Below are 54,620 nucleotides of genomic sequence, written 5' to 3'. Positions count from 1 at the left end.
CAACCGAGCGCCGCGAAGCGTTCATCGGCACCGTCTACGGCGCCTTCCGTGTCCAGGACCTGATGGCCGGTATCCTCGGGGCGCAGGCCCGGCTGTTCGACATCGAGCTGGCGGACCTCCAGTACCCCGACCAACCCCTGCTGGACCCGCCCGACGCTGCCGAGCCTGCGCGCTATCAAGACCGCCGGGAGCTGCGCCTGTTCGGCCGTGACTGGCAGTTGCAGGTCACTGGCACAGCGGCCTACGCCAGCCTGCAAAGTGATGGCGGACTGCGCTTCACCCTGGTTGCCGGGTTGTCGGCCGCGTTGCTGTTATCCCTGCTGGTCGGGGCTTACCTGTACCTGCGCGAGCGCGAACTGCTGGCCAGCAGCAAGTCCGCCGCCCTGCTGCAGGAGCGCGAAGCACACCTTCGTGCCCTGGTGGCGCGGTTGCCGGTGGCCACGCTGCTGTGCGAAGGCGACGGGCGCATCGAGCTGGCCAACGACAGCGCCGGGGAGTTGCTGGGTTGCGACTCCGAGTGGCTGGTGGGGCAGCACGCCCTGCGCTTCCTGCCGGGTGCCAGCGGGCTTGAGGCCCTGGCTTTCGAGAGCGACCACGCGTCGATCAGCGAGTACGAGGCGCGCTGTGACGACGGCCGGCGCACACCGGTGGCTCTGCGCCTGACCCGTATCGACCGCGCCGATGGCCCCCGCTACCTGATCAACCTGCTCGACCTGCAGGCCCGTCGCAGTGCCGAGGAGCGCTTCCGGCTGGTGGTCGAGGCTTCGCCCAACGCCATCCTGCTGGTGGACACCGGCGGGCGTATCGCCATGGTCAACCGCCAGGTGGAGCAGATGTTCGGCTACAGCCGCCAGGAGCTGCTGGGCGAGCGGGTCGAGCGCCTGCTGCCGGTGGCCCTGCGCGAGGCCCACGTGGGCCTGCGCCAGGGCTTCCAGGCCAAACCCGAACCCCGGCGCATGGGCGGTAACCGCGAGCTGTTCGGCCAGCACCGGGACGGCCACATGATCCCGCTGGAGGTGGGCCTTTCGCCGATCCGCAGCGACAGCGAGACCTGGGTCCAGGCCGTGGTGATCGACATCACCGAGCGCCGCGTCGCCGAGCAGCGCCTGCGGGAGCAGGCCGAGCAACTGATGCTCGCCAACCGCTACAAGTCCGAGTTCCTCGCCAACATGTCCCACGAGCTGCGCACGCCGCTCAACAGCATCCTCATCCTCAGTGACCAGCTGCGCCAGAACGCCGCCGGCAACCTCACCGACAAGCAGTCGCGCCATGCCGATATCATCCACCGGGCCGGCAGTGACCTGCTGCAACTGATCAACGACGTGCTCGACCTGGCCAAGGTGGAAGCCGGGCGCATGCAGCTCAAGCTGGAGCCGCTCAACGTCCAGGACATGCTGGTGGAGCTGGATGCCAGCCTGCGCCCGATGGCCGAGCTGAAGGGCTTGCAGCTGGTGAGCCGGGTCGACCCGGGGGTGCCTCGGGTCATCCACAGCGACCGGGTGCGCCTGCACCAGATCCTGCGCAACCTGTTGTCCAACGCCCTCAAGTTCACCGACCAGGGCGAGGTGGAACTGTCCGTTTCGGTGGACGCCCAGGACCTCGGCCCCGGCCGCGAGATGCTGCGCTTCAGCGTGCGCGACACCGGCATCGGCATCGACCCCGAGCAGCACGAGCGGGTCTTCCAGGCCTTCCAGCAGATCGACGGATCCACCAGCCGGCGCTTCGGGGGCACCGGCCTGGGGCTGGCCATCACCCGCCAACTGGTGCTCGCCCTGGACGGGCAGATCAGCCTGCGCAGCCGCCTGGGCGAAGGCGCCTGCTTCACGGTCTGCCTGCCGGTGGCCGTGGGGTCGCTGGAGCCGGAGGTGGAGCTGACCGAGCCGTTGCGCAGCGGCGAGGGGCCGCCGGTGCTGATCGTCGAGGACGATGCCGGCTTCGCTGCGGTGATCGCCGAAGCGGCTCAGGGCCATGGCTTCTCCACGGTGCTGTGCAGCAACGGTCGCCAGGCAGTGGCGCTGCTGCAGGAGGAGCGCTATGCGGCGATCATCCTCGACATCCTCCTGCCCGACCTCAGTGGTTGGCAGATCTACCGGCGCCTGCGCGGGCTGCCCAATCACCGGGGCACGCCGGTGCACATCATCTCCTGCGTGCCGCAGCCGCCGGACTGGAACGACAGCGACACCCGCTACCTGGTCAAGCCCATCGGTCGCACCGAGCTGGAGCAGGTATTCGGCGGGCTTGGCGAGCCCGACGCGCAAGGCCACCGGATACTGCTGGTGGAAGACGTGGAGGTGGAGCGCGACCACTACCGCGAGCACCTGCAGCAACTGGGCTTCGAGGTGGTGGCGGTGGGCACTGCGGAGCAGGCCATCGTCGCCTACGAGGCGAACAGTTTCGCAGCCATAGTGGTGGACCTGAACCTGCCGGATCTGGACGGCTTCGAGCTGCTCGACCGGCTGGATGCCCGCCGCTCCCTGCGGAACGTGCGCGTGGTGGTGAACACCGGGCTCGATGTCGGCCAGCAGCACCTGCAGCGTCTGCGGCGCTACTCGGCGACGCTGGTGCCCAAGTCCGCCACCGACCCGGCCGCCCTTGGCGAGGCGGTGCAGGGCTTTCTCGACAGCCTGCACACGCAGCCGTCAACCCATGGGCATTCCGCCCTGGAGGGCGCGCGGGTGCTGCTGGTGGACGACGACGTGCGCAATATCTACGCCCTGACTGCCGTGCTGGACGAAGCTGGCCTACGGGTCACTCCGGCGCGCGATGGCATGGAAGCCATCGCCTGTTTCCAGCGCGAACCCTTCGACCTGATTCTCATGGACATGGCGATGCCCAATATGGACGGATACACCGCGACACGGACGCTGAAAGAGGAACACGCTTGCCACATCCCGGTCATAGCCCTGACGGCTCACGCCATGAAGGGCGACCGGGAAAAGTGCATCACCGCCGGTGCCGACGACTACCTGGCCAAGCCGGTGAATCGCCAGGAACTGCTGGACATGCTGGAACGCTGGCTCGAAGCCGCCGGAGGTCGCCATGACGCAGCCCTTGCCTAAGCTCAAGGCCCCCGAGAGCATCCTCCTGGTGGTGGACGACCGCCCGGAGAACCTCGCCGCCATGGAGGCGGTGCTCGACGACTCCACCTGGGACGTGCGCACCGTCGACTCCGGCGAGGCGGCCCTGCAGGTGCTGCTGGAGGAGCAGGTGGGCCTGGTCCTGCTGGACGTGCAGATGCCCGGCATGGATGGCTTCGAGGTGGCCCGGCTGATGCGCGGCAGCCCGCATACCCGCTACACGCCGATCATCTTCATCTCCGCCATCGCCCACACCCAGGAAGCGGTGCTGCGCGGCTACGCCACCGGCGCGGTGGACTTCATCCTCAAGCCGTTCGACCCGCAGGTGCTGCGCCACAAGGTGCAGGCGCTGCTGGACCACGAGCGCAACCGCCGCGACCTGCTGCAACTCACCCAGCAACTGGACAGTGCCCGGGCGTTCAACGCCTCGGTGCTGGAGAACGCCGCCGAGGGCATCCTGGTGGTGGGCGAAGACGGGGTGATCAGCTTCGCCAACCCGGCCATGGCGCTGATGCTCCAGGGCACCGTCAGCGACCTGGAAGGCCGCGAGTTCCTCAGCCTGATCGCCGCCCCCGAATACGCCGGCGACTGGCGCCTGTCGGACTTCTATCGGCACTGGAAGCGCGGCGAACCCTACCGCCTGCACGACGCCGCGCTGAAGACCCAGGCCGGCGGCAGCTTGCCGGTGGCGCTGTCCTGCGCGCCGTTGCCTAGGGCCCAGCGCTCGATGGTGGTGATCGGCCTCGACATGTCGGCGGTGCGCCAGCTGCACGCCCAGCTGGAGGCCCAGGCCATCACCGATTCGCTCACCGGGCTGCTCAACCGGCGCGGCTTCTACCAGGCGCTGGAGTCGGCCCTGGCGCGGGTGGAGCGCAACGGCAAGCGCATGGCGGTGCTGTACCTGGACCTGGATGGCTTCAAGCGCATCAACGACTCCCTCGGCCACGACGCCGGTGACCAGGTGCTGCGCCGCGTGGGCGAGCAACTGAAGACCTGCATGCGCCCCTACGACATCCTCGCGCGCATGGGGGGCGACGAGTTCACCGCGCTGATCGACTCCCTCGACCACCCGGAAGATGCGGCCCGGGTGGCGGAGAAGCTCATCGAGCTGGTTTCGGTGCGCTACCGGGTGGACGGCATCGACGTCACCCTCGGTGCCAGCGTGGGCATCGCCTGCTTCCCCGAGTGCGGGCAGACGGTGGACGGCCTGCTGCGCGCCGCCGACATCGCCATGTACGAGGCCAAGCGCGCCGGACGCCAGCAGTACCGCTTCTTCTCGCCGGAGATGAATGGCCGCGCGCGCTCGCGGCTGATGCTGGAGGAGAGCCTGCGCAACGCCATCGAGCAGGACGACTTCGTGCTGGTCTACCAGCCCCAGGTGTACCTCGCCACCGGGCGCCTGCGGGGCTTCGAGGCGCTGCTGCGCTGGGAGCACCGGGTGGCCGGAACGGTTGCGCCCAATGTGTTCATCCCGCTGCTGGAGGAGACCCGGCTGATCAACCGCCTGGGGGACTGGATCTTCCAGCAGGGGGTCAGCCAGGGGCTGAAATGGCGCGAGCGCTTCGGCGAGGACCTGGTCATCAGCCTCAACGTCAGTCCGGTGCAGTTCGGCATGCCGCACCTGGTGGAGGACCTGCGCCGGGCGCTGGAGCAGCGCGGCCTGCGCCCTTCGCAGATCGAGGTGGAGGTGACCGAGAGCGCGTTGATGCAGGACCTGGACATCACCCGCGAGCAACTTCGCCAGTTGCGCGAACTGGGGGTACGGGTGGCCATCGACGACTTCGGCACCGGCTACTCCTCGCTGGCGTACCTGCGCCACTTCGAGCTGGACACCCTGAAGATCGACCGGCTGTTCATCGCCAACATGCTGGAGTCGCCCCGTGATGCGGCGGTGGTCGCCACCATCATCGACCTGGGCCGCCACCTGGGCCTGGAGGTGATCGCCGAAGGAGTGGAGACGGCGGCACAGCGCGACTGGCTGATCGAGCACGGTTGCTCGGTGATGCAGGGCTTCCTGGTGGCGCCCGGCCTGCCGGTGGCCAAGGCGGGCGAATTCCCGCTGCAGCTCGACTGGCAGGCGTTCGACGCCGCGCGGTAAAGCCGGCGAAGGCGGCCTACACTTGCGCCGACGGCGCGTGAGGTCGCCGCATTCGCAAGGAGCATCCTATGTATTGCCTGTTCGTCGCCTACCCCAACAACGAGGGTGGCACCTTCGATTTCACCTACTACCTGGAGAAGCACATCCCCCTGGTGCGCGAGCTGCTGGGGGACAACCTGGTCAAGGTGGAGGTCCAGAAGGGCCTGGCCTCCGGAGACGGTTCGGCGGCGCCGTTCCTGTGTACCGCGCACATCTGGATCCGCTCCATCGACACCCTCCAGGCCACCCTGCGCAAGCATGGCCAGGCCATCAACGACGACATCCCGCGCTACACCAGCATTGCCCCGCTGCTGCAGGTGAACGAGGTGCTGGGCGACTGAGGCTGTCGGCTCCTGAATGACGAAGCCCGCCGATTGGCGGGCTTCTGCGTCCTGGGGTCAGGAACGGGGCGGGTGGCTCTGGTGCAGCGCCGCCAACTCGGCGTCCTTGCGCTCCCACAGCTGGTTGACCCAGAGCTGGAAGTCCTTGCGGTAGGCCTCGTCCTGGTCATAGCTGCGGCCGAGGAAGCCGGCGGGGATCGGCAGCGCCTCGATGCGCACCACCACCTCGCCGACCTGGCCGGCCATCAGCGCCCAGAAGCTCGGGTTGCCGCCGGGGTAGTGGATGGTGATGTTCAGCAGTGCCTCCAGTTGATCGCCCATGGCGTCCAGCACGAAGGCCACGCCGCCGGCCTTGGGCTTGAGCAGGTAGCGGAAGGGCGAGGCCTGCTGGGCGTGCTTGGCCGGGGTGAAGCGGGTGCCTTCGAGGAAGTTGAAGATGCCCACCGGGTTGTGGCGGAACTTGTCGCAGGTGCGGCGGGTGGTTTCCAGGTCCTTGCCTTTCTTCTCCGGGTGCTTGGCCAGGTAGGCCTTGGAGTAGCGCTTCATGAAGGGGAAATCCAGCGCCCACCAGCACAGGCCGATCACCGGGACCCAGATCAGCTCCTGCTTGAGGAAGAACTTCAGCGGGCGGATGCGCCGGTTGAATACGTACTGCAGCACCAGGATGTCCACCCAGCTCTGGTGGTTGCTGGTGACCAGGTAGGAGTGCTGGTAGTCCAGCCCTTCCATGCCCTGCACGTCCCAGCGGGTGCGGCGGACCAGGTTCATCCAGGTCTTGTTGCAGCTCACCCAGGACTCGTGGATGAAGCTCACCAGCGGGTTCAGCGCCTGGCGCACCGCCTGGAACGGGAGCAGCAGCCGCAGCAGGGTGATGGCGAACAGCGGCCAGCACCAGAACAGGGTGTTGAGGGCGAGCAGCAGGGAGGCGAGGACGCCGCGCAGGGGCGCGGGAAGGAAGCTGAGCATGGGAACCTCGTGTCTGGGCGGTCTGTGCCGCCCTGTTCGGTGGACGCCGTGCCGGTGGGCGGCCCGTTGGTGGCCAAGGTTAACGGTTGTTCACTGGACTGCAAGCGCGAAGGGTGACCGGTCGGTCGCGGCGGTTTCGCCGCTGCCCGGCCCCCTCCCGGCGGGAGGGGGCACGCGGCTCAGGCGTCGGGTCTGGCGGTGGCGGCCTGGATGGCGGTGAGGGCGATGGTGTAGACGATGTCGTCCACCAGTGCCCCACGGGACAGGTCGTTCACCGGCTTGCGCAAGCCCTGCAGCATGGGGCCGACGCTGACCACCTGGGCGCTGCGCTGCACCGCCTTGTAGGTGGTGTTGCCGGTGTTCAGGTCGGGGAACACGAACACCGTGGCGCGCCCGGCTACGGCGCTGCCCGGCGCCTTCTGCCGGCCGACGCTGTCGATGGCGGCGGCGTCGTACTGCAGCGGGCCGTCGATGGACAGGTCGGGCCGCGCGGCCTTGGCCAGGCGGGTCGCCTCGCGCACCTTCTCGACGTCTTCGCCGGTGCCGGAGTCGCCGGTGGAGTAGCTGATCATCGCCACCCGTGGGTCGATGCCGAAGGCGGCGGCGGAGGCGGCGCTCTGCACGGCGATCTCGGCCAGCTCCTCGGCGCTGGGGTCGGGGTTCACCGCGCAGTCGCCGTAGACCACCACCTGTTCCGGCAGGAGCATGAAGAACACCGAGGACACCAGCTTGTAGCCGGGGGCGGTCTTGATCAGCTGCAGGGCCGGGCGGATGGTGTTGGCGGTGGTGTGCACGGCGCCGGACACCAGGCCGTCCACTTCGTCCAGGGCCAGCATCATGGTGCCCAGCACCACGTTGTCTTCCAGTTGCGCGGCAGCCATCGGTGCGTTCAGGCCCTTGCCCTGGCGCAGGGTCACCATGGGCTCGACGTAGCGCGGGCGCACCAGGTCCGGGTCGAGCACTTCCAGCCCTTCGGGCAGCACGATGCCCAGGGCGCGGGCCACGGCCTGCACGTCCTCGGGCTTGGCCAGCAGCACGCAGCGGGCGATGCCGCGCGCCTGGCAGATGGCGGCGGCCTGCACGGTGCGCGGTTCGGCCCCTTCCGGCAGGACGATGCGCTTGCCCGCCTGCTGGGCGCGCTTGACCAGTTGGTGGCGGAACGCCGGTGGCGACAGGTGCGGCACGCGCGGGGTGCCGCAGCGCTCGCGCAGCCAGTCGTGGTCGAGGAAGCGGGCGATGAACTCGGTGACCTTCTCCGCACGTTCGCGGTCGTCCACCGGGATCTCGCGGTTCATGCGGTTGAGGTCGGTGGCGGTGCCGTAGGTGCCGCTGGCCACGCTGAGCACCGGCAGGCCGCCCTGCAGCGCGCCCTGGCACAGCTCCATGATGCGCGGGTCGGGCGGGAAGTCGCTGCACAGCAGCAGGCCGGCCAGGGGCACACCATTCATGGCGGCGAGGCTGGCGGCGAGGATGATGTCGTCGCGGTCGCCCGGGGTCACCACCAGCACGCCGGGTTTGAGCAGCGGTAAGGTGTTGGGCACGGTGCGCGCGCAGAGGATGATCTTCTGCACCCGGCGCTGGTCGTAGTCGCCGGCGTTGATCACCCGCGCGCCCAGCAGGTCGGCCACGTCGCGGGTGCGCGGGGCGTTCAGCTCCTCTTCCCAGGGGATGCAGCCGAGCAGGCGGAAGTGCTTGGCGCGCAGCAGGGCGGTGTTGTCCTGCAACTGCGGGCCGAGGGTGTCGTCGCGCACCTTGTTGAGGATCACGCCGAGCACCTTGGGATCGTCCGGGCCGCCGAAGAGCTGGGCCTGGATCTCCAGGCGGTCGGCCAGCTCGGTGACCGTCTCGTCCTCCGGCGCGGAGACCAGGATCACCTCGGCGTCCAGGCTGCGTGCCAGGTGGGCGTTGACCCGCGCCGCGTAGCTGGCGTGGCGGGTCGGCACCATGCCTTCGACGATGACCACGTCGCGGTCCTCGGCCACCTGCTGGTAGCGGCCGACGATCTCTTCCAGCAGCTCGTCCAGCTGACCGTCGCCGAGCAGGCGTTCGACCTGGGCCAGTTCCATCGCCTTGGGCGGGGTCAGGCCGTGGGTGCGGGCGATGAGTTCGCTGGAGCGTTCCGGGCCGAGGTCGCCGGGGTGGGGCTGGGCGATGGGTTTGTAGAAGCCGACCTTGAGGCCGGCCAGTTCCAGGGCGCGGACCAGGCCGAGGCTGATGGAGGTCAGGCCGACACCGAAGCCGGTGGGGGCGATGAAGAAGGTATGCATGGGGCGCCTCAGTTGAGCAGGGCGAGGGTGTCGAGGGCGATCTGCCGCTCCTCGTTGGTGGGGACGACGAGGATGCGGGTCCGTCCGTAGCGGTGGATGGGCCCGGCGATGCCCTGCACGCAGCGGGCATTGGCCTCCTGGTCGATGGCCAGGTCCAGCAGTTGCAGGTGGGCCACGGTCTTGCTGCGGATCAGCGGCGAGTTCTCGCCGATGCCGCCGGTGAAGATCAGCCCGTCCAACTGGGGCAGGGCGCAGCTCATGGCCGCCAGGCTCTTGGCCAGGCGGTAGCAGAACACCTCGATGGCCAGGGTGGCGCCGGGGTGGCCCTGGCTGCGGGCCTGCTCCAGGGTGCGCATGTCGTTGGAAAGCCCGGAGAGGCCCTTGAGGCCGCTCTCGTGGTTCAGCACACGGGTCACTTCGTCCAGGCTCCAGCCCAGGGTACGGGCCAGGTGGCTGTGCAGGTTGGGGTCGATGTCGCCGCTGCGGGTGCCCATCACCGTGCCCTCCAGGGGCGTCAGGCCCATGCTGGTGTCGCGGCTCTGGCCGTTGACGATGGCGCAGGTGGAGCAGCCGTTGCCCAGGTGCGCCGACAGCCAGCTGCTGTCGCCGATGGACAACCCGGCGATCTCCGCCGCGCGGTGGCTGACGTAGCGGTGGCTGGTGCCGTGGAAGCCGTAGCGGCGCACGCCGTGGTCGCGATAGAGCGACTCGGGCAGGGCGTAGCGGTAGGCGTGTTCGGGCAGGCTCTGGTGGTAGGCGGTGTCGAACACCGCCACCTGGGGCAGTTGCGGGTAGACGCTCATGGCGGCTTCGATCCCCTGCAGCGCCGCCGGGTTGTGCAGCGGTGCCAGGGGCGAGATGGCGCGGATGGTGGCGAGCACGTCGGCATCCAGCCGCCGCGCCGAGGTGAAGCGCTCGCCGCCGTGCACCACGCGGTGGCCGATGCCGTGGAGCTTGCCGCCGGTGACGGCCTGCACCAGTGGCAGCAACTGGGCGAGGGCGGCGCGGTAGTCGCCGTTGGGCAGCATCAGGCTGTCCTTCTCGCCGCCGCGCTGCCAGCGCAGCTCGGCCTCCGGCGTGCCCAGGCGGTCGGCGATGCCGCGCAGGGGGAACTGCGAATGGGCCTCGCTGACCAGGGCGAACTTGATCGACGCACTGCCACAGTTGATCACCAGGATATTGCGTGCGGGCATCTCGCCTCCTTGTCGGTTAGTCCTTGTCCTCGGTGTCCTGCTCCCTGGCGCACCAGCCACAGGCAAAGGGCTGGCCGAGGTGCGCCTCGCGCTGCCGTGGGTCCAGGACCCAGGCCCGCGACTGCCACGGCGGCTGATGGCGCAGATGCTGGGTGTGCCCGCAGGAAAGCAGGGCCACCCAGTGGCCGTCCTCGTCCTGGCGGAAACCCAGCAAACGCGAGCCCCGTCCGTCAATCGGCGGGTCGCCATCGGCCGGTTTGGCAGTTAGACTTGCCACCTTTCCACTCTTATCCAAAAGGTCTCGCACCATGCTGATCGCCGCCAACAAGGCAGTCTCCATCGACTATACCCTGACCAACGACGCCGGTGAGGTGATCGACAGCTCCCGTGGCGGCGCGCCGCTGGTCTACCTGCACGGTGCGGGCAACATCATCATCGGCCTGGAGCGTGCCCTCGAAGGCAAGCAGGCCGGCGACGAAGTGAAAGTGGCCATCGAGCCCGAAGACGCCTACGGCGAATACAGCGCCGAGCTGGTCGCCACCCTGAGCCGCGCCATGTTCGAAGGCGTGGACGAGCTGGAAGTCGGCATGCAGTTCCACGCCTCCGCTCCGGACGGCGGCATGCAGATCGTCACCATCCGCGACATCGACGGCGACGACGTGACTGTCGACGGCAACCACCCGCTGGCCGGCCAGCGCCTGAACTTCGAAGTGAAGGTGGTCAACGTGCGTGAAGCCAACGCTGAAGAGATCGCCCACGGTCACATCCACGGCGAAGGTGGTCACCACCACTGAGTGATGACAGGCGATCTGCGGCGCGCGGCGACGCGGATCGGCTGCTAAGCTCAAGTTCACCGGAAAGGCGCCCTCGGGCGCCTTTTTCGTCTCTCGTGCAAACCCGCGTCGATCCAGGAGTCTGTGAGATGAGTGCCTTCCACGACCTCAAGCTGCGTGCCCTCGACGGCCAGGAACTGCCGCTTGCTCCCTACAAGGGGAAGGTGGTGCTGGTGGTCAACGTTGCTTCTCGCTGTGGCCTGACGCCGCAGTACGCCGGGCTGGAGAAACTGCACCAGCAGTTCCAGGACCGGGGCTTCAGCGTACTGGGTGTCCCCTGCAACCAGTTCGCCGCCCAGGAGCCGGGCAGCGAGGACGAGATCCGCGAGTTCTGCACCCTGAACTACGGCGTGACCTTCCCGCTCGGCAGCAAGATGGACGTCAACGGCGCCAGCCGTCACCCGCTCTACCGCCTGCTGGCCGGTGAAGGGGCCGAGTTCCCCGGCGACATCACCTGGAACTTCGAGAAGTTCCTGGTGGGCAAGGACGGCCGCGTGCTCGCCCGCTTCTCGCCCCGCACCACCCCCGAAGACCCCGCCCTGGTGGCGGCCATCGAGAAAGCGCTGGGCTGACGCTTCTTTCCCCTCTTTCATGGCGGGGCCTTGTAGGGTGGATGGCGCTCTTCCCATCCACCAAACGAGGTGGCTGGGGAGTCCAGTGGTGTAGCCGACTGGCGACTGAAGTCGCCCCTACAAGGTGCAAGGGATATCCCGCGCAGGCCATTACCTCGGAGTAAGCCGCGCGGGCTTTCTGACCCCAAATCACCCTGATCAATAGTGCTGTGCCGAGCGAGACGACCGGTCATATGCTCGCCGCCATGAACAGCATCCGACTCGACAAGCGTGACCTCATCCTCGCCAAGGGCACCCAGGTGATGACCCGTGCCGGCTACCACGGCACCGGTGTGCAGGAGATCGTCCAGGCCGCTGGCATCCCCAAGGGCTCGTTCTACCACTACTTCGCCAGCAAGGAAGACTTCGCCCTCCAGGCCTTGGACTACCTGTACCAGCCGCGCCTCGAGCGCTATGCCCAGGCCCTGTCCGACCCGGCGAAGAGCCCGTGCCAGCGGGTGCTCGACTACTACGGTGAACTGGTCAGCCACTTCACCCGCCACGAGAAGCTGGAATACCACTGCTTCATCGGCAGCCTGAGCTTCGAGATGGCCGAACTCTCGCCGGCCATCGGCGCTCAGGTGGACGCCATCCTGCAGCGCTCGGCGGACATCCTCCAGGCTTGCCTGGAAGAGGCCCAGCGTGCCGGCGAGCTCACGGCCGACGAAGACTGCGCCAACCTCGCCGGCTTCATCGCCAACGCCTGGCAGGGCGTGCTCACCCGCCTCAAGGTCGGTGCCGGCGCCCGGCCGCTGTTCGATTTCATGACCCGCCTGCAGCGCCTGCTGCGGGTGTGACCCCCTAAAAAGCCCATTAACGAGACGACCGGTCACTTGGCCGGAATCAGGAGACCCCGATGACCGCATCCGTAGACGCCCTGTTCGCCCCCTTCCGCCTCGGCGCCCTGGAGCTGCCGACCCGCGTGGTGATGGCGCCCATGACCCGCTCCTTCTCCCCGGGTGGCGTGCCCACCGAGCAGGTGGTCGAGTACTACCGCCGCCGCGCTGCGGCCGGTGTCGGCCTGATCGTCACCGAAGGCACCACCATCGGCCACCAGGCCGCCAACGGTTACCCCCACGTTCCGCGCTTCTACGGCGAGGACGCCCTGGCCGGCTGGAAGCAGGTGGTCGATGCCGTGCACGCCGAAGGCGGCAAGATCGTCCCGCAGCTGTGGCACGTCGGTAACGTCCGCCGCCTGGGCACCGAGCCGGACGCCAGCGTCCCTGGCTACGGCCCCAGCGAGAAGCTCAAGGACGGCCAGGTGGTGGTCCACGGCATGACCCAGCAGGACATCGACGAGGTCGTCGCCGCCTACGCCCAGGCTGCCCGTGACGCCAAGGCCATCGGCATGGACGGCGTGGAGCTGCACGGCGCCCACGGCTACCTGATCGACCAGTTCTTCTGGGAAGGCACCAACCAGCGCACCGACGACTACGGCGGCAGCCTGGCCAACCGCTCGCGCTTCGCCATCGAAGTGATCAAGGCCGTGCGCGAGGCCGTCGGCCCCGACTACCCGATCATCTTCCGCTTCTCCCAGTGGAAGCAGCAGGACTACACCGCCCGCCTGGTGCAGACCCCCGAAGAGCTGGAAGGCTTCCTCAAGCCGCTGTCCGAGGCCGGCGTGGACATCTTCCACTGCTCCACACGCCGCTTCTGGGAGCCGGAGTTCGAAGGCTCCGACCTCAACCTGGCCGGCTGGACCCGCAAGCTCACCGGCAAGCCCACCATCACCGTCGGCAGCGTCGGCCTGGATGGCGAGTTCCTGCAGTTCATGGTCAAGACCGACAAGGTCGCCCAGCCGGCCAACATCGAAGGCCTGCTGGAGCGCCTGAACAAGCAGGAGTTCGACCTGGTGGCCGTGGGCCGCGCCCTGCTGGTGGACCCGGACTGGGCGACCAAGGTCCGCGAAGGCCGCATGCAGGACATCCTGCCGTTCAGCCGCGACGCCCTGACCAGCCTGGTCTGAGCACGACCCCCGGTGCGCCGGCCTGGCCGGCGCACCCATTTCCAGCCCCGTCTCGTGCGGGGCTTTTTTGTGGCTACGGTTTTTGCAACTCGCCGGCGCCGAACGCTCTGAAGCAGCAAGTCATGAGCGCACTCGGTGGTCGTGCTTGCCAAGAGGGTGAGGCAGGGAAACTGCCCCTTCAGGAGGCCGAGCGCAGTCGTTGCGTAGGGGGACGAGCGGCATGGATGCCGCGAGAGGCGCGTCAGGCCATGGATGGCCCATCGCGCCGGCCCCCGTAGCAGCGACGGAGCGAGGGAAGTCCCGCGCAGCGGGACCCGAATGGCGGGGCGAGCCTTTTTGGTTTCTTTTTTGGCGATTGAAAAAAGAAACTCGCCTGGGAAGGCGAAACAGGGAACATCCGCAGAACTCGATAATCAGCTTGGTCCCCCAAATAGTGGGCTTAGGGCACGGCCTTCGACAGGCCACCCTCACCACAAACCCTCAATCGGTTGGGCTGACTTGCCCCGGGCGAAGGCGCATGGTCCGGGCACCACAACAAGCGGCCGGTCCACCGGCCCTAGGAGTCGTCCCATGCGCACCGGATTGGTGGTGGATGCCACCTGCGATCTGCCTCAGACCTTCATCGCGGAGCGGGGCATCCGCGTTCTGCCCATCCGTATCCGCCTCGGCCAGGACACCCTGGTGGACCGCCGCATTCCCGAGGTCACCGGGCGTTTCTACGTCGACCAGTTGCCCCGGGTCGGCCCTGGCGACGGCAGCGAGCCGCTGAGCGCTGCGGAAACCCAGGCCTGGTTCCTCGAAGAGCTGGTGACCCAGTACGACCACGTCATCTGCCTGACCCTTTCCGCCCAGCGCAGCGCCATCTTCGAGCACGCCACCCAGGCCTCCTTCGGCCTGCTGCAGTGTTACCGCGAGCGGCGCAGCGCGGCCGGGCTGACCACGCCGTTCGCCATGCGGGTGATCGACGGCCGCACGCTGTTCGCCGGCAGCGCGGTGCTGGCCGCCGAGGCCGTGCGGCTGATCGCCGGGGGCGGACACCCCAGTGCGGTGCGGGCGCGGCTGGAGCAGCTGGCCGAGTCGGTGTGCACCTTCCTCATCGCCGATGACCTCGGCCACCTGCGCAAGCGCGGCTTCCAGAAGGGCGAGCGCAGCGGCCTGCTGGACCGCATGCGCGGTGCGGCCCTGGGGATCGGTTCGCTGCTGGACGTGAAGCCGGTGATCAGCGTGCAGCAGGGCGAGGACAAGCCCGTGACCCTGGCGCCGAGCTTCGAGCGTGCGGCGGAGAAGCTGTTCGCCCACGCCTGCGCGCGGGTGATGGCGGGCGACCTGCTGGCGCCGCAGCTGTGCATCAGCTACGCCGGGGAACTGTCCCTGGTGCGCGACCTGCCGGGCTTCGCCGAGCTGGAGGCGGCCTGCCTCGCGCGGGATGTGGTGCTGCAGGTGGCGATGCTCAGCCCCACCGGCGCCATCAATCTGGGGCGTGGTGCCCTCAGCCTGGCGTTCGCCGCACCGGCCCGGCCGTTCGGCTGAGGCCTCAGGGCGAGGGTGGCTGCAGGCGGGCGTCGGCGGGCAGCGCCGCCTCGGCGGAGCCGACGCTGCGCAGGTGCTGCTCGAACTGCTGGACGATGCTGTCCCAGCCCTGGCGGCCGGCGTGCTGGCGGGCGTTGAGGCGTACCCGGCGCAGGGTCTCGTCGTCTTCCAGGAGCCAGCAGGCGGCGTCGCTGAAGGTGGCCGGCTCGTCGGGCACCGCCAGGGCGCCGTTGTGCCCATGGCGGATGTGCTGGGCTGCGGCGGCCTGGTCGAAGGCCACCACCGCCAGGCCCGAGGCCAGCGCCTCCAGCACCACGTTGCCGAAGGTCTCGGATTGGCTGGGGAAGAGGAACAGGTCGGCGCTGGCGTAGTGCCGGGCCAGTTCCTCGCCGCGCTGGATGCCGCAGAACAACGCCTCCGGCAGCTCGGCCTGCAAGGCGGTGCGCGACGGGCCGTCGCCCACCACGATGAGCTTCAGGCGGCGCTGGGGATGGGCCTTGCACAAGGCCTGGAAGGTGGGCGCCAGCAGCCGCAGGTTCTTCTCCGGGGCCAGGCGGCCGACGTGCAGCACGGCGATGTCGTCCGGCTCCAGCCCCCAGGCTTCCCGCAGGCCCTGGCAGCGCCGGGCCGGGGTGAACAGCTGGCCATCGACGCCGCGTGCCAGCAGGGCCAGGCGCTCGAAGCCGCGGCGGCGCAGCTCCTCGCTCTGGCTGGCGCTGGGCACCAGGGTCAGTTGCGAGGTGTTGTGGAACCAGCGCAGGTAGTTGGTCAGCAGGCGCGTCAGCAGGCCCACGCCGTAGTGGCCGGTGTACTGCTGGAAGTTGGTGTGGAAGCCGCTGATCACCGGCACCCCCAGGCGTCGCGCCGCACGCAGGGCGGACAGGCCCAGGGGGCCTTCGGTGGCGATGTAGAGCACGTCGGGGCGGCGTTGCTTCCAGCGCGTCAGCAGCTTGTGCAGGCTCGACTGGCCCCATTGCAGCCCCGGATAGCCGGGCAGCGGCCAGCCGCGCACCAGCAGCAGCTCGTCGCTGCTCTTCACACCCTGGTCCACGGCCTGGCGGGGGCGCACCAGCTGCAGCTGGTGCCCGCGTGCGCGCAGGCCCTCGCACAGCCGCGACAGGGTGTTGGCGACGCCGTTGATTTCCGGCAGGTAGGTTTCGCTGACGAGGGCGATTCGAAGGGCAGGCAGGCTCATGACTTGAGTGTCGACGCCCGCCGTTTAGCCCGTGTGAATTTTGCGTGACCGGCCGGTGACAGCCGGGGAGGGCGGCGCGGGTCCGGGCCCGCGCCGGTGCATCAGTGGGGCAGGGCCTTGTCGCCGCCTTCGCGCACCCAGAACAGGGTGGCGCCGGCGACGGCGGCGGGCATCATCACGATGTTGACGAAGGGGATCAGCAGCGCCAGGTACACCGAGCCACCGAAGCCCAGGCTCTGCCAGCGCTTCTCGCGCAGCCAGGCGAGCATCTCGTTCCAGCCCAGCTTGTGGTTGTCCGCCGGGTAGTCGATGTACTGCACGGCCATCATCCAGATGCCGAAGACGAACCACAGCGGCGTGCTCACCAGGTTCACCACGGGGATGAAGCTGAGGATCAGCAGGCCCGCCGCGCGGGGCAGGAAGTAGCCCAGCTTGCGCAGTTCGCGGCCGATGGTGCGCGGCACCATGGCCACCAGTTCGGCCCAGCTGAAGGGCGGGAAGTCGTCCTGGCCGCGCACCACCACTTCCACCTTCTCGGCGAGGAAGCCGTTGAAGGGCGCGGCGATGATGTTGGCGATCATGGTGAAGCTGAAGAACACCAGCAGCACCACCAGCGCCACGAACAGCGGCCAGATCAGGTATTCGAGGAAGCTCGCCCAGTCGGGCAGGCTGGGCATGAAGGCATCGACCCAGCCGCTGAATTCGCGCATGGCGAAGCCGATCAGGGCGATGAACAGCAGGAGGTTCAGGGTCAGCGGCAGCAGCACGAACAGGCGCAGGCCGGGACGGAGGATGAGTTTCAGGCCTTCGCCGAGGTATTGCGGGCCGGACAGGGCAGGGGCGGGCATCGGGCGCTCCATGAGGGGGGACTGGCGCGACCTTACCGGCTTTGCCGGGGCGGTAAAAGCGCTGGCGTCACACGCCCGCCAGGCGATAGGGGCGACCTATCGAGGGGATAAGCAATGCACATTTCCGTGGCCGGGGGCGCCGTCGGTAGCCTTGCCAGCATTTTCGGGGGCTCGCCGGCTCCCGCTGGTTCGCGAGGCCGCTGCATTCCCTAAGCCTTCCCCAAGTGCTCGCAGCGGCCTCTTTTTATTACCTGAGGTGTCCGCCATGTCCGTCACTCGCCACGCCCGCGTCATCATCCTCGGCTCCGGCCCCGCCGGTTACAGCGCGGCCGTCTATGCCGCCCGCGCCAACCTCAAACCCTTGCTGATCACTGGCATGCAGGCGGGCGGGCAACTGACCACCACCACCGAGGTGGACAACTGGCCGGGCGATGCCCACGGGCTCACCGGGCCGGCGCTGATGCAGCGCATGCAGGAACACGCCGAGCGCTTCGAGACGGAGATCGTCTTCGACCACATCAACGCCGTGGACCTGGCCGGCGAGCCTTTCACCCTGGTGGGGGACAGCGGCACCTACAGCTGCAACGCGCTGATCATCGCCACCGGTGCCAGCGCCCGTTACCTGGGGCTGCCCTCCGAGGAACGCTTCATGGGCAAGGGTGTGTCCGCCTGCGCCACCTGCGACGGCTTCTTCTACCGCAACCGTGAGGTGGCGGTGGTGGGCGGTGGCAACACGGCGGTGGAAGAGGCGCTGTACCTGGCCAACATCGCCAGCAAGGTGACCCTGGTGCACCGCCGGGAGACCTTCCGCGCCGAGAAGATCCTGCAGGACAAGCTCCGCGCACGCATCGCCGAGGGGCGCATCGTGCTCAAGCTCAATGCCGAGGTGGACGAGGTGCTGGGCGACGATATGGGCGTGACCGGCGTGCGCCTGCGCGGCCGCGACGGGCAGATGGACGAGCTGAAGGTGGATGGCCTGTTCGTCGCCATCGGCCACACGCCGAACACCTCGCTGTTCGAGGGCCAACTGGCCCTGCGCGACGGCTACGTTGTGGTCAACGGCGGGCGCGACGGCAATGCCACCGCCACCAGCGTGGCCGGGGTGTTCGCCGCCGGTGACGTGGCCGACTCGGTGTACCGCCAGGCCATCACCTCCGCCGGCGCCGGCTGCATGGCGGCGCTGGACGTGGAACGCTACCTCGACGCGCTCTGAGGGCGCGTCAGACCCAGGTGTTGATGGGCAGTTCGGCCAGGCGCAGGGTGCGGGCGTCCAGGCGCAGGAACTGCCCTTCGAGGCGGGTGGCCAGGCCCCGGTCGTCGAGGGTCAGTTCGCCGCCCGCGTCGCCTTCCTGTTCCCAGTGGTACCGGCTCAGCTGCGCATCGCGCTTCACGCAGCGGTAGCGCTGTGGGCGCGCCTGCACCGTCAGGGTGGGCAGGTCGATGTGCGCCACCTGGTGGGTGCGTTCTTCCCAGGTCTCCAGCGGCTTGCCCAGCAGGATCGGGCTGTGGGTGAAGGGGCTGGCGCCCAGCATCACCTGGTCGCAGGGCTCCAGGTCCGGGCAGGGCTGTCCGTCGAGGGTCCAGCGGCCGTCGTCGGTGCGCTGCAGGCGCAGGCTGCGGGGGCCGTGGTCGTCCACCTTCAGCCAGAGCTGGCGGAAGCGCCATTCGGGGTCGTAGTCCAGCACGTAGGTGGCGGCGAAACTGCTGCCGCCGCGGCTCTGCATGAGGTGGCTGCTGACGTGGACGCCGTCGGCATCACGGTGCAGGCGCAGGTGCTCCACGCCGGGGTGGGACCAGGGTTTCCAAACGAGGGTCTGTTGCATCCATGCGACTCCGAAACTGCACGGGAAGGGGAAACGCTCAACGGGGTGTATAGGCGTAGGACACCTTCCCTGGTGTTCCCGTTACGTCGCGCAGGATACGTTGTTCTTTTTGTGACGTATGTCAGCTTTCTCTGACAGATGAGTCGCGTGTAGAACGGTTTCTCAGGCCTTGCGCTTGAGCGGCTCGCCGTCGAAGCGAACGCCGTCCAGGCCACTCTTCATCAGCGCGCGGATGTTGCCGTGGTCACTGCCCTCGGGGGTGGCCAGCACGGCGCGGTAGTGCTCGCCGAACGCCAGCAGGGCTTCGTCGCGGCTCAGGCCTTCCAGCAGGGCCAGGCCCAGGGTCTTGCAGGAGCCCTCGTTCTGCCCGGCGGCGTTCTCCACGCCGCCGTTGACGAAGGCGCAGGGCTGGTAGTCGTAGCCGGCAGCGATGAAGGCCAGGGTGTCGGCGAAGAGGTGCTCGCCACTGGCCAGGCGGCCACGGAATGCATTCAGGTCGTTCATGCTTTGTTCGCTTTGTCGAAGGCCGCTTGCTGCTCGGCGCTGGCTTCTTTCTGGTACTTGGCCTTCCAGTCGGCATAGGGCATGCCGTAGATCTCTTCGCGGGCCTGCTCGGGGCTGACTTCGACGCCGATGTCGTCGGCGGCGGCCTTGTACCACTTGGACAGGCAGTTGCGGCAGAAGCCGGCGAGGTTCATCAGGTCGATGTTCTGCACATCGGTGCGGCTGCGCAGGTGCTGGACCAGCCGACGGAAGGCGGCGGCTTCGAGTTCGAGGCGCTGTTGCTCGTTCATCGGAGGACTCCTTGGGATCGGTGAGGAGGGCGCGGCGATGATAAGAGCCGCTCCCGGGGACGGCAATGCCCGGCGCGAGGCCGGGCAGCGGGGATCAGCGGTGGCCGGCGAGGGTGATCGACACCGACTCGGCGAAACGCAGGGCGTGGGGCTTGTCCACTTCCACTTCGGCGTAGCTCACCCGTGGGTTGGTCATCACCAGGTCGAGGATCTCCTGGGTCAGGCGCTCCAGCAGGGCGAAGCGGTTCTCCTCGACGTGCTGGATGATGGCCTTGGTGATGGTGCGGTAGTTCAACGCATGGTCGATGTCGTTGAAGTCCACCGCGTCGGTGGCCGGGTAGAGGATGGTGAGGTTGATCAGCACATCCTGCTTGTTGAGGATCTCCTCCTCCTTGATCCCGATGTAGGTACGCAGGCGCAGGTCCTTCACGCGGATCCGCGCCATTCCTGGCTCCAGTCTCGGCATGCTCAGCTCCGTCCGATGAGTTTGAGGAATTCCTGGCGGGTGCTCGGCGATTCACGGAAGGCCCCGAGCATGACCGAGGTGGTCATCACCGAGTTCTGCTTCTCCACGCCGCGCATCATCATGCACATGTGCTTGGCCTCGATCACCACGGCGACGCCGGCGGCGCCGGTCACGCGCTGGATGGCCTCGGCGATCTGCCGGGTGAGGTTCTCTTGGATCTGCAGGCGGCGGGCGAACATGTCGACGATGCGCGCCACCTTGGACAGGCCGAGCACCTTGCCGGTGGGAATGTACGCCACGTGCGCCTTGCCGATGAAGGGCAGCAGGTGGTGCTCGCACAGGGAGTAGAGCTCGATGTCCTTCACGGTCACCATCTCGTCGTTGTCGGACGAGAACAGCGCGCCGTTGACCACTTCCTCCAGGCTCTGCTCGTAGCCACGGCACAGGTAGCGCATCGCCTTGGCAGCCCGCTTGGGCGTATCCAGCAGGCCCTCGCGCTCGGGGTTCTCACCCACGCCCATGAGGATTTCCCGGTAGTGGGAGGACAGGTCGTCATTCATCTTGGCAGTCCGTACGGCCGGTTCACTTCAGGTGGCGGCCGCCATTGAGGGTTAGCGTCGTTCCGGTGACGTAGGGGTTGTCCAGCAGGTAGCGCAGGCCCTGGTACACGACTTCCGGCCCGGGCTCGATGCCGAGGGCGGATTTGGCCAGGGTCTTCGTCCTGTAGGTGGCGTCGTCACCGGTGTTGAACATCACCAGCGCCGGCGCGATGCCGTTGACCTTGATGGCCGGGGCATAGCGGGCGGCAAAGGAGAGGGTGAGGTTGTCCAGCCCGGCCTTGCTGGCGCTGTAGGCGATGCGTTTCTCGCTGCCCTTGCGCGCCACGTCGTCGCTGATGTGGACGATGTCGGCCGGACCGCCGTGGCGCAGCAGCGCCTCGGCATGCAGGTTGATCAGGTAGGGCGCCAGCATGTGCACGCTGAACATCCGCTGGAAGGCCTCGGCCTCGTGGCCGGGCGCTTCGGTGAGCCAGTCGGAGGCGTTGTGCACGATGGCCCGCAGGTGCGGCGTAGCGGCCTTGAGCTGTTCGATGAAGGCGAGGATGCCGGCTTCGTCCGAGAAGTCCGCCGCGATCACGCAGGCGCCGCGCTCACGCAGCCGGTGCACGCCTTCGCGCTCGGTGCGGTAGCTGATGATCACCGGCTGGCCGTCGTCCAGCAGGCGTTCGGCGCAATGCAAGCCCACGCGCTGGCTGGCACCGGTGATCAGGATGGGAGCGGCCGAAGGGCTCATGGGGGCCTCGTGGCAGGGCGATACCCCAGGCTGGGGCGGAATGGTGAAAACTTATACCAGAAGCCTGAGTTTGTACAATTCTTGGCGCTGAAGAAATCCGGATTCCGACCGTAAATTCAGCCAAGGCCTTGATTTGTGTGGGGTTATAGAAAAAGAGAGGGTGTTGGAAGGTTGTACAGATTTTGCCTCTGTACAACCTTTGTGACGTTATCGGGAGGGAGCCGTGAGGCCGGGGCGGCGGGTACGGGAAGCCGGTGCGTTCAGCCAGGGAGCCAGCAGGCGGGTGGATAACGGGATGAACCAGTAGGTCATCAGTGGCGTCAAAACCAGCGTGCTCAAAAAGACGCGCAACAGCAGGTCGAGCCCGCCGAGCCAGGGGCCGAACAGCAGGTTGAAGCCCAGCGACACCGGGAAGAAGGCCAGCCAGATGGCGATGCTCTGCTTCCAGCGGGGCGGCCGGCGGTCAGCACTGCCGAACCAGGCGTCCAGACCCAGCGCGCGGTGTTCGTGAGGACGGTCGAAAAGGCCGGCGCCGCGTTCCAGCCAGGCACGGCGAGAAGCGGAATGCTCCCAGGCGGCCAGGGTGGGCTCGTCGGCGAAGCGGAAGATCATCTGGAATTCGTCGTCGTTGGGCGGCGGGGCCAGGACGCCCGAGCCGAGGTAGCCGGGGAAGTCGGCGGCCAGTTGCTCGCCTTCGCGCAGCCAGGCCATGAAATCGTCGTAGCGCTCGCGGGTGACCCGGCGCGCCACCATGAGGGTGACGGGATCGGCAGACATCGTGTATCTCCTGTTGCGGGCGCCGCCCAGGGTAGGGGCAGCGCAGGAAGCGGCCCGGGGTAGTGGGCCTGCTTCTTTCAGAGGCAAGGATTATTCCTGTTTCGGCTGAATACGCCAGTGCTGCGTGCCATGGGGCCGCCGGATGGCAACCGGACAGTGGAAGCCGGCTCGGTGCGCGCCCATGGCGCATACCGCACCGCATCCGGGCACTGAGCAAGGAGCCGGCCCTGGGTTAAACTCTGCGCTTTCAAGCCCAGACCTTTTGCCATGACCGATAACGCAGCCATCGCCATGCAGCAGGAAGAACTCTTCCCGATCCGCGAAGTCTCCCGCCTCACCGGCGTCAACCCGGTCACCCTGCGCGCCTGGGAGCGTCGCTACGGGCTGATCCAGCCGACCCGTACCGACAGCGGCCACCGCCTCTATTCCTATGCCGACGTCGAGGCCGTGCGCAGCATCCTGGCCTGGATCGACCGTGGCGTACCGGTCAGCAAGGTCGGGCAGATCCTCGCCCGCAGCGCCTCCACCCGGGCACCCGCCCCGGTGCAGCCGGCCGCCTCCATGGCTGAGTGGGGCGAGTGGCAGACGCAGTTGCGCCGGGCGCTGTCGGCCTTCGACGGCCCGGCCCTGGAGCGCCTCTATGGCCAGGTGTTCTCCACCTACCCGCTCACCGTGGTGTTCCAGGACGTGCTGATGCCGCTCTGGCGCGACCTGCTGCTGCGCCAGGACGAATACGGCGTGGCCAGCGAATGGGCCTTCTTCGACGCCTTCCTGCGCGGGCGGGTGCTGCAGCGCCTGCAGCTGTCACCGGGGGATGGGGAAGATTGCGTGGTGGTCGCCCCGCTGCAGGGCGAGTGCCGCGAACTGGAGCTGCTGGTGGCGGCCTTGCTGCTCAGCCATGGTGACTGCGCGATCCGCGTGCTGGGGCTGGATCAGCCGTTCCAGGAGCTGCCGCTGGTGTGCGAGAAGATCGCGCCCCAGGCGCTGGTGGTGTTCTCCAACCACCCGCCGGCGGACGACCTGGCCGCGCGGCTCGGGCGCCTGGCGCTCTCGGTGGAGTGCCCGCTGGCCCTGGCCGGCGAAGCCGCCGACCTGATCGGCAGCGCCCTGGAGCGCAGCCCGGTGGCCACCCTGGGCAGCGAGGGGCGCACCATGCAACTGCGCTTGCGCCGCCTGCTCGACGGTCACCTGGACACCTGACAGAACCTGGAAGAACCCGCTGCGCCGCCGCAGCGGCCTCGCCTGCCTTGACGCCTCAGCCCCCCAGTTCCGCGATGCGGGCCTTCAGGGCTGCCACCTCCGCCTCCAGTTCGCGCACGCGCTGGCGTGCCTCGACCTCGGGGCTCACGTCCTTCTGGATGCCGATGTAGTACGTCAGCTGGTCCGCCTCGTTGTGCACCGGGGTGATGGACAGCTCGTTCCAGAACACGCTGCCGTCCTTGCGGTAGTTGCGCAGGATCTGCCGGCTCGGCTCGCCCTTCTTGATCGCCTGGCGGATCGCCGCGAGGCCGAGCTGGTCACGGTCGCCCGCCTGCAGGAAGCGGCAATCGCGGTAGAGGATGTCGTCCTGGCTGTAGCCGGTCAGCCGTTCGAACGCCGGGTTCGCATAGATGAGGATGTTGTCGTCGCCTTCCTGTTCGGCGACGACGATGCCGTCGTTGGAGGCTTCGACCACCAGCTGGAGCAGTTTGGCGTTGATCATGACGAGTTCCTGGTTCGAGGTGCAGGGATTCTAAAACATCGGGGGCGGACTGCCAGTTGCGGCATAATGCGATTCATTTCGCGCTAACAGGAGAAGTCATGAAAGTCGCCATCCTATCCGGCTCGGTCTATGGCACCGCCGAAGAAGTCGCCCGCCACGCCGAGCGGCTGCTCAAGGCCGCCGGCCACGAGGCCTGGCACAAGGCCGGGATGACCCTCGACGAACTCAAGGCCTTCGGCCCCGAAGCGTTCCTCAGTGTGACCTCCACCACCGGCATGGGCGAGCTGCCCGACAACCTGCTGCCCCTCTACCACGCCCTGCGCGACCAGCTGCCCGACTGGCGCGGCCGTCCCGCCGCCGTGCTGGCCCTCGGCGACTCCAGCTACGACCAGTTCTGCGGTGGCGGCGAGATGATGCGTGAGCTGCACGCCGAACTGGGCCTGCGCGAGGTGCAGGAGATGCTGCGCCTGGACGCCAGCGAAACCGTCACCCCGGAAGTGGACGCCGAGCCCTGGATCGCCCGCTTCGCCGCTGCGCTCAGCGCCTGATGCACCCGCGCGCGGCGTACCTCATCGAAGCCCTGCAACTGGCCCCGCACCCCGAGGGTGGTTTCTACCGCCGGGTGTTCGAGGCCCAGGGCAGCCTGGCGGATGGCCGCTCGATGTCCTCGTCGATCTTCTTCCTCCTGCCCGCCGGCGGCATCAGCCGCTGGCACCGGGTGGACGCCGACGAGACCTGGCACTTCTACGAAGGCGACCCGTTGGAGCTGCTGATCGCCGACGACCCCCAGGCCCTGCGCCGCGAGCGCCTCGGGCCGGTGGGCGAGGGCAGCCTGCCGCAGCGCACCGTGCGTGCCCATGCCTGGCAGGCGGCGCGGGCCTTCGGGGCCTACACCCTGGTGGGCTGCAACGTCGCCCCGGCCTTCGAGTTCGACGGTTTCCGCTTGCTGGCCGACGACCTCGACGCTCAGCGCCGGTGGCCGCTACTGGACCGGCAATTCCTCTAGCCCACTGCGTCGCCTGACGCCGTCAGCGGCGAATATTCCTTCAACAGATCCAGCCAGGCCTGCGCCGCCCGTGACAGGTAGGCGCCCTGGCGCCAGACGAAGGCGATGTCCCAGCGCAGGTCCGGCTCCACCAGCGGCACCCGGCGCAGGCCCGGTCGTTCCAGCGTGCGGGCGACGATGCGCGGCAGCAGCACCACGCCCTGGCCGGCGGCCACCAGCGCCGCGAGGAAGTCCGCCTGGCCGCTGCGTCCCACCTCCCGTGGGGTGAAGCCGGCCTGGCGACACGCCAGCAGCAGGCGGTCGTTGAGGGTGAAGCTCTGCTGGTAGAGCAGGAAGGGCGCATCCTTCAGCTGGGCCAGGGCGATGCCGTCACACCCCGCCAGCTCATGGGCCTCGGGCAGCAGCACGTCCAGCGGCTCGTTGCAGAACGGCTGGAAGGCCAGCGCCGGATCGTTGGGCGTGAGGCTGCCGCCGATGTCCAGCTCACCGCGCAGCAGCGCCTCCTCCATCAGCTTGCTGCCGCCCTCGAACAGCCGCACCACGATGTTCGGGTAGCGCTGCCGGTACGCGGCGAACAGCTCGGCGAACATCACCTCGCCACCCAGCAGCGGCAGGCCCAGGCGCAGCTCGCCCCGGGCCAGCTGGCTGAGGTCGTCCAGCTCGCTGTAGAGGTCCTGGCGCAGGCGCAGCAGCTCGTCCGCACGGCGCAGCACCAGGGTGCCGGCATCGGTCAGGCGCAGATTCGGGCCGTTGCGCTCCAGCAACAGCACCCCCAGGCGCTGCTCCAGCTGGGCCACCTGCTTGCTGATGGTGGATTGGGTGGCGTGCAGGGTCTTGGCCGCCTGGGTGAAGCCGCCCTGGCGCACCACTTCGACAAAACTGCGCAGCTGGTGAAATTCCATCGCTATTCCAATCTCGAATGGGAGCAAGTCGAACAATTCGCTTTTGGGATGATAGGCCCGGCCCTAAGCTGCACGCCATTACTGGAGTGCATCCCATGTCCCGCGCCCGCCTCAGCCACCTGTCCCGCCTCGTCCTGCAGCTCGTCGTGCTCATCGCCCTTTACCTGCTGGGTGGCCAGATCGCCGCCTGGCTGGCCTGGCCGATTCCCGGCGGGGTGATCGGCCTCGGCCTGCTGCTGGCCGCCTTCGCCAGCGGTCGCGTGCAGCCCGCAGCGCTGCAGCTGGGCGCCGGGCTGCTGATGGCGGAGATGCTGCTGTTCTTCATCCCGGCGCTGATGAGCCTGCTGGACTACGGCGCGCTGCTGCGCAGCGAAGGCTGGCGCATCCTGCTGGTGATCGGCGTCAGCACGTTGCTGGTGATGCTCGCCACCGCCCTGACCGTGGAGCTGGTGTGCCGCTGGAGTGAACGCCATGAGCACTGATCCGATGGCCTGGTTCTGGCTCGCCCTGACCCTCGGCGGCTACCTGCTCAGCCGCTGGTTGTACCGGCGCAGCGGGCGCTACCTGCTGTCGCCGCTGATCCTGGTGCCGGCGCTGCTGCTTGCGGTGGCCGTGCCGTTGCACACCGCCTATGCCGAGTACGCCGGGCTCACCCACTGGCTGATGCTGCTGCTCGGCCCGGCCACGGTGGCCTTCGCTGTGCCCATCTGGCAGCAGCGCGCCCTGCTGGCCCGGCACTGGCCGGCGCTCTCGCTGGGCATGCTGATGGGCAGCAGCGTGGCCATCGCCAGCTCCTGGTGGCTGGCCCAGGCCCTGGCCCTGGAGGCGCCGGTGAGCCGCTCGCTGGTGCCGCGTTCGATCACCACGCCCTTCGCCATGCCCCTGGCCCAGGGCCTGGGCGGCGTACCGGAGCTGACGGCGGTGTTCGTGATGATCACCGGCGTCTTCGGCGCCCTCGCCGGCAGCCTGCTGATCCGCTTCCTGCCGCTGCGCAGCAGCCTCGCCCGGGGCGCCCTGTTCGGCGTCGGTGCCCACGGCGCCGGGGTCAGCCGGGCCCAGGAAGTGGGGCGCGAAGAGGGCACCGTCGCCGGCCTGGTGATGGTCCTGATGGGGCTGCTCAACCTGTTCGCCGCGCCCCTGCTGACCCACCTGCTGTGACTCCCTCGGTCATCAGGATGGCTGCCAAGGCGACTCGCGGGGTGCCACGGCCTCGCTAGACTCCGGTCACCCACAACAACAACGAGGTGATCGCCGTGACCGCTGCCCAGACTCCGCCCAGCCCCTCCATCAAGGACCAGGTCTCCGCTGCCGAGTGGCAGACCCGCGTCGACCTGGCCGCCTGCTACCGCCTGATCGCCCTGTACGGCTGGGACGACCTGATCTTCACCCACATCTCCGCCAAGGTGCCCGGCACCGAGGACTTCCTCATCAACCCCTACGGGATGATGTTCCACGAGATCACCGCCTCCAGCCTGGTGAAGGTCGACCTGGCCGGCAACAAGCTGATGGACAGCCCCTACGACATCAACCCCGCCGGCTACACCATCCACAGCGCCATCCACGAAGTGCGCCAGGACGTCGGCTGCGTGCTGCACATCCACACCCCCGCCGGCATCGCCGTCTCGGCGCAGAAGCAGGGCCTGCTGCCGCTCTCCCAGCAATCCCTGTTCGTGCTCGCCAGCCTGGCCTACCACGGCTACGAAGGCGTGGTCCTGCACCACGAGGAGAAGGCCCGCCTGCAGGCCGACCTCGGCAGCGCCAACTTCATGATCCTGCCCAACCACGGCCTGCTCACCGCCTTCGGCAGCATCGCCGACGCCTTCCTCGGCATGTTCACGATGCAGCGCGCCTGCGAAGTGCAGGTGATGGCCCAGAGCGGCGGCGCCGAGCTGATCCACATCCCGCAGCAGATCCTCGACGGCGCCCGGCAGATGATCGCCGGCGTGATGAAGAGCCCCACCGGCATGGGCGGCGCGCTGCCGTGGCCGGCGCTGCTGCGCAAGCTCGACCAGCAGAACCCCGGGTACCGCGACTGATGGCCCTGCCGGGCATCCCCCTGGGCGACTGGCGCGCCCAGGGCCGCGACCTGCTGTTCCATCGCCACCGCATCCGCTACTGGGAGGCCGGGCAGGGCGAACCGCTGCTGCTGATCCACGGCTTCCCCACCGCCGCCTGGGACTGGCACTACCTGTGGCAGCCCCTGGCCGAGCGCTACCGGGTGATCGCCTGCGACATGCTCGGCTTCGGCGACTCCGACAAGCCGCGCGGCCACGACTACCGCCTGCTGGAACAGGCCGACCTGCAGCAGGCCCTGGTGCGCCACCTGGGCATCGACGGCCCGGTGCACCTGCTGGCCCACGACTACGGCGATAGCGTCGCCCAGGAACTGCTGGCGCGGCACCACGAAGGCCGCGCCCGGATCGCCAGTTGCGTGTTCCTCAACGGCGGGCTGTTCCCCGAGACCCACCGCCCGGTGCTGGTGCAGAAGCTGCTGCTCAGCCCTCTAGGCCCCCTGATCGGCCGGGGCTTTTCCCGCGCCAAGCTGGGAGCGAATTTCGGCAAGGTCTTCGGCCCGGCGACCCAGCCTTCGGCAGCGGAGCTGGATGACTTCTGGAGCCTGGTAGCCGCCCACGATGGCCCGGCGGTGATGCACCGGCTGATCCGCTACATCCCCGAGCGCCGCGAGCAGCGCGACCGCTGGGTGGCTGCCATGCAGAAAGGCGGCGTGCCGCTGCGGGTGATCGACGGTGCCGTCGACCCCATTTCCGGCGCCCACATGGTGGCGCGCTACCGCGAACTGATCCCCGAGCCCGACACTGTGCTCCTCGAACACATCGGCCATTACCCGCAGACCGAGGCACCGAGCCAGGTCTTGCAGCATTACCTGGCGTTCCGCCAGGCCCTGGAGAGCACCACATGAAGCGACGTCGATTCCTGCAACTGACCGCCCTCGGGGGCGTGGCCGCTGCAGGCGCCGGTTACTGGGCGCTGCCCCGCGCGGTGGCGCCGGCGCCCGTCAGCCTGGAGGCGGCCCAGCGCCTGCTGGCCGGTTGGGAAGGGCGCACCCTGGTCAGCCTCGCCGGCTGGAGCCCGGCCGAAGTGTTCAACCACTGCGCCCAGAGCATCGAGTTCTCCCTCACGGGTTATCCACAGCTCAAGCCGGCCTGGTTCCGCCACAGCGTCGGCCCGCTGGCCTTCGACCTGTTCGCCGCCCGGGGCGCCATGCGCCACCCGTTGGACGAGGCCATCCCCGGTGCCCCGGCACTGGACGCCCCGCTCGCCCAGGCCGAGGCACTGGCCCGCCTGCAACGCGCCTTCGCCGCCTTCGCCGGGCATACCGGCGAGCTGGCCCCGCACTTCGCCTACGGCGCCCTCGACCATGCCGAGTACGCCCAGGCCCATGTCATGCACCTGTACGACCACCTCAGCCGCCTGCGCCTCGCCTAGGGGCGCTTCCCGGAGCCGTCCGGTAGTGCATTCGGAATTGTCCGGCAGCCTGCCAGCGGCTCCGCGGCCTAGCATCGCGGCCTCCTTTCCAAGATGCGCCCGGGCCCTGTGCCCGGGCTCGGAGGTCACATGCTGTACAAGCTGCTGGTGCTGCTGCACCCCTTCTTCCGCATCGCCGGGCGTGGCCTGGCCGTGCTCCTGCTGCTGGCCAGCTTCGGCCTGGTGGCCTACGCCGCCTACTACGAGAACGCCCCCTGGGTCTGGTTCAGCTGTGTCGGCTGCTTCGTCGCCTGCCTGCTGGTGACCCTGCTCTGCACCTTCTACAACTGGTGGCTGTTCAAGCTGCGCCCGCGTGGCGCGCTGTTCATGCCCTTCGACTGAGCCGCCGCCGGGCGCTCTGCGACGCGCCCGGCCATCCCCCACCGTTATCGCCCACCATTCATGCCCGTCCACCTTTCTTGTCGGCCGGGCGGCACTGCAGGACACTCGGCCGATACCCGAAACTGCCCTGGAGTCCATTGCATGAGCGAATCGATCCGTTTCGAAGACAAAGTGGTCATAGTCACCGGCGCCGGTGGCGGTCTTGGCCGCGCCCATGCCCTGTTGTTCGCCAAGCACGGCGCCAAGGTGGTGGTGAACGACCTGGGCGGCAGCACCCATGGCGAGGGCGCCAACGCCTCCGCCGCCGACCGCGTGGTGGCCGAGATCCGCGAAGCGGGCGGCACCGCCGTGGCCAACCATGACTCCGTCACCGACGGCGACAAGATCGTGCAGACCGCACTGGACCACTTCGGCCGCATCGACGTGGTGGTCAACAACGCCGGCATCCTGCGCGACAAGACCTTCCACAAGATGGAAGACGCCGACTGGGAGCTGGTCTACAAGGTCCACGTCGAAGGCGCCTACAAGGTCACCCGCGCCGCCTGGCCGCACCTGCGCGAGCAGGGCTATGGCCGGGTGATCTTCACCTCGTCCACCTCCGGCATCTACGGCAACTTCGGCCAGTCCAACTACGGCATGGCCAAGCTCGGCCTCTACGGGCTGACCCGCACCCTGGCCATCGAAGGCCGCAAGAACAACATCCTGGTCAACGCCATCGCCCCCACCGGCGGCACCCGCATGACCGAAGGCCTGATCCCGCCGCAGGTGTTCGAGCAGCTCAAGCCCGAGCTGGTCAGCCCCCTGGTGGTCTACCTCGGCAGCGAGCAGTGCCAGGAAACCTCCGGCCTGTTCGAAGTGGGCGGCGGCTGGATCGGCAAGGTGCGCTGGGAGCGCAGCCTGGGCGCCGGCTTCGACCCGCGCCAGGGCTTCAGCGTCGAAGACGTGGCCGCCAGCTGGCAGCAGATCTGCGACTTCGAAGGCGCCGCCCACCCGGCGGACAACGTCGAAGCCCTGAAGGAAATGATGGCCAACCTGCAGAAATACACGGGTTGATCCCGCCAGACTCCTAGGGGATTCCGCCAGCAGGCTGAACACCTCCCCAGGAACGCACTAGGGTGAAGGCCGGCAATCTTGCCGGCCTTTTTCTTGCCTGCGTTTACCCCCAAGGAGTCCCCGATGAGCATCCGCGTCGAAAAGCACGGCCCCATCACCACCCTGACCATCGACCGCCCGCAGGTGCGCAACGCCGTCGACCGGCCCACCGCCGAGGCCCTGGCTGCGGCGCTGCGGGCCTTCGAGGCGGACGATGACGCGCAGGTGGCGGTGCTCACCGGCAGCGGCGGCACCTTCTGCGCCGGTGCCGACCTGGCGGCGGTGGCCGAGGACGGCGAGCGGCGCAATCGCCTGGAGGCGGACGGCGACGGGCCGATGGGACCGAGCCGCATGCAGCTCGCCAAGCCGCTGATCGCCGCCATCGAAGGCCATGCCGTGGCCGGTGGTTTGGAGCTGGCGCTGCTGGCAGACCTGCGGGTGATGGCCGAGGACGCCGTGCTCGGTGTCTTCTGCCGGCGCTTCGGCGTGCCGCTGATCGACGGCGGCACCGTGCGCCTGCCGCGCATCGTCGGCCAGGGCCGGGCGCTGGACCTGATCCTCACCGGGCGCCCGGTGCAGGCCGACGAGGCGCTCGCCATCGGCCTGGTGAACCGCGTGGTGCCGGCCGGGTCGGCGCTGGAAGCAGCGCAAGGCCTGGCGCGGGAGATCGCCGCCTTTCCGCAGCGTTGCCTGCTCGCCGACCGCGCCAGCGCCTACGCCCAATGGGACCTGCCGTTCGAGACCGCCATCGCCCACGAATTCGAGGGCGGCCTGGCGGTTATCCACAGCGGCGAAACCCGCCTGGGCGCCCAGGCCTTCAGCGCCGGGAAAGGCCGTCACGGCCGCTTCGACTGATCCATCAGGTGCTGGCGGAACCACGCCAGCGCCTCCGCCATCGCCTGGGGCGCATGCCGGGTGTAGGGCTCGAAATGCCCGTCCGGCAGCAGCACCAGCCGCTTCGGCTCCCGGGCCTGCTGGTAGGCGGCCAGGGCCAGGTCGGTGGGGGTCACCGTGTCGTGTTCGGCCACCAAGAGCATCAGCGGTGTGGGGCTGACGCGTTCGATGTAGCTGCCCGGTTCGTACTCGCTGGCCTGCTCGCTGGAGCGCAGGGTCACGCGGTTCTGCCAGTCCGGCGCCAGGGTGGCGCTGGCGCCGTAGAAGGCGCTGGCATCGGCACCGGGGTAGAGGCCGGGCGCGTCGCCTTCGCTGATCACCCGGCGGTAGCTGGGCGGCTGCCCCTGGTAGCGGGCCAGGCGGTCGGCCTGGAAGGCCTCCCGCGCGGCATGCAGGCCCGCCCCTGCGCGCCGCAGGAAGCTCTGGTGGCCGCTGATGGTGGGCACCTGGGCGACCACGCAGCGCACCCGCCGGTCCAGCGCGCCGAGCACGATGGCGTGGCCGCCGCTGTAGCTGGAACCCCAGACCCCCAGGCGGCTGGCGTCCACCTCCGGGCGCAGGCTGGCCCAGGTGAGCACTTCGCGCAGGTCGTCCACCTGCTGCCACGGGTCGATGTCCTCGCGCGGTTCCCCACCACTGGCGCCAAAGCCCCGGTGGTCGCAGAGCACCACGGCAAAGCCGGCCTCGGCGAAGTGACGGGCGAAGGCATCCAGGTGCAACGCCTTGAGCGCGGCGAAGCCGGGGCTCATCAGCAGCAATGGGACGGGGGCCGGGGCGTCCGGCAGGTAGTACCAGGCGTCCAGTTCGATTCCGTTGACCGGGATGCGCAGGCTGTGGCGGTGGACAGTGGGCATGGCAGGGCTCCTCGTGGCAGAGGCTCCCAGGGTAGGGCGGGCGGTGGCGGTTGGCCGTCGGTCATCGGCCAGTTACCGGCGCTGATCAGCCAGCCTCGTTGCGCCAGGCCTTCGGCGGCTTGCCCATCAGCCGGCGAAACGCACTGGTGAAGGCCCCGCTGGATTCGTAGCCCAGGTCCGCCGCGATGCGCGTGATCGCCTCGCCCCGCTCCAGCCGGGGCAGGGCGGCCTGGATACGGGCCCGCTGGCGCCAGAGCAGGAAGCTGGTGCCCAGCTCGGCCCGGAACAGCCGAGCCAGGGTGCGCGTCGAGGCCCCCACCTGGGTGCCCCAGTCCGCCAGGCTGCGGGGATCGCCCGGCTGCTCCAGCAGGCCCAGGCAGAGCTTCTGCAGGCGTGGGTCGCGGGGCATCGGCAGGCGCAGGGGCACGGCGTGGGCCTGGCGCACCTCGTCCAGCAGCAGGTGCATCAGGTGCGCGGCGCGGCTGTCGGGCGGCGTCCGGCCGTCCACCGGCAGGGCGCGGGGCAGCAGCTCGCGCAGCAGGGGGCTGACCATCAGGCTGTAGGGCGCATCGGGCAGCTCGGCCGGGGCCTGGTCCGGGCGCAGGTACACCGTGCGCAGCGCCACCGGCCCTCGGGCCCGCAGCCGGTGGGGCAGGCGTGCGGGCATCCACAGCGCCTGCTGCGGCGAGATCAGCCAGCAGCCCTGGCCACAGCTCAGTTCCATCACCCCGGTGGTGGCGTAGATCAGCTGTGCGCCTTCGTGCCAGTGCTCGGGGGTGCAATGGCCGTCGGGGTAGTCGCGGGTCACCGGGCGCAGGCGGGCGTCCGGGGCATCGAACACGGGCAGGTGGCGGGGAGAGGGCGCGGGCATGCGGCGTACCAGGGAGGGGACCGCCGGCACTCTGCCCGAGGTGCCGGTCGGTTTCCAGGGCCCGAAGGCCCCGGGATCAGCGGCTGATGATGACGTAGGTCTTGCGCAGGGTTTCCTTCACGTCCCACACGCCCAGGCTGTTGGCGGGCAGCAGCAGGGCGTCGCCGGCCTTGATCTCGATGGGCTCGCCGCCGTCCGGGGTGAAGGTGCAGCTGCCGTGGGTGAAGTGGCAGAACTCCTGCTCGAGGATCTGCCGGCGGAACTTGCCGGGGCTGCATTCCCATACGCCGGTTTCCACGCCGTCGGTGCGCTCGACGGAATGCACGCGGGTATGGGGCACCGGCTCACCGACGGGCACCGGCACCGGGCTGGGTTCGGACAGGGGCAGGGTGTGGGTGTTCTGCAGCAGGGTGGCTTTCATGCAAGGGCTTCCAATCAGGGGGGAGGGGGCTGCGCGGCGGGGCCGCGTCAGCGCATGAGGCTTTCCATGAAGGCGGCCAGGCGCGCGGCCAGGGCTCGCCGCCAGGGGGCGCTGTGGGGGTTGGCCAGCACCCGGTCCTCGTGGACGAAGCTGCGGATGATGGCGTTGTAGCCGAGCCAGCGGCAGGGCTCCGGCTCCCAGGCGGCGAGGCGATCCAGCGGGCCGTCGCCGAGTACCCAGGGCTGGCGGGTGAGCAGGGTTTCGCGGCCGAGGATGAGGTCGGCCAGGGTGCGCCCGCCCAGGTTGGTGGCGCCGACGCCTTCGCCGCCGTAGCCGCCGGAGAGGGCGATGCCGTTGGCACGGTCCACCAGCATGTGCGGCTGGAAGCGCCGGGCCATGCCGAGGTTGCCGCCCCAGCTGTGGGTCAGGCGCACGTTGCGCAGCATGGGGAACAGCTCGCCGAACAGGTAGCGGCGCAGGCCCACTTCCTCGTCGTCGAGGTTGAAGTCCTCCCGCAGGCGACCGCCGAAGCGGTAGCCGCCCCGGGCGCCGAAGGCCAGGCGGTTGTCGGCGGTGCGCTGGCCGTAGGTGACCTGGCGGCTGAACTCGCTGAACGCCTGGCCCTGGGCCAGGCCGATCTCGGCCCAGGTGGACTCCGGCAGCGGCTCGGTGGCTACCAGCAGGCTCTGCACCGGCAACTGGTAGCGTCCCAGGGGCGGCAGCGCGGCGGCGTAGCCTTCCACGGCAGGCACCACCCAGCGCGCCTTCACCTCGCCCTGCAGGGTGGTGACCCGGCCCGGGGCCCAGTCGGTGACCCGGCTCTGTTCGAACACCTGCACGCCGAGGCGCTCCACGGCGCTGGCCAGGCCGCGCACCAGGCGGGCCGGCTGGATGGTGGCGCAGTGCGGGCTGTAGAGACCGCCCAGGGCGCCGGCCACGCGGATGTGCCCGGCCAGTTCGTGGGGCGCGAGCCAGCGGTAGTCGTCGTCGTTCAGGCCTTCGGCGTGGAGGTCGTCGAGGTAGTGGCGCAGGCGGGTTTCCTGCTCCGGGTAGCGGGCCGCGCAGTAGAGCACGCCGCCCTTGCGGTAGTCGCAGTCGATGCCCTCGCGGGTGAGCACCTCGGCCACCTCGTCGGGGATGCCGTGGAGCAGGTCCCAGCTGGCGCGGCGCTCTTCACGGGGCAGGCGGGCCAGGGCGCGGTCCTCGCCCAGCAGGTTGCCCATCAGCCAGCCGCCGTTGCGCCCGCTGGCGCCGAAGCCGGCGATTTCCGATTCCAGCACCACCACCTTCAGTTCGGGCGCCTGGCGCTTGAGGTAGTAGGCGGTCCACAGGCCGGTGTAGCCGGCGCCGATGATGGCGACGTCGGCCTCCAGGCTGCCGCCCAGGGCCGGGCGGGGCGTGAGGGGCTCGTCGAGCTGGTCCATCCACAGGCTGATCGATTTCCAGGCCGGCATGGGCATTCCTCGGGTCTAAAGGGATCGTGGGCGGCAAGCCTAGTGGCTGCCGGTCGCCTTGTCGTGCGCGCGGGCACGCCGACAAGGCAGCGGGGCGCTCAGCCCTCGGCCTGCAGGCGCTTGAGGTAGGCCTTGGGCGACAGGCCGGTGTGCTGGCGGAAGCAGCGGTAGAAGGCCGAGAGGGAGTTGAAGCCGGCGGCGAAGGCCTGCTCGTCGATGCGTGCCACCGAGCGCTGGGCCTCCAGCTGGGCCAGCAGGTGACGCAGGCGCGCCTGGTTCACGTACTGGTAGAAGCTCTGGCCGAGCATCTGGTTGAGCAGGTAGGAGATCTGGTTGCGGGTGTAGCCGGTGGCGGTGGCCACCTGGTGCAGGTCCAGGGCCGGGTCGAGGTAGGGCTGGCTGCGCTGGAAGTAGTCCTCCAGGTCCCGCGCCAGCAGGCTCAGCTGGCGGGCGGAGAGGCCCAGGCGGCTGGCGGCCGGGCGGCTGGAGCGCTCGGGCTCGCCACTGGCGCGGGCATCGGCCACCAGCAGGGCGTACTCGTTGATGCGCCAGATCAGCCCGTCACGAACGGTAATGGCCTCGCTGGTACGAAAGGTACCGCTGCGGCCGACCCGCAGGCTGTACTGGATGAAGGCGGTGTCGCCGTCCACGCGGATGCGGTCGCTGTGCACCAGGAAGTCGTCCGGGGCGCTGGGCATGGTGGCGCGCACGTAGTCGCCCAGCTCCGCCAGGCGCATGCAGCGGTTCTGGAAGAAGTCGTTGTATTCCACCTCGGGGTGGTAGAGGGCGAGCACGGCGTCGATGTCGCGCGCCTTCCAGCTCAGGTGGTAGCGCATCACCACCTCGCGGGTGGCCAGGGTCTGGGCGTCGGTGTCGTTCATGGCGGTGGCCGGTGGGGCAAAGCGGGGAGGATGCCAAAGCCCCGCGCGGCCTCACAAGGCCCTCTGAGACGCCGGCGGTGGCGGTGGATTCACTCTTTCGAGCGACAGGGATGAATCCCTCCTTGGTGCGCTTATCGCCTGCGCGGGTGACTGGTTAGGGTGGTGCCCTCCTTACACCCACCAGGAAAGCCGCATGACAAAAACAACAACGCGCGCAGTTTTCCGGCCGCACGCGCTGGCCGTCGCCATCACCCTGGGTTGCGCCACCCAGGCCCAGGCCGTGAACTTCAACATCGGCGAGATCGAGGGGCAGTTCGACTCCTCGCTCTCCGTCGGCGCCAGCTGGTCCATGCGCAACGGCGACCCGGACCTGATCAGCACCGTGAACGGCGGCAAGGGCCAGTCGTCCACCGGTGACGACGGCCGCCTCAACTTCAAGAAGGGCGAGACCTTCTCGAAGATCTTCAAGGGCATCCACGACCTGGAGCTGAAGTACCGCGACACCGGCATCTTCCTGCGGGGCAAGTACTGGTACGACTTCGAGCTGAAGGACGAGGACCGCCGCTTCAAGCCCATCAGCGACCACAACCGCAAGGAAGGCTCCAAGTCCGCCGGCGCGCAGCTGCTGGATGCGTTCGTCTACCACAACTACAGCATCGCCGACCTGCCGGGGAACGTCCGCCTCGGCAAGCAGGTGGTGAGCTGGGGCGAGAGCACCTTCATCGGCAACAGCATCAACTCCATCAACCCGGTGGACGTCTCCGCCTTCCGCCGTCCCGGCGCCGAGATCAAGGAAGGCCTGATCCCGGTGAACATGTTCTACCTGTCCCAGACCCTCACCGACCAGCTCAGCGTGGAAGGCTTCTACCAGCTGGAATGGGACCAGACCGTGCTGGACAACTGCGGCACCTTCTTCGGTGGCGACGTGGCCGCCGACGGCTGCGTGACCGGCTACACCGTGGGCTCCCCGGCCATCGCGCCGCTGCAGCCCATCGCAGCGGGCTTCGGCCAGGGCTTCCAGGTGGCCCGCGAGGGCGTGATCCTGCCCCGTGGCGGCGACCGCGACGCACGCGACTCCGGCCAGTTCGGCGTGGCCCTGCGCTGGCTGGGCGACGAGACCGAGTACGGCGCGTACTTCATGAACTACCACAGCCGCACCCCGTTCGTGGGCACCAAGACGGCCACGGGCGTACTGGCGACGGCTGCCAACCCGCTGTTCGGCCAGACCCTCGAAGCCGCCGTTTGCGCAAGCCTGGGGCGTCCGGCCGGTTGCTCCGTGGGCAACCCCGCCATTGCCGCTGCCGTGGCTGCAAACGGTGCCGGGCTCGCCCAGAGCATGGCGCTCGGCAACGGCCGCTACTACCTGGAATACCCCGAGGACATCCGGCTCTACGGCCTGAGCTTCTCCACCACCCTGCCCACCGGCACCGCCTGGAGCGGCGAGATCAGCTACCGCCCGAACGCGCCCATCCAGCTCAACACCAACGACGTGACCCTGGCCCTGGTCAACCCGCTGGCAGGGGGCACGGCGTCTCCCATCGCGTCCCGTGAGGGCGCCGACAACACCGGCTACAAGCGCAAGGAAATCACCCAGGTGCAGACCACCCTGACCCACTTCTTCGACCAGGTCCTGGGTGCCGAGCGCCTGACCCTGGTGGGCGAGGTCGGCCTGGCCCGCGTCGGCGGCCTGGAGAACCCGCGCGAGCTGCGCTACGGGCGTGACTCGGTGTACGGCACCTACGGCTTCGGCGGCGACACCCACGGCTTCGTCACCCGCACCTCCTGGGGCTACCGCACCCGCGCCGTGCTGGACTACGCCAACGTCATCGCCGGCATCAACCTCAAGCCCAACGTGGCCTGGTCCCACGACGTCGACGGCTACGGCCCCAACGGCCTCTTCAACGAAGGTGCCAAGGCCCTGAGCATCGGCCTCGATGCCGACTACCAGAACACCTACACCGCGAGCATCAGTTACACCGACTTCTTCGGCGGCAAGTACAACACCCTGGTGGACCGCGACTTCCTCGCTGTCAGCTTCGGCATGAACTTCTGAGTGGACGAAACGACTATGCGCAAGACCCTCCTGCAAAGCACCGCCCTGGCCCTCAGCCTGCTGGCCAGCCAGGTGATGGCCGCGGTTTCCGCCGATGAAGCCGCCCAGCTCGGCACCACCCTCACCCCCCTGGGCGCGGAGAAGGCCGGCAATGCCGACGGCAGCATCCCCGCCTGGACCGGTGGCATCGGCAAGGACGCCGGCGCCGTGGACGCCAAGGGCTTCCTCGCCGACCCCTTCGCCAACGAGAAGCCGCTGTTCACCATCACCGCGCAGAACGTGGACCAGTACAAGGACAAGCTCTCCGACGGCCAGGTGGCGATGCTCAAGCGCTACCCCGAGACCTACCGCATCCCGGTGTACCCCAGCCACCGCACCGTGACCGTGCCCCAGGCCGTGCAGGACGCCGCGAAGAAAAGCGCCCTGAACGTCCAGCCCATCAACGACGGCAACGGCCTCGCCCACTTCGCCGAAAGCCGCTACTACGCCTTCCCCATTCCCAAGAACGGCGTGGAAGTGATCTGGAACCACGTCACCCGCTACCGGGGCGGCAACCTGCGCCGGGTCATCACCCAGGCCACGCCCCAGGTGAACGGCTCCTACACCCCCATCCGCTTCGAGGAAGAAGTGGCCGTGCCCCAGGAGATGCCCGACCTGCCGGCCGCCAAGGGCGAGAACGTGCTGCTGTTCTTCAAGCAGCAGGTGACCGCCCCCTCGCGCCTGGCCGGCAACGTGCTGCTGGTGCACGAAACCCTCGACCAGGTGAAGGAGCCGCGCCTGGCGTGGATCTACAACGCCGGCCAGCGCCGCGTGCGCCGTGCCCCCCAGGTCGCCTACGACGGCCCCGGCACCGCTGCCGACGGCCTGCGCACCTCCGACAACTTCGACATGTTCTCCGGCGCACCGGACCGCTACGACTGGAAGCTGGTGGGCAAGAAGGAGATGTACATCCCCTACAACAGCTACAAGCTGGACTCGCCCTCGCTCAAGTATGACGACGTGATCAAGGCCGGCCACATCAACCAGGACCTGACCCGCTACGAACTGCACCGCGTGTGGGAAGTGGTGGCCACGGTGAAACCGGGTGAGCGGCACATCTACGCCAAGCGCCACATGTACATCGACGAAGACAGCTGGCAGGTGGCCCTGGTGGACCACTACGACGGTCGTGGCCAGCTGTGGCGCGTCGCCGAAGGCCACGCCCAGTTCTACTACCACCAGCAAGTGCCGGCCTACACCCTGGAAGCGCTGTACGACATCATCGCCGGCCGCTACCTGGCCCTGGGCATGAAGAACGAAGAGAAGCACAGCTTCGAGTTCGGCTTCGTCGGCAAGGCTGCCGACTACACCCCGGCCGCCCTGCGCAACGCCGGCGTTCGCTAACCGCTCCACCCGCGCACAAGGAGGTGTGCGGTCCCTTGCTTGTCAGTGACGCTTGATAGCGGCCTTCGGGCCGCTTTTTTGTGGCCGTGCTTCCGCTTCGATGCATCGGGGGCCTGCGGCCGCCGTCTCCCCCAGCCCTTATAGGCCCGAATCAGGGGCCTGAATGATCCTTCAACAACGCCTCCCCTCGCGCCTAGGGTGGCGCCACGAGCAGCCCTGAACAGAACAAGAGGCAGCCGGCATGTCCTCACTGAACCTCATCGCGCCACCGGTGTGCCTGCCCAGGCTGCCGGCCCTGCATGTCGCCCGTCCTCGGCTGGTGGAGCCCCTGCTGGCCAGCGCCGCGCGCTTGCGCCTGCTCTGCGCGCCCGCCGGCTGTGGCAAGAGCGTGCTGCTGCTGGAGTGCGCCCAGCGCCGGCCCCCGGGCTATGCCCTGCACTGGCTGCCCCTCGGTGGCAGTGAGGGCGAGGCCGGGTTGCGCGCCATCCTGGCCGTCGCGCTGGGGCTGGAGGCGGACGACGAACCCAGCCTGCTGCGCGCCCTGGCCGTCTGGCGCAGCCCCACCTGGCTGATGCTCGACGACTACGCCCGCCAGCCCGACCCCGCCCTCGACGCCTGCCTCGACCGACTCATCGCCGCCAGTGGCGGCGCCATCACCTGGTGGCTGAGCACCCGCCGCCGCCCCGCTTGCAACCTCCCGCGCCTGCTGATCGACGGCGATCTGCTGGAGTTCGACGCCGCCGTCCTGGCCTTCCAGCCCGACGAACTGGTGCCGCTGCTGCGGGACTCCCGCCAGCCCTGGCCGGCCGACGCGCCGGCGCGCCTGCACGAGAGCACCGGCGGCTGGTGCGCCGGGGTGCGCATGGCCCTGCTGGAGCCGGTGGAGTGGGGCTTTGCCGATCCGCTGCAGCGCCAGGCCCTGTCCACCACCCTCATGGGTTACCTGGAGCACGAGCTGTTCGCCGGACTGGGCCAGGAGCTCAGCGAAGCCTGGCACGCCCTGGTGCACCTGCCGCGCTTCAATGCCGACCTTTGCGAGCACCTGTTCGGCCCGGGGGAGGGCGCCGGCCTGCTGCGTGAGCTGGAAGCCCTCGGCGGCTTCGTCGAAAGCGTGCCCGAGGCGCCCGGCTGGTTCCGCCTGTTCCCGCCCCTGGCCCGGCAGGTGCGCGCCCGTGACGGCAGCGGTGGACGCGGCTGGCACCTGCGCGCCTGCCAGTGGTTCGCCGCGCGCCAGGACTGGCCGGCTGCCATCGAGCATGCGCTGGAGGCCAGCCAGCCCGAAGTGGCCGTCAGCCTGCTGCAGCACTACGGCGTACGCGAGCTGTTCATCGGGCGCAACGCGGCCTTGCTGCTGCGCCTGCACGCCGACGTCGGCGAAGACCTGCTGCGGGTTTCGCCGCATTCCCTGCGGCTGCTGGCCGGTGCCCTGCTGTTCGCCGGGCGCCTGGACGAAGCCGTGCGCTGCATCGCCGAGCAGGGCCGCTTCCTGCCCCAGCCGGACGCCCGCCAGCAGCGGCGCCTGGTGGCCTACTGGCAGGCGCAACACGGCCTGCTGGCCCACCTCCAGGGCGACGGCCCCAACGCCCGGCTGCACCTGGGGGAAGCCCTGGCCGGCCTTGACGAGGACGCCTGGGACCAGCGGCTGATCTGCTATTCCGCGCTCACCCAGCAAGCCCTGCTGGCCGGCGAGCTGGACCAGGCCCAGTCCCTGAACCGCGAGGCCCTGGTGCTGGCGCGCAGCCAGGGCTGCCTGTTGCTGGAGGCCTTCCTCGAACTCGACCACGCCCAGCTGCTGGAACACCGGGGCGCGCTGCTGCGGGCCGATGCCGTGCTGGAGCGGGCGCAGACCTTCCTCATGGGCCAGGCGCTGGACGCCAGCCCGCTGCTGGGCCGCATCGCCTTGCGCCGGGGCCGCCTGGCCCTGCGCCAGGGCCTGGAGGACGCCGCCCGCCAGCACTACCAGTCCGGCCTGCGCGAGGCCCGCGCCTGCGAGGACTACCGGGCCCTCTACGGCTACCTCGGCCTGGCCGTGCTGGACGCCAACCAGCGCGCCTTCGACCAGGCCTTCGACCGCCTGCGCGAGGCTGAGCGCCTCATGCAGCTGCGGCACATCCCCGAGCGGGTCTACCGCGCCGTGCTGTTGCAGGTGAGCAGCAGCCTGCTGCTCATGCAGGGCCGCGCCGGCCAGGCCCGCCACGCCCTGCTGCGGGTGCTGCGGCACTTCCGGGGCGAGCACGCCGTGCAGGCGCCGCCGGCGACCCTCGACCTGATCCCGCGCATCGAATGGCAACTGGCCCTGGCCGAGTTGTACGAGGGCGAAGTGTTCAACGCTCGGCAGCGGCTGCTCGGGCAGTTGCAGAAAGCCCGGGAGAAGGGGCTCCAGGCCCTGGAGGTGGAAGTCCACCTGGCCCTGGCGGAAACCGAATACCTCAGCGGCGAGGCCGACACCGCCGCTGCCGTGCTGCGCAATGCCCTGGCCCTCGCCAGCCAGCTGAACCTGCAGCAACCGGTGCGCGAGCTGCGCCTGCGCCAGCCGGAGATGCTGCGTGAACTGGGGGTGGAGGAGGGCGAAGCGCTGGAGGAGGAGAGCGGCCCGCTCAGCCCCCGCGAACTGGAAGTGCTGGGGCTGATCGCCCAGGGCAGTTCCAACCAGGAGATCGCCGAGCGCCTGTTCATCTCCCTGCACACGGTGAAGACCCACGCCCGGCGCATCAACGGCAAGCTTGGGGTCAAGCGGCGTACCCAGGCGGTGGCCCATGCCAAGGCGCTGGGCCTGATGCAGTAATCAGTGCAGCCGTGGCGGGGCGCCCAGTTGCTCCAGGCGGCGGCTGAGCAGCAGCCGCTGGCTCGTGTCCTCGCACAGCAGCAGCGCCCGCTCCAGGTCGTAGCGTTCGGCCTGGGGGCACTCCAGCTGCTTGTAGATATCGGCCCGCGCCAGGTGATCGATCAGGTTGGCCGGGCCCAGCTCCAGCACCCGCTCCGCATCCTTCAGCGCCTCTTCCACCTGCTCGGCCTGCAAGTGCAGCTGGCGCAGGTTGCGTGACAGGCGCTGCAACTGCTCCAGCGCCGAACAGGGGCGCATGTGCTCGGCCAGCAGCTCGGCCTTCGGCCCCAGGGTGCGCAGCAACAGCTCGCGGCAATCCCGGGGGTAGAGGCGGCGGCCGGTGCAGGGGTCCAGCAGGTGGTCGGCGACGGGCACCCGCACCAGGAAGTGGCCGGGGAAGTTCACCCCCGCCAAGGGAATCTCCAAGCGCGCCGCCAGCGCCTGGGCCACCAGGGCCAGCGACAGCGGCTGGCCCCGGCGCCTCGCCAGCACCTGGTCCAGCAGCGCGGCGCGCGGTTGCAGCGGCTGGTCGTCCTCCTCGCAGAAACCCAGCTCCGCCATCCGCCGCAGCAGCGGTTGCGCCAGCTCCGCCGGTGGCGCTTCGGGCAGCCCGGCGGCTACCTCCCGCAGCAGGTGGTCGAACACCCGCAGGGCCTCGGCCGGCACCCGGCTCGGGTCATGCTCGGCGGCGATCCACAGGGCTGCCTCCAGCAGCGCCGGCGGGTTCTTCTGCACGCAGTCCAGGCAGTGTTGTCGCGGGGTCATCGGGGCTCTCCGTGTCGCCTCTGCGGTTTGTAGCCGGCTCGCCCGCCTTCGTCCAGTGGGCCGGCGGCCGGGTTCCGGTGGGCGGCCTATACTCCCTGGCAACGTCAGCAAGGGGGCCCGCCATGTTCAACCAGATGGAAGGCGCTCGGCTCGAAGCGCTCCACCTCGCCCAGGACCCGTTCACCGGCCTGCGCGCGATCATCGCCATCCACGACACCCGCCTGGGCCCGGCCCTTGGCGGCTGCCGCTACCTCGCCTACCCCGACGACGACAGCGCGTTGCGTGACGCCATCCGCCTGGCCCGGGGCATGAGCTACAAGGCCGCGCTGGCCGGCCTGCCCCACGGCGGCGGCAAGGCGGTGATCCTGCGGCCTGCCCACGTGCCCGACCGCGCCGCGCTGTTCGAAGCCTTCGGGCGCATGGTGGAAACCCTCGGCGGCCGCTACATCACCGCCGTGGACAGCGGCACCTCCAGCCTCGACATGGACTGCGTCGCCCTCCACACCCGCCACGTCACCAGCACCCAGGCCGCCGGCGACCCCTCGCCCTGCACCGCCCTGGGGGTGTTCGCCGGCATCCGCGCCAGCGCCCTGGCGCGCCTGGGCAGCGACGACCTGGAAGGCCTGCGCATCGCCGTGCAGGGGCTCGGCAACGTCGGCTACGCCCTTGCCGAACAGCTGGCCGCCGCCGGCGCCGACTTGCTGGTCAGCGACCTCGACCCCGGCCGCGTGCAACTGGCGGTGGAGCAGCTGGGCGCCCACCCGGTGGCCAGCGACGCGCTGCTCACCACCCCCTGCGACATCCTCGCGCCCTGCGGCCTGGGCGGCGTGCTCAATGCCCAGAGCGCGCCCCAGTTGCGTTGCGCGGTGGTGGCCGGGGCGGCGAACAACCAGCTGGCCAGCCCCGACATCGCCGACCTGCTGGAAGCGCGCGGCATCCTCTACGCACCCGACTACGTGATCAATTCCGGAGGCCTGATCCACGTCGCCCTGCGCCACCGGGGCGACGACATGCCGGCCATCACCGCGCACCTGGCGCGGATCGGCCAGCGCCTGACCGACATCTACGCCCACGCCCAGGCCGACAAGCGCTCACCCGCGCGGGTCGCCGATGCGTTGGCCGAGCGCCTGCTCTACGGCTGAGCGGCGCCCACGCGGCCCGGCCGGGATCCAGGCCGGGCCAGGTTCGGCGCCATGAGCGCCGTCATCCCTGCGCACCCACAAGGTGAGGAGGCGACATGCACACACGGATCGACCTGCCCCATACCCGCTACCTGGCGGCCGACGGAAGCCCCGTCGGCGAACTGCCGCCCTGGGCGGATGACTTCAACCTGCTGGCCCGGCTCTACCGGCGCATGCTGCTCACCCGCCTGTTCGACCAGAAGGCCGTGGCCCTGCAACGCACCGGCCGCATCGGCACCTACGCGCCCACCCTCGGGCAGGAAGCCATCGGCGTCGGCATCGGCGCGCGCATGCAGCCCGAGGACGTGCTCGTGCCCTACTACCGCGACACCGCCGTGCAACTGATGCGCGGCGTCGCCATGGAGGAAATCCTCCTCTACTGGGGCGGCGACGAGCGCGGCAGCGCCTACGCTGAGCCCGCCGCCGGGCAGGACTTCCCGCTCTGCGTGCCCATCGCCACCCAGTCCCTGCACGCCTGCGGCGTCGCCACCGCCTTCAAGATCCGCGGCGAGCACCGCGTCGCCGTCACCACCTGCGGCGACGGCGCCACCAGCAAGGGCGACTTCCTCGAAGCGCTCAACGTCGCCGGCGCCTGGCAGTTGCCGGTGGTCTTCGTGGTCAACAACAACCAGTGGGCCATCTCCGTGCCCCGGCGCATCCAGTGCGGCGCGCCGACCCTGGCGCAGAAGGCCGTGGGTGCCGGCTTCCACGGCGAACAGGTGGACGGCAACGACATCCTCGCCGTCTACGACCGGGTCGGTGCCGCCATCGAGCGCGCCCGCCAGGGCAAGGGGCCGACCCTGGTGGAATGCCTCAGCTACCGCCTGGGCGACCACACCACCGCCGACGACGCCACCCGCTACCGCAGCGCCGAGGAGGTGCACCAGGCCTGGGAAGAGGAGCCCATCAAGCGCCTGCGTAGCTACCTCGCCGCCAGCGGCGTGTGGGACGAAGCCCGCGAGCAGGCGCTCATCACCGACTGCCAGCGCGAGGTGCAGGCCGCGGTGGAACGCTTCGAGCACGCCGGCCGCGAAGGCCCCGAAGCCGTGCTGGATCATGTCTACGCCCGCTGGCCGGCGGCCCTGGCCGACCAGCGCGACCTGGTGCTGGAGCGCGCCGCGCGCCGCGAGGAGAACCGCCATGACTGACACCCCCAAGCGCAGCCTGCTGGAAGCGGTGAACCTGGCCCTGCACCGCGCCATGGGCGAAGACGAGAACGTGGTGGTGCTGGGCGAGGACGTCGGCGTCAACGGCGGCGTGTTCCGCGCCACCCTCGGCCTGCGCGATGCCTACGGCTTCAAGCGCGTCATCGACACGCCCCTGGCGGAAACCATGATCGCCGGGCTCAGCGTCGGCATGGCCGCCCAGGGCCTCAAACCGGTGATGGAGATCCAGTTCCTCGGCTTCATCTACGCCGCCATGGAGCACCTGGTGTCCCACGCCAGCCGCCTGCGCAACCGCACCCGTGGGCGCCTGTCCTGCCCGCTGGTGGTGCGCAGCCCCATGGGCGCCGGCATCCGCGCGCCGGAGCACCACAGCGAAAGCACCGAGGCACTGTTCGCCCACCTGCCCGGCGTGCGCGTGGTGATCCCCTCGTCGCCGGCCCGCGCCTACGGCCTGCTGCTGGCCGCCATCGACGACCCGGACCCGGTGATCTTCCTCGAACCCACCCGGCTCTACCGGATGAACCCGCAACCCCTGGTGGACGACGGCCGGCGCCTGCCGCTGGACCGCTGCTTCACCCTGCGCGAGGGCAGCGACCTGACCCTGGTGACCTGGGGCGCCAGCGTGCTGGAAACCCTGGAGGCCGCCAGGCAGCTGGAGGCGCGCGGCATCAGCGCCGAAGTGATCGACGTCGCCTGCGTCAAACCCCTGGACCTGGAGACCCTCGAAGCCTCGGTGCGCAAAACCGGCCGCTGCGTCATCGTCCACGAGGCGCCGCGCAGCTGCGGCGTCGGCGCCGAGATCGCCGCCAGCCTCTACGAGCGTGTCCTCACCGACCTGCAGGCGCCCATCCAGCGGGTCACCGCGCCGGACATCCCACCGCCGCTCTACCGACAGGAATCCCTCTACATCCCCGGTCCCGACGACATCCTCGCCGCCTGCGAGCACGTCCTCGACCCCGCCTGAGGAGACGACCATGAACTACTTCAAGCTGCCCGACCTTGGCGAAGGCCTGCAGGATGCCGAAATCGTCGAATGGCACATCAAGCCTGGCGACCGCGTGCACGCCGACCAGCTGGTGGTCTCGGTGGAGACCGCCAAGGCCTTGGTGGACATCCCCGCCCCGCGCGACGGCGTGGTCGCCAAGCTGTTCGGCCAGGAGGGCGACATCCTCCACGTCGGCGAACCGCTGCTGGCCTACGAAGGCGAGGACCAGGACGCCGGCACCGTGGTCGGTCGCCTCGACGGCGGTGGCGAAAGCCATGCCGACCAGTTCTTCATCGGCGCCGCGCCTTCCACCCAGGAACACCTCGCTCCCCGCGCCACCCCCGCCGTGCGCCAGCTGGCCCGGCAACTGGGGGTGGAGCTGGCCGGCCTCGCCGGCAGCGGCGCCGACGGGCTGATCAGCCGCGCCGACGTGGAGGCCGCCGCCCAGCAGGCCCGCGACCGCTTCGGCGGCGAACGGCTGCGCGGCGTGCGCCGCAGCATGGCGATCAACATGGCGCGCTCCCACGCCGAGGTGGTGCCGGTGACGCTCTACGGCGACGCCGACCTGCACCGCTGGGCCCAGGCGCGCGACCCGCTGATCCGCATCGCCCAGGCCATCGCCGAAGCCTGCCGTGCCGAGCCCATCCTCAACAGCTGGTTCGACGGCCGCATGCTCGCCATCCGCCAGCACGAGCAGCTGGACCTCGGCATCGCCGTGGACACCCCCGACGGGCTCTTCGTCCCGGTGCTGCGAAAGGTCGGCGAGCGCAGCGCCGACGACCTGCGCGACGGCATCGCGCGGCTGCGGGCCGACGTCAAGGCGCGCTCCATCCCCCCGCAGGAAATGATGGGCGCCACCCTCACCCTGTCCAACTTCGGCACCCTGTTCGGGCGCTACGCCAACCCGGTGGTGGTGCCGCCCCAGGTGGCCATCATCGGCGCCGGTGGCATCCGCGACGAAGTGGTGGCCTGGGAGGGCCAGCCGGCGGTGCACCCGGTGCTGCCGCTGTCGCTCACCTTCGACCACCGGGCCGTCACCGGCGGCGAAGCGGCGCGCTTCTTCAAGGCCCTGGTGCAGGCGCTGGAACGGCCCTGAGCCCAACCCGCCGAGCCCCAGATGCCGGGGCTCGGCGGGGTTTTCCACAGGGTGCAGCCAGGTGACTTCTGCCCGCCTTCCACCCTGCCTTTCCGTGGCGTTCGGCAAGCGAAGCGAAACGCTGGTCGGACGACCGTCCATCCCGATTCACAGTCGTCGAGGCTGGGCTATAACTCCCTAAGCCCTGAGTCAAAACCCCTTCTTTCGGAGAGGCCATGGACGTTCATGCTTCCGCTGTTCCGTTCGACTCGTCTTCTTCCTTGCCTCAGGCCCAGCTGCACGCCGCCGACCAGTTGATGACCCGGCTGGAGCTGTCCGCCGATGGGCAGGTGCTGGACGCCAACCCCCGCTTCCTGGCCCTGCTGGGCTATGAGCTGGCCGACCTCCAGGGCCAGCACCACCGCATCCTGCTGCCGCCGGAAGAGGCCCAGGCCGCTGCCTACGACGCGTTCTGGAAAACCCTTTGCGACGGTCAGGCCTGGGAAGGGGAGTTCCACTACCGCGACAGCCAGGGGCGGGACGTGTGGCTGCGCGGCGGCTGCTGCCCGTTGCGGGATGCCGAAGGCCGCACCCAGCGCATCATCGAATACGCCATCGACCTCACCGAGCAGAAGCACCTCACTGCCAACTTCCAGGGCCAGCTCGATGCCCTGAGCCGGGTGATGGGCAAGGTGGAGTTCGCCCTGGACGGCACCATCCTCGATGCCAACCCGCGCTTCCTGGAAACGGTCGGCTACTCGCTGGACGAACTGAAGGGCCAGCACCACAGCCGCCTGGTGAATTCGGACTACGCCCAGTCCGCCGACTACCGCGCCTTCTGGGACACCCTGCGGCGCGGCGAATACCTGGCCGGCGAATTCTGCCGGGTGGCCAAGGACGGGCACGAAGTGTGGATCCAGGGCTCCTACAACCCGGTGTTGGACCTGGACCGCAAGCCCTGCAAGATCGTCAAGTTCGCCACCGACATCACCGCCCAGGTGGAGCAGAACCGCCGCCTCAAGCAGGCGATGGAGGAGGCCGAGGAGGCCGCCCGCGTGCGCGAGGAGCTGCACCAGTCGCTGCAGGAGATGTCCACCCCGGTCACCCCCATCTGGGACGGCATCCTCCTCCTGCCGCTGGTGGGCATCATCGACTCCATGCGTACCGCCGACGTGATGAACAAGTCGCTGACCAAGATCGCCGAGACCCGCGCCCGGGTCTTCGTGCTGGACATCGCCGGGGTCGCCACGGTGGACACCGGGGTCGCCAACCAGTTGATCAAGATCACCAAGGCCACCCAGTTCATGGGCTGCGAGGCGATCATCTCCGGGGTGTCCCCGGCCATCGCCCGGACCATGGTGGAGCTGGGCGTCTCGGTGGGCGACATCCGCACCACCGCCACCCTGCGCGACGCCTTCGAGATCGCCCTGAAGCGAGTCGGGTCCGCGCTCTAGGAGGCGGTCATGGAGCTGGAAAGCAACGACCTGGGCATCGCCGACGTCGCCGATTGCATCGTCGTCAGCATGCGTCCGGACCTGGGCGACGAGGGCATGCAGCGGCTCACCCAGGCGCTGTCGCAGCGGCTGCTCGCAGGGCGCCAGCATGCCGTGCTGCTGGACTTCTCGGCGGTCACCCTGCTGGACCACCACGAGTTCCGCGAGGTGCGCAAGCTGGCGGACGTGTGCCGCCTGCTCGGCGCCCTCTGCCTGTTGGTGGGGCTAAACCCCGGCATCGCCGCGTTCCTCGCGCTGGCCGACGCCGAGCCCGGCCCGCTGCGCTGCTTCCTCGACATGGATGACGCCCTGGCCCATGCACGCAACCGCAAGGGGGAGGCCTAGGCCATGCCGGTGGAACAGGACGCCCGCGCGGTCCGTTACCCGCTGCGCCACGAGGTGGACCTGCACCTGGCGGTGATGTCGGTGCGCCGGCTGCCGTTCCTCGCCGATCTGCCTGAGGTGGACCGGGCGATGCTCTGCACCGTGGTCTCCGAACTGGGCAGCAACATCCTCAAGTACGCCGTTAAGGGCGAGGTCACGCTGGCGCTGAACCAGGCCGAGGGGCGCCCCTGCATCGACATCGTCGCCTGCGACCAGGGCCCCGGCATCGCCGATGTGGCGCAGGCCGTGCAGGACCACTACAGCACCTCGGGCACCCTCGGGCTGGGGCTGCCCGGCGTGCGGCGGATGATGTCCGAGCTGTCCATCAGCCTGCCGCCGGAGGGCGGTACCCGGGTGCTGGCGCGCAAATGGCTGGGGCCGGCGCCGACACCGGCGCGGCTGTCCGTGCCGAAGGCCGAAGCCGGCGGCCAGGGGCTGCGACTGGCCTGGGCCAGCGAGAACCGCCCCTGCCACCCGGAGCGGGTTTCCGGCGACCTGGCCTTCATGCGTGCAGGGCCGGACGGGGTGAGCCTGGTGCTGATCGATGTCAGCGGCCACGGCGCCTCGGCTCACCAACTGGCCCAAACCCTGGAGGCGGTGCTGCAGCAGACCCCGGAGCAGGAGCCGGCGCGCCTGCTGCAGGTGCTGCACCAGCACTGCCTCGGCACCCGTGGCGCGGCAGCGGGGGTGGCGCTGGTCAATGGCGAGCGGGGCGAGTTGAGCTACGCCGGCATCGGCAACACCCGCATCTGCCTGCGCGGCCGCGAGCCCTGGCGCGGCGTCTCCCGCGATGGGGTGCTCGGTGAGCGCTTCCCCACGCCCCTGCTGCAACGCCGGGCCATCGTTCCCGGCGACGTGCTGATGCTGTATTCCGACGGCATCAGCGAATCGCTCAACCTGCGCGACGGCCTGCTCGACCTGGGCGCCGATCCCGCTGTCCTGGCCCACCAGGTCATCACCCACAGCGGCCGCAGCACCGACGATGCGAGCTGCATCGTGCTGCGGGTGCACGCCGGGGAGGGCGGCTAGATGCGGCAGGCGATCGGCGACATCACCCTCAGCGGCCCCGGCGCCGCGCTGGCGGCCCGGCGCAAGGTGGCGCGGGTGCTGGAATGCATCGACCCGCGTCCCACCTTCCTGGCCCCGCTGGCCGGCACCACTTCCGAGCTGGTACGCCAGCTGGCCGCGACCCTTCCCGCCCTGCGCCTGCAGGTCTGGCTGGACGCCAGGGCCCAGGAGCTGGTGCTGGACCTGTCGGCAGACCAGCCGCTGCAGCATCGCCTGCCCGAGGCGGTGCACGGCGGCGTCCGCCTGGCCGTGCTGACGGAGAACAACCTGGCCCTGTGCTGCCGCCTGCCCCGCTGGCCCGACGCCGAACTGCAGCAGCGCATGCGCCAGCGGTTCGCCGAGCCGACCCGGGACGAGCTGTTCGCCCTGATGCAGGCCAAGAATCGCGAGCTGGAAGAAGCCTACGTGCTGGCGGAGAGCGCCACCCACGCCAAGAGCGACTTCCTCGCCAACATGAGCCACGAGATCCGCACGCCGATGAACGCCATCCTCGGCATGGCCCACCTCGCCCTGCAGACCGACCTGGACCCGCAGCAGTTCGACTACCTCAGCAAGATCCAGCGCTCGGCCCAGCACCTGCTGGGGATCATCAACGACATCCTCGACTTCTCGAAGATCGAGGCCGGCAAGCTGGACCTGGAACGCATCGAGTTCGACCTCGACCACGTGCTGGAGAACCTCGCCACGCTGGTGGGGGAGAAGGCCGAAGCCAAGGGCATCGAGCTGCTCTTCGAGATCGACCGCCGGCTGGACACCCTGCTGCTGGGGGACCCGCTGCGCCTGGGGCAGATCCTGATCAACTACGCCAACAACGCGGTCAAGTTTACCGAGCAGGGCGAGATCCTGGTCAAGGTCAGCTGCCTGGAAACCTGGCCGGAGGAGGTCCTGCTGCACGTCTCCGTGCAGGACAGCGGCATCGGCATGAGCCCGGAGCAGCAGCAGCGGCTGTTCCAGTCCTTCCAGCAGGCCGACACCTCCACCACCCGCAAGTACGGCGGCACCGGGCTGGGCCTGGCCATCTCGCGGCGCCTGGCGGAGCTGATGGGCGGCGAGGTGGGCGTGCAGAGCGAGCTGGGCCGGGGCAGCACCTTCTGGTTCACCGCCCGGCTCGGCCGGGGGCGGCGGCGGGCCCGCTACCTCCCAGGCCTGGACCTGCGCGGCCGGCGCATGCTGGTGGTGGACGACAGCGCCAGCGCCCGCAACATCCTCGCCACCCTGCTCGACAGCATGACCTTCACCGTGGACACCGCCGAGTCGGGCCAGCAGGCGCTGCAGATGATCGCCGCCGCCGAACAGGCCGGGCGGCCCTACGAGGTGGTGCTGCTGGACTGGCACATGCCGGGGCTGGATGGCATCGAGACCGGGCGTCGGCTGATCGCGCGCGGCATGACCCCCCGGCCCTACCGCATCATGGTCACCGGCTATGGCCGCGAGGAGGTGTTCCGCCAGGCCGAGAGCGCCGGGTTCGACCGGGTGCTGGTCAAGCCGGTGTGTGCCTCCGTGCTGTTCGACACCCTCATCGGCCTGTTCGGCCAACAGGCCACCGCGTTGCCCACCCGTACCGGCGGGCCGCCCGTGCCGCAGCGCTTCGACGGCGCGCGGATCCTCCTGGCCGAAGACAACGAGTTGAACCAGCAGGTGGCCAGGGAGCTGCTGCACCTGGTGGGCGTCGAGGTGGTGGTGGCGGATAACGGTGCCATCGCCGTGGACATGGCCGCCCAGGCCCCCTTCGACCTGATCCTGATGGACATGCAGATGCCGGTCATGGATGGGCTGGCCGCGACCCGTTGCCTGCGCGAGCGCGAGCGGGACAGCGAACGCATCCCGATCCTGGCGATGACCGCCAACGCCATGGCCGGCGACCGTGAGCGCTGCCTGGCCGCCGGCATGGACGACCACATCGCCAAGCCCATCGACCCCGAGAAGCTCTATGCCGCCCTGCTGCGCTGGCTGCCCGCCTTTGCCCACCAGGCCGAGCCGCCGAGCGAGCCGCCGGCTCCGGTCCCGGCCTCGCCGGAGCACGGGCTGGAGCCGCTGCAGGCAGTGGGCCTGAACGCCGAGGTGGCGCTGCAGCGCCTGATGCACAACTGGCAGTGGTACGAAGACCTGCTGCGCAGCTTCGCCCGCCAGGGCAGCCAACCCATGCAGAACCTGGTCGCCGCCCTGCAGGCCGGCCAGCGGGAGGAGGCGCACCGCCACGCCCACACCCTCAAGGGCATCGCCGCCACCCTGGGGGCCGAATCGCTGCGGGCACTCTCGGCCCGGCTCGAAGCGGCCCTGGCAGGCCAGGAGGAACTGGCCAGCCTGCTGCCCCTGGCCGAGGAGGGTGTGCAGGAGCAGCAGCGCCTGGCCGACGGGTTGCAGGCGCTGCTGCCGCCCGAGGAAAGCGCCCCGCCCAGCGAGGCGCAGCCCGACATGCCCGGCCTGCTGGCCCGCCTGATGGCGCTGCTGGCCGAGGACGATGCCGATGCCGTGGCCCTGTTCCAACAACACCGGCAGTCGCTTAATGCTGCCCTGGGTGAGGCCGCCTCGGTTATCTCAGAGGCAATGACGCAGTTCCGCTTCCCCGATGCCCTGGCGCATCTGCATGAAGCCCGGGCCGCCCGGCCCGATCTGTTCCAAACGGAGTGAGGCGTTCTCGATGCTCAAGCTGATGGATCCCGACAGCAAACCCACCCTGCTGGTGGTCGACGACACACCGGAGAACCTCTCGCTGCTCAGCGCCCTGTTGTCACCCCACTACCGGGTCAAGGTCGCCATCAATGGCCAGCGGGCCCTGGACATCCTCGCCTCGGACACCCGGGTGGACCTCATCCTCCTCGACGTGGTGATGCCCGACATGGACGGCTACCAGGTGATGCAGGCGTTGCAGGACATCCCCCAGGCGCGTGGCGTGCCGGTGATCTTCCTCACCGCCCAGGTGGAGGAAAGCGCCGAGGCCCACGGGCTGGCCCTGGGCGCCGTGGACTACATCCACAAGCCCATCACCCCCGCCATCGTCCTCGCCCGGGTGCGCAACCACCTGGAGCTGAAGGCCGCGCGGGACCTGCTCTACAACCAGAACGCCTACCTCGAACAGGAAGTGGAGCGGCGCACCCGGGAGAACGAGCTGATCCAGAACATCACCATCCACTCCCTCGCGTCCCTCGCCGAAACCCGCGACAACGAGACCGGCAACCACATCCTGCGCACCCAGCACTACGTGAAGCTGCTGGCGGAGGAACTGTCCGATCACCCGCGCTTCCAGGATGAGCTCACGCCCAAGACCATCGAACTGCTGTTCAAGTCCGCCCCCCTACACGACATCGGCAAGGTCGGCGTGCCGGACCGGATCCTGCTCAAGCCCGGCAAGCTGGAACCGGAGGAGTTCGCCCAGATGAAGAACCACCCGGTCCTCGGCAAGGAAGCCATCGTCCATGCCGAGGAGGCCCTGGGGGTGGAGGTGGAGTTCCTCCGCCTGGCCAAGGAGATCGCCTGCTACCACCACGAGAAATGGGACGGCAGCGGCTATCCCCACGGCCTGGCCGGTGACGACATTCCCCTGTCGGCCCGGCTCATGGCCCTGGCCGACGTGTACGACGCCCTCATCAGCAAGCGCTGCTACAAGGCCGCCATGCCCCATGACGAAGTGGTGCCCATCATCCTCGCGGGGCGGGGCAACCACTTCGACCCGGACATCACCGACGCCTTCGCCCGCATCCACCCCCAGTTCCAGGAAATCGCCCGGCGCTTCCACGACGACTAGGCCACGCGCACCCCTGCCGCTCTCATGAAGCGGCATGCCCGTAGCCCGGGCTTCAGCCCGGGAAGGCCGACCGGCAAGAGTCTCCCCATGGGAGCGAATTCATTCGCGATCAGGTTCGTCGCACGGACTTTCGCGGTTGAAACCGCTCCCACAAAAAGCGGTATGCCGCTAACCCAACCCGTAGCCCGGGCTTCAGCCCGGGAAGGCCGACCGGCAAGAGTCCCCCCGTGGGAGATTCCATGTCAATCCGCCGTAGCGACGCGAGGTCGATATGGCTTCTGACTTCTCATCACGGCAAAGGCGATCCTAGCCAGCTTGCGCGCCAGGATGACCAGCGCTTCGGTTCTCTTCAGGCCGCGTTGCAGGTAACCCTGGTAGCAGTCTTTCCAGGCGACGGTGCGGCTGGCTGCCATTGCTGCCGTATAGAGCAGCCGGCGGATTTCCGGATCGCCCTGCTTGGTCAGCTTCCGTCGGCC

Annotated in this window: 54 protein-coding genes (1 of these 54 running past the window's edge); 32 read left to right on the top strand and 22 right to left on the bottom strand. The window is 69.3% G+C overall.

The features are described from left to right. The 3 genes from SZ55_RS21665 to SZ55_RS21655 all read left to right on the top strand — a co-directional run. Positions 1–3,059: the 3' portion of a response regulator gene (locus SZ55_RS21665; protein ID WP_044411477.1), read on the top strand. 652 nt of this gene lie to the left of the window's left edge; 3,059 of the gene's 3,711 nt are visible here — the last part of the coding sequence; the start codon falls outside the window, past its left edge; its stop codon occupies positions 3,057–3,059. Then, positions 3,040–5,175, top strand: a complete 2,136-nt coding sequence (locus SZ55_RS21660; RefSeq protein WP_044411474.1) for a putative bifunctional diguanylate cyclase/phosphodiesterase — start codon at positions 3,040–3,042, stop codon at positions 5,173–5,175. The genes SZ55_RS21665 and SZ55_RS21660 overlap by 20 nt, the downstream gene beginning before the upstream one ends. Positions 5,176–5,243: 68 nt before the next feature. Then, positions 5,244–5,555 (top strand): EthD family reductase, encoded by a 312-nt coding sequence (locus SZ55_RS21655; RefSeq protein ID WP_044411471.1) that lies wholly within the window; start codon positions 5,244–5,246, stop codon positions 5,553–5,555. A 57-nt stretch (positions 5,556–5,612) separates the two neighbouring features. On the opposite strand, the gene SZ55_RS21650 is transcribed toward SZ55_RS21655, so the two are convergent. The 4 genes from SZ55_RS21650 to SZ55_RS21635 form a co-directional block, all read right to left on the bottom strand. Next, on the bottom strand, positions 5,613–6,521 hold the full coding sequence (locus SZ55_RS21650) for an acyltransferase (RefSeq protein WP_044411469.1): 909 nt from the start codon (positions 6,519–6,521) through the stop codon (positions 5,613–5,615). A gap of 179 nt (positions 6,522–6,700) precedes the next feature. After that, positions 6,701–8,788 carry a phosphate acetyltransferase gene (pta, locus tag SZ55_RS21645; protein ID WP_044411467.1) on the bottom strand — a complete coding sequence of 696 codons (2,088 nt, stop codon included), beginning with the start codon at positions 8,786–8,788 and terminating at the stop codon, positions 6,701–6,703. Between the two features lie 8 nt (positions 8,789–8,796). Next, positions 8,797–9,981, bottom strand: coding sequence for an acetate kinase (locus tag SZ55_RS21640; RefSeq protein WP_044411466.1), 1,185 nt, complete (start codon positions 9,979–9,981; stop codon positions 8,797–8,799). 16 nt (positions 9,982–9,997) lie between these two features. Beyond that, positions 9,998–10,321 carry a DUF3565 domain-containing protein gene (locus SZ55_RS21635; RefSeq protein WP_074970991.1) on the bottom strand — a complete coding sequence of 108 codons (324 nt, stop codon included), beginning with the start codon at positions 10,319–10,321 and terminating at the stop codon, positions 9,998–10,000. On the opposite strand from SZ55_RS21635, the gene SZ55_RS21630 reads away from it, so the two are divergent. The 5 genes from SZ55_RS21630 (at position 10,290) to SZ55_RS21610 (ending at position 14,921) form a co-directional block, all read left to right on the top strand. Beyond that, a complete protein-coding gene (locus SZ55_RS21630; protein ID WP_044411461.1) occupies positions 10,290–10,775 on the top strand; it encodes an FKBP-type peptidyl-prolyl cis-trans isomerase in 486 nt (161 codons plus the stop codon). The genes SZ55_RS21635 and SZ55_RS21630 overlap by 32 nt on opposite strands. A 128-nt stretch (positions 10,776–10,903) precedes the next feature. Next, complete coding sequence (locus SZ55_RS21625) at positions 10,904–11,386, top strand: glutathione peroxidase (RefSeq protein ID WP_044411458.1); 483 nt, start codon at positions 10,904–10,906, stop codon at positions 11,384–11,386. A gap of 245 nt (positions 11,387–11,631) precedes the next feature. Further along, positions 11,632–12,222, top strand: a complete 591-nt coding sequence (locus SZ55_RS21620) for a TetR/AcrR family transcriptional regulator (protein WP_177329740.1) — start codon at positions 11,632–11,634, stop codon at positions 12,220–12,222. A gap of 59 nt (positions 12,223–12,281) precedes the next feature. Then, a complete protein-coding gene (locus SZ55_RS21615) occupies positions 12,282–13,391 on the top strand; it encodes an NADH:flavin oxidoreductase (protein ID WP_044411452.1) in 1,110 nt (369 codons plus the stop codon). 570 nt (positions 13,392–13,961) lie between these two features. Next, positions 13,962–14,921: a DegV family protein gene (locus SZ55_RS21610; protein ID WP_044411449.1), complete on the top strand. Its 960-nt coding sequence runs from the start codon at positions 13,962–13,964 to the stop codon at positions 14,919–14,921. 4 nt (positions 14,922–14,925) lie between these two features. Here SZ55_RS21610 and SZ55_RS21605 read toward each other — a convergent pair whose 3' ends face one another. Together SZ55_RS21605 and cysZ are read right to left on the bottom strand one after the other, a co-directional pair. Then, complete coding sequence (locus tag SZ55_RS21605; protein WP_044411447.1) at positions 14,926–16,116, bottom strand: glycosyltransferase family 4 protein; 1,191 nt, start codon at positions 16,114–16,116, stop codon at positions 14,926–14,928. 101 nt (positions 16,117–16,217) lie between these two features. After that, on the bottom strand, positions 16,218–16,964 hold the full coding sequence (gene cysZ / locus SZ55_RS21600; protein ID WP_044411444.1) for a sulfate transporter CysZ: 747 nt from the start codon (positions 16,962–16,964) through the stop codon (positions 16,218–16,220). Between the two features lie 265 nt (positions 16,965–17,229). Here cysZ and trxB point away from each other — a divergent pair, with 265 nt between their 5' ends. After that, on the top strand, positions 17,230–18,177 hold the full coding sequence (gene trxB / locus SZ55_RS21595; protein WP_044411443.1) for a thioredoxin-disulfide reductase: 948 nt from the start codon (positions 17,230–17,232) through the stop codon (positions 18,175–18,177). 7 nt (positions 18,178–18,184) lie between these two features. Here the strand turns inward: trxB and SZ55_RS21590 are convergent, their stop codons facing one another. From SZ55_RS21590 to SZ55_RS21560, 7 genes are all read right to left on the bottom strand, one after another. After that, on the bottom strand, positions 18,185–18,787 hold the full coding sequence (locus SZ55_RS21590) for a putative glycolipid-binding domain-containing protein (RefSeq protein ID WP_044411440.1): 603 nt from the start codon (positions 18,785–18,787) through the stop codon (positions 18,185–18,187). 162 nt (positions 18,788–18,949) lie between these two features. Next, positions 18,950–19,291 (bottom strand): HopJ type III effector protein, encoded by a 342-nt coding sequence (locus SZ55_RS21585; RefSeq protein WP_044411437.1) that lies wholly within the window; start codon positions 19,289–19,291, stop codon positions 18,950–18,952. Next, on the bottom strand, positions 19,288–19,581 hold the full coding sequence (locus SZ55_RS21580) for a DUF1244 domain-containing protein (RefSeq protein WP_044411434.1): 294 nt from the start codon (positions 19,579–19,581) through the stop codon (positions 19,288–19,290). Before SZ55_RS21580 ends, SZ55_RS21585 begins: the two co-directional genes overlap by 4 nt. 94 nt (positions 19,582–19,675) lie before the next feature. Continuing rightward, positions 19,676–20,047 carry a dihydroneopterin triphosphate 2'-epimerase gene (folX, locus tag SZ55_RS21575; protein WP_044411431.1) on the bottom strand — a complete coding sequence of 124 codons (372 nt, stop codon included), beginning with the start codon at positions 20,045–20,047 and terminating at the stop codon, positions 19,676–19,678. Positions 20,048–20,049: 2 nt separating this feature from the next. After that, complete coding sequence (folE, locus tag SZ55_RS21570) at positions 20,050–20,607, bottom strand: GTP cyclohydrolase I FolE (protein ID WP_044411428.1); 558 nt, start codon at positions 20,605–20,607, stop codon at positions 20,050–20,052. Between the two features lie 22 nt (positions 20,608–20,629). Beyond that, the gene (folM, locus tag SZ55_RS21565) at positions 20,630–21,340 is read right to left on the bottom strand and encodes a dihydromonapterin reductase (protein WP_044411425.1); all 711 of its coding nucleotides are present in this window, start codon (positions 21,338–21,340) and stop codon (positions 20,630–20,632) included. 207 nt (positions 21,341–21,547) lie between these two features. After that, on the bottom strand, positions 21,548–22,117 hold the full coding sequence (locus tag SZ55_RS21560) for an antibiotic biosynthesis monooxygenase (protein WP_044411422.1): 570 nt from the start codon (positions 22,115–22,117) through the stop codon (positions 21,548–21,550). A gap of 267 nt (positions 22,118–22,384) precedes the next feature. Between SZ55_RS21560 and SZ55_RS21555 the strand changes: the two genes are divergently transcribed. Next, the gene (locus tag SZ55_RS21555; RefSeq protein ID WP_044411419.1) at positions 22,385–23,317 is read left to right on the top strand and encodes a MerR family transcriptional regulator; all 933 of its coding nucleotides are present in this window, start codon (positions 22,385–22,387) and stop codon (positions 23,315–23,317) included. Positions 23,318–23,372: 55 nt separating this feature from the next. Here SZ55_RS21555 and SZ55_RS21550 read toward each other — a convergent pair whose 3' ends face one another. Continuing rightward, positions 23,373–23,819 (bottom strand): PAS domain S-box protein, encoded by a 447-nt coding sequence (locus SZ55_RS21550; RefSeq protein WP_044411416.1) that lies wholly within the window; start codon positions 23,817–23,819, stop codon positions 23,373–23,375. Positions 23,820–23,917: 98 nt separating this feature from the next. Here SZ55_RS21550 and SZ55_RS21545 point away from each other — a divergent pair, with 98 nt between their 5' ends. Both SZ55_RS21545 and SZ55_RS21540 read left to right on the top strand, forming a co-directional pair. Continuing rightward, a complete protein-coding gene (locus SZ55_RS21545; RefSeq protein ID WP_044411413.1) occupies positions 23,918–24,367 on the top strand; it encodes a flavodoxin in 450 nt (149 codons plus the stop codon). Continuing rightward, positions 24,367–24,825, top strand: coding sequence for a cupin domain-containing protein (locus SZ55_RS21540; RefSeq protein ID WP_044411410.1), 459 nt, complete (start codon positions 24,367–24,369; stop codon positions 24,823–24,825). Before SZ55_RS21545 ends, SZ55_RS21540 begins: the two co-directional genes overlap by 1 nt. Here SZ55_RS21540 and SZ55_RS21535 read toward each other — a convergent pair. Then, positions 24,822–25,727, bottom strand: coding sequence for a LysR family transcriptional regulator (locus SZ55_RS21535; RefSeq protein ID WP_044411407.1), 906 nt, complete (start codon positions 25,725–25,727; stop codon positions 24,822–24,824). The genes SZ55_RS21540 and SZ55_RS21535 overlap by 4 nt on opposite strands. A gap of 95 nt (positions 25,728–25,822) precedes the next feature. Between SZ55_RS21535 and SZ55_RS21530 the strand changes: the two genes are divergently transcribed. From SZ55_RS21530 to SZ55_RS21495, 8 genes are all read left to right on the top strand, one after another. Then, a complete protein-coding gene (locus tag SZ55_RS21530) occupies positions 25,823–26,209 on the top strand; it encodes a CidA/LrgA family protein (protein WP_044411403.1) in 387 nt (128 codons plus the stop codon). Continuing rightward, on the top strand, positions 26,199–26,885 hold the full coding sequence (locus SZ55_RS21525; protein ID WP_044411400.1) for an LrgB family protein: 687 nt from the start codon (positions 26,199–26,201) through the stop codon (positions 26,883–26,885). Before SZ55_RS21530 ends, SZ55_RS21525 begins: the two co-directional genes overlap by 11 nt. A 95-nt stretch (positions 26,886–26,980) precedes the next feature. Further along, a complete protein-coding gene (locus SZ55_RS21520) occupies positions 26,981–27,763 on the top strand; it encodes a class II aldolase/adducin family protein (RefSeq protein ID WP_044411498.1) in 783 nt (260 codons plus the stop codon). Beyond that, positions 27,763–28,647, top strand: coding sequence for an alpha/beta fold hydrolase (locus SZ55_RS21515; RefSeq protein ID WP_044411397.1), 885 nt, complete (start codon positions 27,763–27,765; stop codon positions 28,645–28,647). Before SZ55_RS21520 ends, SZ55_RS21515 begins: the two co-directional genes overlap by 1 nt. Next, positions 28,644–29,174: a DUF1569 domain-containing protein gene (locus SZ55_RS21510; protein ID WP_044411394.1), complete on the top strand. Its 531-nt coding sequence runs from the start codon at positions 28,644–28,646 to the stop codon at positions 29,172–29,174. The genes SZ55_RS21515 and SZ55_RS21510 overlap by 4 nt, the downstream gene beginning before the upstream one ends. Before the next feature lie 129 nt (positions 29,175–29,303). Beyond that, positions 29,304–29,555: a hypothetical protein gene (locus tag SZ55_RS21505; protein ID WP_044411391.1), complete on the top strand. Its 252-nt coding sequence runs from the start codon at positions 29,304–29,306 to the stop codon at positions 29,553–29,555. Positions 29,556–29,696: 141 nt separating this feature from the next. Then, the gene (locus tag SZ55_RS21500; RefSeq protein ID WP_044411388.1) at positions 29,697–30,608 is read left to right on the top strand and encodes an SDR family oxidoreductase; all 912 of its coding nucleotides are present in this window, start codon (positions 29,697–29,699) and stop codon (positions 30,606–30,608) included. A gap of 123 nt (positions 30,609–30,731) precedes the next feature. Next, a complete protein-coding gene (locus SZ55_RS21495; protein ID WP_044411385.1) occupies positions 30,732–31,502 on the top strand; it encodes a crotonase/enoyl-CoA hydratase family protein in 771 nt (256 codons plus the stop codon). Here SZ55_RS21495 and SZ55_RS21490 read toward each other — a convergent pair. The 5 genes from SZ55_RS21490 to SZ55_RS21470 form a co-directional block, all read right to left on the bottom strand. Further along, positions 31,484–32,395, bottom strand: a complete 912-nt coding sequence (locus SZ55_RS21490) for an alpha/beta hydrolase (protein ID WP_044411382.1) — start codon at positions 32,393–32,395, stop codon at positions 31,484–31,486. The two genes, SZ55_RS21495 and SZ55_RS21490, sit on opposite strands and share 19 nt — an antisense overlap. An 85-nt stretch (positions 32,396–32,480) precedes the next feature. After that, the gene (locus SZ55_RS21485; RefSeq protein WP_152644530.1) at positions 32,481–33,266 is read right to left on the bottom strand and encodes an AraC family transcriptional regulator; all 786 of its coding nucleotides are present in this window, start codon (positions 33,264–33,266) and stop codon (positions 32,481–32,483) included. A gap of 76 nt (positions 33,267–33,342) precedes the next feature. Then, the gene (locus SZ55_RS21480; RefSeq protein WP_044411379.1) at positions 33,343–33,687 is read right to left on the bottom strand and encodes a cupin domain-containing protein; all 345 of its coding nucleotides are present in this window, start codon (positions 33,685–33,687) and stop codon (positions 33,343–33,345) included. A gap of 47 nt (positions 33,688–33,734) precedes the next feature. Then, a complete protein-coding gene (locus SZ55_RS21475) occupies positions 33,735–35,141 on the bottom strand; it encodes an NAD(P)/FAD-dependent oxidoreductase (protein WP_044411376.1) in 1,407 nt (468 codons plus the stop codon). A 98-nt stretch (positions 35,142–35,239) separates the two neighbouring features. Further along, entirely contained in the window at positions 35,240–35,977 is a 738-nt protein-coding gene (locus tag SZ55_RS21470; protein WP_044411493.1) for an AraC family transcriptional regulator, read from the bottom strand. A gap of 238 nt (positions 35,978–36,215) precedes the next feature. Here SZ55_RS21470 and SZ55_RS21465 point away from each other — a divergent pair, with 238 nt between their 5' ends. The 3 genes from SZ55_RS21465 (at position 36,216) to SZ55_RS21455 (ending at position 42,243) form a co-directional block, all read left to right on the top strand. Next, complete coding sequence (locus SZ55_RS21465) at positions 36,216–38,075, top strand: DUF1302 domain-containing protein (RefSeq protein ID WP_044411373.1); 1,860 nt, start codon at positions 36,216–36,218, stop codon at positions 38,073–38,075. 15 nt (positions 38,076–38,090) lie between these two features. Then, a complete protein-coding gene (locus SZ55_RS21460; protein ID WP_044411370.1) occupies positions 38,091–39,458 on the top strand; it encodes a DUF1329 domain-containing protein in 1,368 nt (455 codons plus the stop codon). 241 nt (positions 39,459–39,699) lie between these two features. Continuing rightward, positions 39,700–42,243: a LuxR C-terminal-related transcriptional regulator gene (locus SZ55_RS21455; protein WP_044411367.1), complete on the top strand. Its 2,544-nt coding sequence runs from the start codon at positions 39,700–39,702 to the stop codon at positions 42,241–42,243. On the opposite strand, the gene SZ55_RS21450 is transcribed toward SZ55_RS21455, so the two are convergent. Next, positions 42,244–43,047, bottom strand: coding sequence for a SirB1 family protein (locus SZ55_RS21450; protein ID WP_044411364.1), 804 nt, complete (start codon positions 43,045–43,047; stop codon positions 42,244–42,246). A 122-nt stretch (positions 43,048–43,169) separates the two neighbouring features. Between SZ55_RS21450 and SZ55_RS21445 the strand changes: the two genes are divergently transcribed. The 9 genes from SZ55_RS21445 (at position 43,170) to SZ55_RS21405 (ending at position 54,144) form a co-directional block, all read left to right on the top strand. Next, on the top strand, positions 43,170–44,189 hold the full coding sequence (locus SZ55_RS21445; RefSeq protein WP_044411362.1) for a Leu/Phe/Val dehydrogenase: 1,020 nt from the start codon (positions 43,170–43,172) through the stop codon (positions 44,187–44,189). Positions 44,190–44,284: 95 nt separating this feature from the next. After that, positions 44,285–45,376, top strand: a complete 1,092-nt coding sequence (gene pdhA, locus SZ55_RS21440; protein ID WP_044411360.1) for a pyruvate dehydrogenase (acetyl-transferring) E1 component subunit alpha — start codon at positions 44,285–44,287, stop codon at positions 45,374–45,376. After that, the gene (locus SZ55_RS21435) at positions 45,369–46,358 is read left to right on the top strand and encodes an alpha-ketoacid dehydrogenase subunit beta (RefSeq protein ID WP_044411357.1); all 990 of its coding nucleotides are present in this window, start codon (positions 45,369–45,371) and stop codon (positions 46,356–46,358) included. Before pdhA ends, SZ55_RS21435 begins: the two co-directional genes overlap by 8 nt. Before the next feature lie 10 nt (positions 46,359–46,368). Next, positions 46,369–47,475, top strand: coding sequence for a dihydrolipoamide acetyltransferase family protein (locus SZ55_RS21430; protein WP_044411354.1), 1,107 nt, complete (start codon positions 46,369–46,371; stop codon positions 47,473–47,475). A 215-nt stretch (positions 47,476–47,690) separates the two neighbouring features. Beyond that, positions 47,691–48,908: a PAS domain-containing protein gene (locus SZ55_RS21425; RefSeq protein WP_044411351.1), complete on the top strand. Its 1,218-nt coding sequence runs from the start codon at positions 47,691–47,693 to the stop codon at positions 48,906–48,908. A 9-nt stretch (positions 48,909–48,917) separates the two neighbouring features. Next, a complete protein-coding gene (locus SZ55_RS21420; protein ID WP_044411348.1) occupies positions 48,918–49,292 on the top strand; it encodes an anti-anti-sigma regulatory factor in 375 nt (124 codons plus the stop codon). Positions 49,293–49,295: 3 nt separating this feature from the next. Beyond that, positions 49,296–50,360, top strand: coding sequence for a SpoIIE family protein phosphatase (locus tag SZ55_RS21415; RefSeq protein ID WP_044411345.1), 1,065 nt, complete (start codon positions 49,296–49,298; stop codon positions 50,358–50,360). Continuing rightward, positions 50,361–53,030, top strand: a complete 2,670-nt coding sequence (locus SZ55_RS21410; protein WP_044411343.1) for a hybrid sensor histidine kinase/response regulator — start codon at positions 50,361–50,363, stop codon at positions 53,028–53,030. A 10-nt stretch (positions 53,031–53,040) separates the two neighbouring features. After that, positions 53,041–54,144: an HD-GYP domain-containing protein gene (locus SZ55_RS21405; RefSeq protein ID WP_044411340.1), complete on the top strand. Its 1,104-nt coding sequence runs from the start codon at positions 53,041–53,043 to the stop codon at positions 54,142–54,144. Positions 54,145–54,386: 242 nt separating this feature from the next. On the opposite strand, the gene SZ55_RS21400 is transcribed toward SZ55_RS21405, so the two are convergent. Further along, the coding region (locus SZ55_RS21400) for a transposase (RefSeq protein WP_044411336.1) at positions 54,387–54,620 on the bottom strand (234 nt) is incomplete at its 5' end.

The organism is Pseudomonas sp. FeS53a (assembly GCF_000931385.1).
GTDB lineage: Bacteria > Pseudomonadota > Gammaproteobacteria > Pseudomonadales > Pseudomonadaceae > Metapseudomonas > Metapseudomonas otitidis.
This window is presented reverse-complemented; position numbering and strand designations above follow the sequence as displayed.

Bases quoted from the DNA above. Each gene is read 5' to 3' on its own strand.
- SZ55_RS21615 (WP_044411452.1), top strand. From the start codon at position 12,282: ATGACCGCATCCGTAGACGCCCTGTTCGCCCCCTTCCGCCTCGGCGCC.
- SZ55_RS21635 (WP_074970991.1), bottom strand. From the start codon at position 10,321: ATGGAGACTGCCTTGTTGGCGGCGATCAGCATGGTGCGAGACCTTTTG.
- SZ55_RS21480 (WP_044411379.1), bottom strand. From the start codon at position 33,687: ATGAAAGCCACCCTGCTGCAGAACACCCACACCCTGCCCCTGTCCGAA.
- trxB (WP_044411443.1), top strand. From the start codon at position 17,230: ATGTCCGTCACTCGCCACGCCCGCGTCATCATCCTCGGCTCCGGCCCC.
- SZ55_RS21625 (WP_044411458.1), top strand. From the start codon at position 10,904: ATGAGTGCCTTCCACGACCTCAAGCTGCGTGCCCTCGACGGCCAGGAA.
- SZ55_RS21445 (WP_044411362.1), top strand. From the start codon at position 43,170: ATGTTCAACCAGATGGAAGGCGCTCGGCTCGAAGCGCTCCACCTCGCC.
- folE (WP_044411428.1), bottom strand. From the start codon at position 20,607: ATGAATGACGACCTGTCCTCCCACTACCGGGAAATCCTCATGGGCGTG.
- SZ55_RS21555 (WP_044411419.1), top strand. From the start codon at position 22,385: ATGACCGATAACGCAGCCATCGCCATGCAGCAGGAAGAACTCTTCCCG.
- SZ55_RS21430 (WP_044411354.1), top strand. From the start codon at position 46,369: ATGAACTACTTCAAGCTGCCCGACCTTGGCGAAGGCCTGCAGGATGCC.
- pdhA (WP_044411360.1), top strand. From the start codon at position 44,285: ATGCACACACGGATCGACCTGCCCCATACCCGCTACCTGGCGGCCGAC.
- SZ55_RS21590 (WP_044411440.1), bottom strand. From the start codon at position 18,787: ATGCAACAGACCCTCGTTTGGAAACCCTGGTCCCACCCCGGCGTGGAG.
- SZ55_RS21405 (WP_044411340.1), top strand. From the start codon at position 53,041: ATGCTCAAGCTGATGGATCCCGACAGCAAACCCACCCTGCTGGTGGTC.
- SZ55_RS21450 (WP_044411364.1), bottom strand. From the start codon at position 43,047: ATGACCCCGCGACAACACTGCCTGGACTGCGTGCAGAAGAACCCGCCG.
- SZ55_RS21525 (WP_044411400.1), top strand. From the start codon at position 26,199: ATGAGCACTGATCCGATGGCCTGGTTCTGGCTCGCCCTGACCCTCGGC.
- SZ55_RS21580 (WP_044411434.1), bottom strand. From the start codon at position 19,581: ATGAACGAGCAACAGCGCCTCGAACTCGAAGCCGCCGCCTTCCGTCGG.
- SZ55_RS21560 (WP_044411422.1), bottom strand. From the start codon at position 22,117: ATGTCTGCCGATCCCGTCACCCTCATGGTGGCGCGCCGGGTCACCCGC.
- SZ55_RS21425 (WP_044411351.1), top strand. From the start codon at position 47,691: ATGGACGTTCATGCTTCCGCTGTTCCGTTCGACTCGTCTTCTTCCTTG.
- SZ55_RS21465 (WP_044411373.1), top strand. From the start codon at position 36,216: ATGACAAAAACAACAACGCGCGCAGTTTTCCGGCCGCACGCGCTGGCC.
- SZ55_RS21420 (WP_044411348.1), top strand. From the start codon at position 48,918: ATGGAGCTGGAAAGCAACGACCTGGGCATCGCCGACGTCGCCGATTGC.
- SZ55_RS21610 (WP_044411449.1), top strand. From the start codon at position 13,962: ATGCGCACCGGATTGGTGGTGGATGCCACCTGCGATCTGCCTCAGACC.
- SZ55_RS21415 (WP_044411345.1), top strand. From the start codon at position 49,296: ATGCCGGTGGAACAGGACGCCCGCGCGGTCCGTTACCCGCTGCGCCAC.
- SZ55_RS21640 (WP_044411466.1), bottom strand. From the start codon at position 9,981: ATGCCCGCACGCAATATCCTGGTGATCAACTGTGGCAGTGCGTCGATC.
- SZ55_RS21500 (WP_044411388.1), top strand. From the start codon at position 29,697: ATGAGCGAATCGATCCGTTTCGAAGACAAAGTGGTCATAGTCACCGGC.
- SZ55_RS21410 (WP_044411343.1), top strand. From the start codon at position 50,361: ATGCGGCAGGCGATCGGCGACATCACCCTCAGCGGCCCCGGCGCCGCG.
- SZ55_RS21515 (WP_044411397.1), top strand. From the start codon at position 27,763: ATGGCCCTGCCGGGCATCCCCCTGGGCGACTGGCGCGCCCAGGGCCGC.
- SZ55_RS21460 (WP_044411370.1), top strand. From the start codon at position 38,091: ATGCGCAAGACCCTCCTGCAAAGCACCGCCCTGGCCCTCAGCCTGCTG.
- SZ55_RS21605 (WP_044411447.1), bottom strand. From the start codon at position 16,116: ATGAGCCTGCCTGCCCTTCGAATCGCCCTCGTCAGCGAAACCTACCTG.
- SZ55_RS21510 (WP_044411394.1), top strand. From the start codon at position 28,644: ATGAAGCGACGTCGATTCCTGCAACTGACCGCCCTCGGGGGCGTGGCC.
- pta (WP_044411467.1), bottom strand. From the start codon at position 8,788: ATGCATACCTTCTTCATCGCCCCCACCGGCTTCGGTGTCGGCCTGACC.
- SZ55_RS21470 (WP_044411493.1), bottom strand. From the start codon at position 35,977: ATGCGCTACCACCTGAGCTGGAAGGCGCGCGACATCGACGCCGTGCTC.
- SZ55_RS21650 (WP_044411469.1), bottom strand. From the start codon at position 6,521: ATGCTCAGCTTCCTTCCCGCGCCCCTGCGCGGCGTCCTCGCCTCCCTG.
- SZ55_RS21620 (WP_177329740.1), top strand. From the start codon at position 11,632: ATGAACAGCATCCGACTCGACAAGCGTGACCTCATCCTCGCCAAGGGC.
- SZ55_RS21550 (WP_044411416.1), bottom strand. From the start codon at position 23,819: ATGATCAACGCCAAACTGCTCCAGCTGGTGGTCGAAGCCTCCAACGAC.
- SZ55_RS21660 (WP_044411474.1), top strand. From the start codon at position 3,040: ATGACGCAGCCCTTGCCTAAGCTCAAGGCCCCCGAGAGCATCCTCCTG.
- SZ55_RS21535 (WP_044411407.1), bottom strand. From the start codon at position 25,727: ATGGAATTTCACCAGCTGCGCAGTTTTGTCGAAGTGGTGCGCCAGGGC.
- SZ55_RS21490 (WP_044411382.1), bottom strand. From the start codon at position 32,395: ATGCCCACTGTCCACCGCCACAGCCTGCGCATCCCGGTCAACGGAATC.
- SZ55_RS21530 (WP_044411403.1), top strand. From the start codon at position 25,823: ATGTCCCGCGCCCGCCTCAGCCACCTGTCCCGCCTCGTCCTGCAGCTC.
- SZ55_RS21585 (WP_044411437.1), bottom strand. From the start codon at position 19,291: ATGAACGACCTGAATGCATTCCGTGGCCGCCTGGCCAGTGGCGAGCAC.
- SZ55_RS21485 (WP_152644530.1), bottom strand. From the start codon at position 33,266: ATGCCCGCGCCCTCTCCCCGCCACCTGCCCGTGTTCGATGCCCCGGAC.
- SZ55_RS21545 (WP_044411413.1), top strand. From the start codon at position 23,918: ATGAAAGTCGCCATCCTATCCGGCTCGGTCTATGGCACCGCCGAAGAA.
- SZ55_RS21475 (WP_044411376.1), bottom strand. From the start codon at position 35,141: ATGCCGGCCTGGAAATCGATCAGCCTGTGGATGGACCAGCTCGACGAG.
- SZ55_RS21495 (WP_044411385.1), top strand. From the start codon at position 30,732: ATGAGCATCCGCGTCGAAAAGCACGGCCCCATCACCACCCTGACCATC.
- SZ55_RS21435 (WP_044411357.1), top strand. From the start codon at position 45,369: ATGACTGACACCCCCAAGCGCAGCCTGCTGGAAGCGGTGAACCTGGCC.
- cysZ (WP_044411444.1), bottom strand. From the start codon at position 16,964: ATGCCCGCCCCTGCCCTGTCCGGCCCGCAATACCTCGGCGAAGGCCTG.
- folM (WP_044411425.1), bottom strand. From the start codon at position 21,340: ATGAGCCCTTCGGCCGCTCCCATCCTGATCACCGGTGCCAGCCAGCGC.
- SZ55_RS21630 (WP_044411461.1), top strand. From the start codon at position 10,290: ATGCTGATCGCCGCCAACAAGGCAGTCTCCATCGACTATACCCTGACC.
- SZ55_RS21540 (WP_044411410.1), top strand. From the start codon at position 24,367: ATGCACCCGCGCGCGGCGTACCTCATCGAAGCCCTGCAACTGGCCCCG.
- SZ55_RS21655 (WP_044411471.1), top strand. From the start codon at position 5,244: ATGTATTGCCTGTTCGTCGCCTACCCCAACAACGAGGGTGGCACCTTC.
- folX (WP_044411431.1), bottom strand. From the start codon at position 20,047: ATGCCGAGACTGGAGCCAGGAATGGCGCGGATCCGCGTGAAGGACCTG.
- SZ55_RS21505 (WP_044411391.1), top strand. From the start codon at position 29,304: ATGCTGTACAAGCTGCTGGTGCTGCTGCACCCCTTCTTCCGCATCGCC.
- SZ55_RS21455 (WP_044411367.1), top strand. From the start codon at position 39,700: ATGTCCTCACTGAACCTCATCGCGCCACCGGTGTGCCTGCCCAGGCTG.